At 66.5% G+C, this 56,088-nt stretch carries 50 protein-coding genes and 2 tRNA genes (1 of these 52 running past the window's edge); 32 read left to right on the forward strand and 20 right to left on the reverse strand.

Annotation, left to right across the window (positions count from 1 at the left end):
* A protein-coding gene (locus tag MYA_RS06205; RefSeq protein ID WP_011884498.1) for a UvrD-helicase domain-containing protein crosses the window boundary here: on the forward strand, positions 1 to 1,536 show its 3' portion. 828 nt of this gene lie to the left of the window's left edge; only the last 1,536 of its 2,364 coding nucleotides appear in the window; its start codon lies off the left edge, out of view; it ends in the stop codon at positions 1,534 to 1,536.
* Positions 1,533 to 2,330 (forward strand): 5'-methylthioadenosine/adenosylhomocysteine nucleosidase, encoded by a 798-nt coding sequence (locus MYA_RS06210; protein ID WP_014722881.1) that lies wholly within the window; start codon positions 1,533 to 1,535, stop codon positions 2,328 to 2,330. Before MYA_RS06205 ends, MYA_RS06210 begins: the two co-directional genes overlap by 4 nt.
* Positions 2,331 to 2,396: 66 nt before the next feature.
* On the opposite strand, the gene MYA_RS06215 is transcribed toward MYA_RS06210, so the two are convergent.
* A complete protein-coding gene (locus MYA_RS06215) occupies positions 2,397 to 3,635 on the reverse strand; it encodes an MFS transporter (protein ID WP_014722882.1) in 1,239 nt (412 codons plus the stop codon).
* 404 nt (positions 3,636 to 4,039) lie between these two features.
* Here MYA_RS06215 and MYA_RS06220 point away from each other — a divergent pair, with 404 nt between their 5' ends.
* Positions 4,040 to 5,704: a methyl-accepting chemotaxis protein gene (locus MYA_RS06220; RefSeq protein ID WP_011884503.1), complete on the forward strand. Its 1,665-nt coding sequence runs from the start codon at positions 4,040 to 4,042 to the stop codon at positions 5,702 to 5,704.
* 19 nt (positions 5,705 to 5,723) lie between these two features.
* Here the strand turns inward: MYA_RS06220 and MYA_RS06225 are convergent, their stop codons facing one another.
* The 4 genes from MYA_RS06225 to MYA_RS06240 are packed head-to-tail and all read right to left on the reverse strand — an operon-like array spanning position 5,724 to position 10,633.
* The gene (locus tag MYA_RS06225) at positions 5,724 to 6,602 is read right to left on the reverse strand and encodes an efflux RND transporter periplasmic adaptor subunit (RefSeq protein WP_011884505.1); all 879 of its coding nucleotides are present in this window, start codon (positions 6,600 to 6,602) and stop codon (positions 5,724 to 5,726) included.
* Positions 6,603 to 6,614: 12 nt separating this feature from the next.
* Positions 6,615 to 6,818, reverse strand: a complete 204-nt coding sequence (locus MYA_RS06230; RefSeq protein ID WP_011884507.1) for a DUF1656 domain-containing protein — start codon at positions 6,816 to 6,818, stop codon at positions 6,615 to 6,617.
* Entirely contained in the window at positions 6,815 to 9,016 is a 2,202-nt protein-coding gene (locus MYA_RS06235) for an FUSC family protein (protein ID WP_011884508.1), read from the reverse strand. Before MYA_RS06235 ends, MYA_RS06230 begins: the two co-directional genes overlap by 4 nt.
* 15 nt (positions 9,017 to 9,031) lie before the next feature.
* A complete protein-coding gene (locus MYA_RS06240) occupies positions 9,032 to 10,633 on the reverse strand; it encodes an efflux transporter outer membrane subunit (RefSeq protein ID WP_041493814.1) in 1,602 nt (533 codons plus the stop codon).
* Positions 10,634 to 10,790: 157 nt separating this feature from the next.
* Between MYA_RS06240 and MYA_RS06245 the strand changes: the two genes are divergently transcribed.
* On the forward strand, positions 10,791 to 11,732 hold the full coding sequence (locus tag MYA_RS06245; RefSeq protein WP_034193319.1) for a LysR family transcriptional regulator: 942 nt from the start codon (positions 10,791 to 10,793) through the stop codon (positions 11,730 to 11,732).
* A 125-nt stretch (positions 11,733 to 11,857) separates the two neighbouring features.
* Positions 11,858 to 12,016: a hypothetical protein gene (locus tag MYA_RS31910; RefSeq protein ID WP_014722886.1), complete on the forward strand. Its 159-nt coding sequence runs from the start codon at positions 11,858 to 11,860 to the stop codon at positions 12,014 to 12,016.
* A gap of 62 nt (positions 12,017 to 12,078) precedes the next feature.
* Here the strand turns inward: MYA_RS31910 and MYA_RS06250 are convergent, their stop codons facing one another.
* The 4 genes from MYA_RS06250 to wrbA are packed head-to-tail and all read right to left on the reverse strand — an operon-like array spanning position 12,079 to position 15,380.
* Positions 12,079 to 12,906, reverse strand: a complete 828-nt coding sequence (locus tag MYA_RS06250; protein ID WP_014722887.1) for a metallophosphoesterase — start codon at positions 12,904 to 12,906, stop codon at positions 12,079 to 12,081.
* 25 nt (positions 12,907 to 12,931) lie between these two features.
* Complete coding sequence (locus MYA_RS06255) at positions 12,932 to 14,353, reverse strand: FAD-binding oxidoreductase (RefSeq protein ID WP_014722888.1); 1,422 nt, start codon at positions 14,351 to 14,353, stop codon at positions 12,932 to 12,934.
* Between the two features lie 20 nt (positions 14,354 to 14,373).
* A complete protein-coding gene (locus MYA_RS06260; protein WP_014722889.1) occupies positions 14,374 to 14,772 on the reverse strand; it encodes a DUF2069 domain-containing protein in 399 nt (132 codons plus the stop codon).
* Positions 14,769 to 15,380, reverse strand: a complete 612-nt coding sequence (wrbA, locus tag MYA_RS06265) for an NAD(P)H:quinone oxidoreductase (protein ID WP_014722890.1) — start codon at positions 15,378 to 15,380, stop codon at positions 14,769 to 14,771. Before wrbA ends, MYA_RS06260 begins: the two co-directional genes overlap by 4 nt.
* Before the next feature lie 146 nt (positions 15,381 to 15,526).
* Here wrbA and MYA_RS06270 point away from each other — a divergent pair, with 146 nt between their 5' ends.
* A complete protein-coding gene (locus tag MYA_RS06270; protein ID WP_014722891.1) occupies positions 15,527 to 16,858 on the forward strand; it encodes a YihY family inner membrane protein in 1,332 nt (443 codons plus the stop codon).
* Between the two features lie 21 nt (positions 16,859 to 16,879).
* Here MYA_RS06270 and MYA_RS06275 read toward each other — a convergent pair whose 3' ends face one another.
* Complete coding sequence (locus tag MYA_RS06275; protein ID WP_011884521.1) at positions 16,880 to 17,197, reverse strand: Mpo1-like protein; 318 nt, start codon at positions 17,195 to 17,197, stop codon at positions 16,880 to 16,882.
* A 157-nt stretch (positions 17,198 to 17,354) separates the two neighbouring features.
* On the opposite strand from MYA_RS06275, the gene MYA_RS06280 reads away from it, so the two are divergent.
* From MYA_RS06280 to aroC, 3 genes are all read left to right on the forward strand, one after another.
* Positions 17,355 to 17,810, forward strand: coding sequence for a CBS domain-containing protein (locus MYA_RS06280; RefSeq protein ID WP_011884523.1), 456 nt, complete (start codon positions 17,355 to 17,357; stop codon positions 17,808 to 17,810).
* A gap of 136 nt (positions 17,811 to 17,946) precedes the next feature.
* Positions 17,947 to 19,881: an MFS transporter gene (locus MYA_RS06285; RefSeq protein WP_041493815.1), complete on the forward strand. Its 1,935-nt coding sequence runs from the start codon at positions 17,947 to 17,949 to the stop codon at positions 19,879 to 19,881.
* A gap of 247 nt (positions 19,882 to 20,128) precedes the next feature.
* Positions 20,129 to 21,229 (forward strand): chorismate synthase, encoded by a 1,101-nt coding sequence (gene aroC / locus MYA_RS06290; RefSeq protein WP_011884526.1) that lies wholly within the window; start codon positions 20,129 to 20,131, stop codon positions 21,227 to 21,229.
* 69 nt (positions 21,230 to 21,298) lie between these two features.
* On the opposite strand, the gene MYA_RS06295 is transcribed toward aroC, so the two are convergent.
* Positions 21,299 to 22,369, reverse strand: a complete 1,071-nt coding sequence (locus MYA_RS06295; protein ID WP_041493955.1) for a LacI family DNA-binding transcriptional regulator — start codon at positions 22,367 to 22,369, stop codon at positions 21,299 to 21,301.
* 241 nt (positions 22,370 to 22,610) lie between these two features.
* Here MYA_RS06295 and rbsK point away from each other — a divergent pair, with 241 nt between their 5' ends.
* From rbsK to MYA_RS06310, 3 genes are all read left to right on the forward strand, one after another.
* Positions 22,611 to 23,540, forward strand: coding sequence for a ribokinase (gene rbsK, locus MYA_RS06300; RefSeq protein WP_014722895.1), 930 nt, complete (start codon positions 22,611 to 22,613; stop codon positions 23,538 to 23,540).
* A 62-nt stretch (positions 23,541 to 23,602) separates the two neighbouring features.
* Positions 23,603 to 24,922 (forward strand): MFS transporter, encoded by a 1,320-nt coding sequence (locus MYA_RS06305; RefSeq protein WP_041493816.1) that lies wholly within the window; start codon positions 23,603 to 23,605, stop codon positions 24,920 to 24,922.
* Positions 24,923 to 24,966: 44 nt separating this feature from the next.
* Positions 24,967 to 25,914 carry a dihydrodipicolinate synthase family protein gene (locus MYA_RS06310; protein WP_014722896.1) on the forward strand — a complete coding sequence of 316 codons (948 nt, stop codon included), beginning with the start codon at positions 24,967 to 24,969 and terminating at the stop codon, positions 25,912 to 25,914.
* A 109-nt stretch (positions 25,915 to 26,023) separates the two neighbouring features.
* Here the strand turns inward: MYA_RS06310 and MYA_RS06315 are convergent, their stop codons facing one another.
* Positions 26,024 to 27,697 (reverse strand): electron transfer flavoprotein-ubiquinone oxidoreductase, encoded by a 1,674-nt coding sequence (locus tag MYA_RS06315; RefSeq protein WP_014722897.1) that lies wholly within the window; start codon positions 27,695 to 27,697, stop codon positions 26,024 to 26,026.
* A 175-nt stretch (positions 27,698 to 27,872) separates the two neighbouring features.
* Between MYA_RS06315 and MYA_RS06320 the strand changes: the two genes are divergently transcribed.
* Positions 27,873 to 28,649, forward strand: a complete 777-nt coding sequence (locus tag MYA_RS06320) for an SDR family oxidoreductase (protein ID WP_011884532.1) — start codon at positions 27,873 to 27,875, stop codon at positions 28,647 to 28,649.
* Between the two features lie 32 nt (positions 28,650 to 28,681).
* Positions 28,682 to 29,113: an acyl-CoA thioesterase gene (locus tag MYA_RS06325; RefSeq protein ID WP_014722899.1), complete on the forward strand. Its 432-nt coding sequence runs from the start codon at positions 28,682 to 28,684 to the stop codon at positions 29,111 to 29,113.
* A 101-nt stretch (positions 29,114 to 29,214) separates the two neighbouring features.
* Here the strand turns inward: MYA_RS06325 and MYA_RS06330 are convergent, their stop codons facing one another.
* The gene (locus MYA_RS06330) at positions 29,215 to 29,760 is read right to left on the reverse strand and encodes a PAS and helix-turn-helix domain-containing protein (protein WP_011884534.1); all 546 of its coding nucleotides are present in this window, start codon (positions 29,758 to 29,760) and stop codon (positions 29,215 to 29,217) included.
* 223 nt (positions 29,761 to 29,983) lie between these two features.
* Here MYA_RS06330 and MYA_RS06335 point away from each other — a divergent pair, with 223 nt between their 5' ends.
* Together MYA_RS06335 and MYA_RS06340 are read left to right on the forward strand one after the other, a co-directional pair.
* On the forward strand, positions 29,984 to 30,688 hold the full coding sequence (locus MYA_RS06335; RefSeq protein ID WP_014722901.1) for a CoA transferase subunit A: 705 nt from the start codon (positions 29,984 to 29,986) through the stop codon (positions 30,686 to 30,688).
* A gap of 1 nt (position 30,689) precedes the next feature.
* Positions 30,690 to 31,331, forward strand: coding sequence for a CoA transferase subunit B (locus MYA_RS06340; RefSeq protein WP_014722902.1), 642 nt, complete (start codon positions 30,690 to 30,692; stop codon positions 31,329 to 31,331).
* A gap of 94 nt (positions 31,332 to 31,425) precedes the next feature.
* On the opposite strand, the gene MYA_RS06345 is transcribed toward MYA_RS06340, so the two are convergent.
* From MYA_RS06345 to MYA_RS06355, 3 genes are read right to left on the reverse strand one after another with little or no spacing between them, the layout of a single operon-like run.
* Positions 31,426 to 32,139: an SDR family oxidoreductase gene (locus MYA_RS06345; RefSeq protein WP_014722903.1), complete on the reverse strand. Its 714-nt coding sequence runs from the start codon at positions 32,137 to 32,139 to the stop codon at positions 31,426 to 31,428.
* Between the two features lie 37 nt (positions 32,140 to 32,176).
* The gene (locus MYA_RS06350) at positions 32,177 to 33,199 is read right to left on the reverse strand and encodes a polysaccharide deacetylase family protein (protein WP_014722904.1); all 1,023 of its coding nucleotides are present in this window, start codon (positions 33,197 to 33,199) and stop codon (positions 32,177 to 32,179) included.
* Positions 33,200 to 33,216: 17 nt separating this feature from the next.
* The gene (locus MYA_RS06355; protein ID WP_014722905.1) at positions 33,217 to 33,774 is read right to left on the reverse strand and encodes an ester cyclase; all 558 of its coding nucleotides are present in this window, start codon (positions 33,772 to 33,774) and stop codon (positions 33,217 to 33,219) included.
* 137 nt (positions 33,775 to 33,911) lie between these two features.
* Between MYA_RS06355 and MYA_RS06360 the strand changes: the two genes are divergently transcribed.
* From MYA_RS06360 to MYA_RS06420, 13 genes are all read left to right on the forward strand, one after another.
* Positions 33,912 to 34,817, forward strand: coding sequence for a LysR family transcriptional regulator (locus MYA_RS06360; protein WP_011884541.1), 906 nt, complete (start codon positions 33,912 to 33,914; stop codon positions 34,815 to 34,817).
* A gap of 124 nt (positions 34,818 to 34,941) precedes the next feature.
* The gene (locus MYA_RS06365; RefSeq protein ID WP_014722906.1) at positions 34,942 to 35,838 is read left to right on the forward strand and encodes an alpha/beta fold hydrolase; all 897 of its coding nucleotides are present in this window, start codon (positions 34,942 to 34,944) and stop codon (positions 35,836 to 35,838) included.
* Positions 35,839 to 35,919: 81 nt separating this feature from the next.
* Positions 35,920 to 36,273: a RidA family protein gene (locus MYA_RS06370; RefSeq protein ID WP_011884545.1), complete on the forward strand. Its 354-nt coding sequence runs from the start codon at positions 35,920 to 35,922 to the stop codon at positions 36,271 to 36,273.
* Positions 36,274 to 36,312: 39 nt separating this feature from the next.
* Entirely contained in the window at positions 36,313 to 38,547 is a 2,235-nt protein-coding gene (locus MYA_RS06375; protein ID WP_011884547.1) for a RelA/SpoT family protein, read from the forward strand.
* 93 nt (positions 38,548 to 38,640) lie between these two features.
* A tRNA-Val gene (locus MYA_RS06380) sits at positions 38,641 to 38,717 on the forward strand.
* Positions 38,718 to 38,988: 271 nt separating this feature from the next.
* The gene (gene thrS / locus MYA_RS06385) at positions 38,989 to 40,896 is read left to right on the forward strand and encodes a threonine--tRNA ligase (protein ID WP_011884549.1); all 1,908 of its coding nucleotides are present in this window, start codon (positions 38,989 to 38,991) and stop codon (positions 40,894 to 40,896) included.
* Between the two features lie 49 nt (positions 40,897 to 40,945).
* The gene (infC, locus tag MYA_RS06390) at positions 40,946 to 41,470 is read left to right on the forward strand and encodes a translation initiation factor IF-3 (protein ID WP_072465527.1); all 525 of its coding nucleotides are present in this window, start codon (positions 40,946 to 40,948) and stop codon (positions 41,468 to 41,470) included.
* Positions 41,471 to 41,660: 190 nt separating this feature from the next.
* Positions 41,661 to 41,858 carry a 50S ribosomal protein L35 gene (gene rpmI, locus MYA_RS06395; RefSeq protein WP_004191477.1) on the forward strand — a complete coding sequence of 66 codons (198 nt, stop codon included), beginning with the start codon at positions 41,661 to 41,663 and terminating at the stop codon, positions 41,856 to 41,858.
* Between the two features lie 30 nt (positions 41,859 to 41,888).
* A complete protein-coding gene (gene rplT, locus MYA_RS06400; protein ID WP_004192938.1) occupies positions 41,889 to 42,248 on the forward strand; it encodes a 50S ribosomal protein L20 in 360 nt (119 codons plus the stop codon).
* A gap of 148 nt (positions 42,249 to 42,396) precedes the next feature.
* A complete protein-coding gene (pheS, locus tag MYA_RS06405; RefSeq protein WP_006753318.1) occupies positions 42,397 to 43,410 on the forward strand; it encodes a phenylalanine--tRNA ligase subunit alpha in 1,014 nt (337 codons plus the stop codon).
* Positions 43,411 to 43,505: 95 nt separating this feature from the next.
* Positions 43,506 to 45,935, forward strand: coding sequence for a phenylalanine--tRNA ligase subunit beta (pheT, locus tag MYA_RS06410; RefSeq protein ID WP_011884555.1), 2,430 nt, complete (start codon positions 43,506 to 43,508; stop codon positions 45,933 to 45,935).
* Between the two features lie 72 nt (positions 45,936 to 46,007).
* A complete protein-coding gene (locus MYA_RS06415; protein WP_011884557.1) occupies positions 46,008 to 46,394 on the forward strand; it encodes an integration host factor subunit alpha in 387 nt (128 codons plus the stop codon).
* A gap of 61 nt (positions 46,395 to 46,455) precedes the next feature.
* Positions 46,456 to 46,869, forward strand: a complete 414-nt coding sequence (locus MYA_RS06420; protein ID WP_011884559.1) for a MerR family transcriptional regulator — start codon at positions 46,456 to 46,458, stop codon at positions 46,867 to 46,869.
* A gap of 78 nt (positions 46,870 to 46,947) precedes the next feature.
* Here MYA_RS06420 and MYA_RS06425 read toward each other — a convergent pair whose 3' ends face one another.
* Positions 46,948 to 49,158, reverse strand: coding sequence for a hypothetical protein (locus MYA_RS06425; protein WP_041493817.1), 2,211 nt, complete (start codon positions 49,156 to 49,158; stop codon positions 46,948 to 46,950).
* Between the two features lie 322 nt (positions 49,159 to 49,480).
* Between MYA_RS06425 and MYA_RS06430 the strand changes: the two genes are divergently transcribed.
* Both MYA_RS06430 and MYA_RS06435 read left to right on the forward strand, forming a co-directional pair.
* Entirely contained in the window at positions 49,481 to 50,200 is a 720-nt protein-coding gene (locus MYA_RS06430) for a class I SAM-dependent methyltransferase (protein ID WP_014722912.1), read from the forward strand.
* A 94-nt stretch (positions 50,201 to 50,294) separates the two neighbouring features.
* Positions 50,295 to 50,371: transfer RNA gene (locus MYA_RS06435), tRNA-Pro, on the forward strand.
* A 514-nt stretch (positions 50,372 to 50,885) separates the two neighbouring features.
* On the opposite strand, the gene MYA_RS29395 is transcribed toward MYA_RS06435, so the two are convergent.
* Both MYA_RS29395 and MYA_RS30940 read right to left on the reverse strand, forming a co-directional pair.
* Entirely contained in the window at positions 50,886 to 52,583 is a 1,698-nt protein-coding gene (locus MYA_RS29395) for an arylsulfotransferase family protein (protein ID WP_238539582.1), read from the reverse strand.
* 118 nt (positions 52,584 to 52,701) lie between these two features.
* Entirely contained in the window at positions 52,702 to 52,911 is a 210-nt protein-coding gene (locus MYA_RS30940) for a hypothetical protein (protein WP_126220149.1), read from the reverse strand.
* Positions 52,912 to 53,959: 1,048 nt separating this feature from the next.
* On the opposite strand from MYA_RS30940, the gene bamC reads away from it, so the two are divergent.
* Entirely contained in the window at positions 53,960 to 55,171 is a 1,212-nt protein-coding gene (gene bamC, locus MYA_RS06440; protein WP_014722914.1) for an outer membrane protein assembly factor BamC, read from the forward strand.
* A 568-nt stretch (positions 55,172 to 55,739) separates the two neighbouring features.
* Here the strand turns inward: bamC and MYA_RS06445 are convergent.
* Positions 55,740 to 55,997, reverse strand: coding sequence for a hypothetical protein (locus tag MYA_RS06445; RefSeq protein ID WP_011884572.1), 258 nt, complete (start codon positions 55,995 to 55,997; stop codon positions 55,740 to 55,742).
* Between the last annotated feature and the right edge of the window lie 91 nt (positions 55,998 to 56,088).

Genomic DNA, 56,088 nt, shown 5'->3' on the forward strand with positions numbered 1-56,088 from the left:
GAGCAGAACTACCGGTCGCACGGCAACATCCTCGACGCGGCCAACCAGCTGATCTCGAACAACGCGCACCGCCTCGGCAAGAACCTGCGCACCGACGCCGGCCACGGCGAGCCCGTGCGCGTGTACGAGGCGAGCACCGATGCGCAGGAAGCCGGCTGGATCGTCGAGGAGATCCGCTCGCTGATCAATACCGGGATGTCGCGCAGCGAGATCGCGGTGCTGTACCGGAGCAACGCGCAGTCGCGCGCGATCGAGCACACGCTGATGACGTCGGGCATCCCGTATCGCGTGTACGGCGGCCTGCGCTTCTTCGAGCGTCAGGAAGTGAAGCACGCGCTCGCGTATCTGCGCCTGATCGACAACCCGAACGACGACACCGCGTTCGTGCGCGTCGTCAACTTCCCGACGCGCGGGATCGGCGCGCGCTCGATCGAGCAGCTCGCGGATGCCGCGCGCCTGTACGACTGCTCGATGGCCGCCGCAATCCCGTACGTGACGGGCAAGGCCGGCACGAGCCTCGGCGCGTTCGCGACGCTGATCGCGAAGATGCGCGCCGAGACCGAGCAGATGAGCCTGCCGGAGACGGTCGAGTACGTGGTGCGTGCGAGCGGCCTCGCCGATTTCTACCAGGGCGAGCGCGAAGGCCAGGACCGCCTCGAAAACTTGCAGGAACTCGTGAACGCGGCCACCGCGTTCGTCAGCGAGGAAGGCTACGGGCTCGATGCACCGGCGCGCGCGATTCCGCTGCGCGCCGGCGCGATCGCGGCGCCGGCGCTGCGCGCGGAAGCCGACGATCCGTCGGTCGACGTACTCGATCCGGCGCCGCTCGACGACCCCGCGCAGAACCCCGACACGATGACGCCGCTGGCGGGCTTCCTGTCGCACGCGTCGCTGGAAGCCGGCGACAACCAGGCGCAGGCCGGCCAGGACGCCGTGCAACTGATGACCGTGCATGCGTCCAAGGGGCTCGAATTCTCGGCCGTGTTCATCACCGGCCTCGAGGAAGGGTTGTTCCCGCACGAAAACAGCGTGCTCGAGTCCGACGGGCTCGAGGAGGAGCGCCGGCTGATGTACGTCGCGATCACGCGCGCGAAGGAGCGGCTCTATCTGTCGTTCGCGCAGAGCCGCATGCTGCACGGCCAGACGCGCTACAACGTGCGCTCGCGCTTCTTCGACGAGCTGCCCGAGCACGTGCTGAAGTGGCTCACGCCGAAAGTGGAAGCCGGTTCGCGCTGGGGCGGCCGGGCCGACAACGCCGGCTGGGGGCGCGACTGGTTCGCGCGGCCGGGCGGCGGCCATCGCGAGCAGATCGTCGATGCGGCCGTGTCCGCGCCGCTGCCGGCGTTCGCCGACAAGCAGCGCGCGGCCGACACCGGGTTCCGCATCGGCCAGCAGGTGTTTCATACGAAATTCGGCGAGGGTGTGGTCACCGCGCTCGAAGGCAGCGGCGCCGATGCAAAGGCGCAGGTGAAGTTCAAGCGGCACGGCGAGAAGTGGCTCGCGCTCGCGGTCGCGAAACTGCAGGCGGTGGAATGATGGGGATCGACATGGTGGATACACTCGCGGCGCGCCCGCTCGGCATCCTGGCCGCGCTGCCCGAGGAACTCGGCGATCTGATCGCCGCGATGCGCGCCGACGGCGAAATGAAGACGGTCACGCTCGGCCGCCGCGATTATCACGTCGGCACCGTGCATGGCGCAGCCTGCGTCGTCACGCTCGCGCGGGTCGGCAAGGTCGCGGCCGCGGCGACGGTCAGCGCGCTGATCCACGTGTTCGGCGTGTCCGGCGTGGTGTTCACCGGCGTCGCGGGCGGCGTGTCGCGCACGGTGCGCGTGGGCGACGTGGTCGTCGCCGATACGCTTCTGCAGCACGACCTCGACGCGTCGCCGCTGTTTCCGCGCTACGAGGTGCCGCTGCTCGGCATCACGCACTTTGCCACCGACGTGGAGCTGACGGCCCGGCTGAAGGCCGCGTGCGCGCTGTTCGTCGCCGAGGAGGGCGCGCGCTTCGGCGAACGGTTCGGACTCGCCGGCGCGACGCTGCACGGCGGGCTCATCATCAGCGGCGACCGCTTCGTATCGAGCGAGCCGGAAGTCGTCGCGCTGCGCGACGCGCTGCCGGACGCGCTCGCGGTCGAAATGGAAGGCGCGGCGATCGCGCAGGTGTGCGCGGAACACGACGTGCCGTTCGCCCTCGTGCGCACGATCTCCGACACGGCCGACGATCACGCGACGCAGTCGTTCTCGCACTTCCTGTCGGCGATCGCGAGCAGCTATTCGTCCGGCATCCTCAAGCGCTTCCTGACGCTGCACGCGACGACGGCGGTCTGAAGCCGCCGTCGTCGTTCCCCTTCGAAGCGACCGGCCGGCCGCGGCACGCATGCCGTGGCTGCGTCGTCACGCGCGCTTGCGACGCGCGCTTTCGAGGTTCGGCAGGAACACGGTCAGCACGCCGATCAACGGCAGGAACGAGCAGACGCGGTAGACGAACGTGATGCTGGTCGCATCGGCGAGCTGGCCGAGTACGGCGGCGCCCACGCCGCCCAGTCCGAACGCGAAGCCGAAGAACAGCCCGGCGACCATGCCGACCTTGCCGGGCATCAGTTCGGTCGCATAGACCAGAATCGCGGCGAACGCCGACGCCAGCACGACGCCGATGATCACGCTCAGCACGCTGGTCCAGAACAGGTTCGCGTACGGCAGCAGCAGCGTGAACGGCGCGACGCCGAGGATCGACACCCAGATCACGTACTTGCGGCCGATCCGGTCGCCCACCGGGCCGCCGATCAGCGTGCCGGCCGCGACCGCCGCGAGGAACACGAACAGGTGGATCTGCGCGGCCTGGACCGACAGGTGGAACTTGTCGATCAGATAGAACGTGAAATAGCTGTTGATGCTCGCGAGGTAGAAGTACTTCGAGAACACCAGCAGCACCAGCACGCCGATCGCCGCCAGCACGCGCCCGCGCGAGAGCGTCGGATGGCCGGCGGCCGCCGCTTTCTTCTTCATCGACGGGTGCTTCCTGTACCAGTGGCCGATCTGCGTGAGCACCAGCATCGCGACGAGCGCGGCCGCCGAGAACCACGCGATGCTGTGCTGGCCGTGCGGAATGATCACCAGCGCGGCGAGCAGCGGCCCGAGCGCGGAGCCGGCGTTGCCGCCGACCTGGAACAGCGACTGCGCGAGCCCGTGCCGGCCGCCCGACGCCATCCGCGCCACGCGCGACGATTCCGGATGGAACACCGACGAGCCGCAGCCCACCAGTGCCGCCGCGACCAGCAGCATCGGGAAGCTGTTCGCGGCCGACATCAGCAGCAGCCCGGCCAGCGTGAAGCCCATCCCCACCGGCAGCGAATATGGTTTCGGCCGTTTGTCGGTGTAGAGGCCGACGAGCGGCTGCAGCAGCGACGCGGTGATCTGGTACGTCAGCGTGATGAGGCCGATCTGCGCGAACGACAGCGCGAACTGGCTCTTGAGCATCGGATAGATCGCGAGGATCAACGACTGGATCATGTCGTTGAGCATGTGCGAGAAGCTGATCGCGCCGAGCACCGAATAGACGGTGCCCGGTGCTGGCGGAGCGGACGGCTGGGGCACGGCGGCGGCGCCGGCGCCCGTATCGAGGCTGGTTTCCATGTGATCTGAGCGAGTTGAGGTGGCGGGACGCGCTCTGATGACGACCGGCGCGTTCGAATCGTTGTTGCGTCAAAGGAGTGTAATGTGGCGCATCGACAATGTCAGGCCAAGTTTTGTCGCATTTCGGACATTGATGTGACGATTCGGCGATCGTGCCCGTTTTTGGCCGGTTATAACGCTCGGACGCGTCCGGCCGTTGCTGCGGACGCGCCGGGCCGGATGAGTGTTTGTCCGGACTCAAGGCCGCGCGTTGCGGGCCGTAGTACGACGCAGCGACATCGCACGCGCAACCAGCCCGGCGCCGGCCACGAACCGGCCCGGTGCAGCACACGCGGCATTGGGCAGCCAATGCCGGCCGTCGGAACCGACCTTTCCGGCGGCGTGACCAATACGGGGATATATCGATGAAAGCAGCATCATTGCATCCAGGGCCGGGTGCGGCCGCCACCGCCTCCCACGCATCCGCCGCGCGCCGAGCGGGCACCGCGGCACGGCCGAGCCGCCCTTGGACCGTCAAGGCGACGTTGCGCGCGGCATTCGCGATTCTGCTGGCCGGCACGCTCGCGATCGGCGTGTTTTCGCTGTGGCAGATCAGCCGGCTGAACGCGTCGATCGCGTCGGTCTACGAACAGGGGCACGTCGCGAGCCGGGCGGCCGAGGAAGTGCGCGCGGAGGTGCTGCGCGCGAGCCGTGCGCAGAAGATGCTGCTCACCGCGACCACCGCGAAGGAGCGCGACGACCTGGGCGCCGAAGTCGGCGCGGGGCTCGCGTCGATCGGCCAGGCGCTCGCGACGCTGCAGCGCTACGCCGATCCGGCCGATGCCGACGATTCCGCGCGACTGCACGCGTTTTCGGCGGCCGTCGGCACCTGGAGCGGCCATCTGCGCGACTTCGTCACGCTCGTGCAGGCGCAGCCGCTCGACCTGTCGCAGATGAACTGGCAGGTCGGCACGCAGGACGTGTCGCTGCTGGTCGAGACCGGCAAGCTCGAGAAGCTCGTCGCGATGCTCGTGAAGACGCGCGGCGCGAAGTCGAAGGCGACGCTCGATGCGTCCGCAACGATCTTCTCGTCGTCGTTCGCGATGATCGCCGCGATGACGGGCGGCCTGATCGTGCTGGCGATCGTGATCGCCGAGCGCGTGGTGCGGCGGCTCGCGGCGCAACTCGGCGGCGAGCCCGCGCACGCGAAGGCGATCGCCGCCGACATCGCGCGCGGCGACCTGACGCGGCCGATTCCGGTGGCCCGCAACGACCGCGACAGCATGGTGCGCGCGCTGTCCGACATGCAGACCGGGCTGGCGGCGACCGTCGGCGAGATCGCCGTCAGCGCCGAGGCGATCGCGGCCGCGTCCGGCGAGATCTCGACCGGCAACCTCGACCTGTCGCGCCGCACCGAGCAGCAGGCGGTCGCGCTCGAACGCACCGCGGCGAGCATGGAGGAGCTGACCTCCACCGTGCGTCAGAACGCCGAGAATGCGCGCCAGGCGAGCGCGCTCGCCGCCAACGCGTCGGCGGTGGCGGAGGCGGGCGGGGACGTGGTCGGCCGGGTGGTCGCGACGATGAGCGAGATCGACGACAGCGCGAAGAACATCCGCGAGATCATCGGCACGATCGAGGGGATTGCGTTCCAGACCAACATTCTCGCGTTGAACGCGGCGGTCGAGGCAGCGCGCGCGGGCGAACAGGGGCGCGGCTTCTCGGTGGTCGCGGGCGAGGTGCGGCTGCTCGCGCAGCGCTCGGCGACCGCGGCGAAGGAGATTCGCGAGCTGATCGGCGCGTCGGTCGAGCGGGTCGCGAACGGCGCGGCGCTCGCCCACGATGCGGGCCGCACGATGGACGACGTGGTGAAGGCGGTGAAGCGCGTGACCGACATCATCGCCGAGATCTCGGCGGCGTCGGACGAGCAGAGCGCCGGGATCGACGAGATCGGCCGCGCGGTCACGCAGATGGACGCCGGCACGCAGCAGAATGCGGCGCTGGTCGAACAGGCCGCCGCCGCGGCCAATGCGCTCGACGAGCAGGCGCAGGCGCTGAAGGCGCTGGTCGGGCGCTTCCGGCTCGCGGCCTGAGCGCCCGCCCGGGCGGCGCTCAGGATTTCTTCTTCTGCTGCTCCGGGTTGATCACGACCGTGCAGGTCGTACCGGCCGACAGCACCACGTCGGCCGGCACTTCGTCGATCTTGATGCGCACCGGCACGCGTTGCGCGAGGCGCACCCAGTTGAAGGTCGGGTTCACGTCGGCGACGAGGTCGCGGCTTTGCGGGTTGTCGCGATCGTAGATGCCGCGCGAGATGCTCTCGACATGGCCCTTCATCACGCCGCCGCTCATCAGCCGCATCTCGGCCGGCGCACCGACCTTCACGCGCGGCAGCTTGGTTTCCTCGAAGTAGCCGTACACCCAGAACGAGTGGCTGTCGACGATCGCGAGCTTCGCCTGGCCGGCCACCGCATAGTTCCCCTTGAAGGTCTGCAGGTTCGTGATGTAGCCGTCGACCGGCGCGATCACGCGCGTGCGTTCGAGGTTCAGTTTGGCCGCGTCGAGTGCGGCGATCGCCTGCTGATACTGCGCATCGGCGCTCGATGCGCTGTGCGCCGCGTTCTCGCGGTTTTCCTTCGACACGACGAGCGCGTCGAGGTCGGCACGGCGGGCCGCGTCGTCGCGGCGCATCTGCAGTTCCGCGCGGCGGGCGGCCACGGCCGCCTGCGCCTGCTCGACCGCGATCTGATAGTGCGACGGGTCGATCTGCATGATCAGGTCGCCCTTCTTGACGAGCTGGTTGTCGTGCACCGGCAGCTCGACGATCGCGCCCGACACGTCCGGCGCGACGTTGACGATCTCCGCGCGCACGCGCCCGTCGCGCGTCCACGGATCATCCATGTAGTGCACCCACAGCGAGCGCCCGATCAGGATCGCGACGAGAAGGATGACGGCGGTCGCGACGAAGCCGAAGAGTTTTCTGATAATCATGATGGTTCGGGATCAACGGTAAACGGCGAGACTCATTCCGCCGCAGATGCAGACGAGAAGGCACGCGCGGAACAGCGACGGGTGCCAGACGAGACGGTAGAGGCCCGTATAGGCGAGCAGGCGGTCGACGGCCCAGGTCGCGAGCGCGCCCAGGACGAACATCAGCACCACCGTGGGCATGTAGGCATCGAGAATGGCGATTTCACGCGGCATCATGACGAGGCTCCTTGTTGGGGACGCACGGGGCGATTGCGGTTCAGCGGCTCGAGCGGCGATTCCGGGTCGAGCAGCGCGGTACGGACGAAATGCAGGTGGCTCAGGATGCGCTGCAGGCGGTGGCGTTCGTCGCGCGACGGCGTGACCGCATCGAGCGTGTGCCGCGTCGCGTCGATCGCGGCGTCGACGGCGGCGAGCGTCGCGTCGAAGCGCCCGGCGTCCGGCTGCGCGAACAGCGCGGACAGGGCGGCGCGCATCGTCTCGATCGCGCGGCGCCACGGCGTGGTTGCCGCGTAGCGCGGGTCGGGCGGCAGCGTCGCCAGTTCGGCGCGCAGATCGAGCACCGCGTTGCCGGTTTCCAGCACCGCGAACATCCAGCGCAGCGCGTCGCGCTGCACGTCGGGCTGGTCGGCCGACAGCGTGTGCGCCTGGTGCATCAGGTCGCGCGCGCCGCTCTCGAAGCGCGTGCGCAAGCCGGCCAGCCGCGCATGGCATGCCGCGACGACCTGATGGCGCAGGTCCGCGAACAGCCGCTTCTTCAGCCACGGCGCGCTCGGCGGAAACAGCACCGCGAACGCGATTGCCGACGCGAGCATCGACAGCACCAGCGCGAGCGCGTCGTTCATGAAGCTCATCGGATCGTAGTGCGTGATGTTGTCCGGGCCGGCGAGGAAGCTGAAGAAGATCAGATAGCCCATCCCGTAGCCTGCGTAGCGCGGCTTCATCGTCATGAAGATGCCGATCGCGAGCAGCGGCGCGAGCGCCACGCACAGCAGCGGGAAGCCGTCGATGTGCGGATAGATGCCGAACGTCAGCAGGAAGCCGGTGCAGACGGCGAGCGCGGTGCCCATCCCCATCTGCGCGGACATCGCGGTCGGCCGCGGCGTCGCCGACGCGAGCGCGCACGTGGCTGCGGCGGTCAGCGTCAGCGTCACGCCGCTCGGCCAGGCGGTCGCGATCCACACCGAGCCGAGCACCAGAATCACCGTCGCGGTGCGAATCGCCGCGATCACCATCGCGGTCGCGTTGGTGCGCGGCTCGTAGCGCTCGATCCAGCGCTCGCGCTCGTGGTTCGCGGTCGCGAGCGACGCGTAGGTCGCCGCGTATTCGTGCAGGTCCGTGATGAAGCGATACAGCAGCTCGGCGGCCGTGTCGAAGTCGAGCAGCGGAAAGCCGGGCTGCGCTTCGAGCGTCGCGCGGGTCGCGCGGATGCGGCGCGGCAGCGCGTCGCGCCACGCGAGCAGCTGCGCGGCCGCGAGCGCGGCGTCGGCCGACGAGCGCACCGGCTCGCCGTTGCGCGTGAGGAGCGGCGCGATCTCGCGGAAGTACGGCTCGATCGCGTCGATCGCCGCCTGCGCGCCGGCGCCGCGCAGCCGGTTCATCAGCTGGTGCAGCGCGTGGAAGCGGCTCGATACGCTCATGAACTCGCTGTTCAGCCGCGCGAGGCGGCCGCTGCGCATGCGCGTGTCCGGGTCTTCGAACACGGCCATGCTGCGCGCCGCTTCGAAGCCGACCACGTCGGCGACGAAGCGCGTATGGATCGATTCGATATGCGCGCGCTCGAGCTTGCCCGACAGCGCGGCGGCGACGTAGTCGACGAAGCCGACGAAGCGCTTGCGCACCGTCGTGCGCATCTGCTCGCCGGTGTACTGCGGAAACACCAGCGCGCTGACCACGCCGGCCGACACGATCCCGACCATGATCTCGGCGACCCGCGTGAGCGCGCTCATGAACGCGCCGTCCGGATGTTGCGACGCCGGCAGCCCGATCAGCGCGGTCGTGTAGCCGGCGAGCAGGAAGCCATAGCTGCGGAAGTTGCGGTTGCGTGCGGCGCCGGCCGTGCACAGCGCGACCCACAGCGCGACCGCGAGCAGAAACAGCTCCGGCTGCTGCGGGAACAGGCCGACGAACGCCAGCGTCGCGATCAGCCCGAAGATCGTGCCGATCACGCGGTAGAAGCTCTTCGCGAGCACGGCGCCGCTTTGCGGCTGCATCACGATGAACACCGTGGTCAATGCCGTCTTCGGCGCCGGCAGGTCGAGCCGCATCGACACGCCCGTTGCGATGAACGCGGCGAGCAGCGCCTTGAACAGATAGAGCCACCCGGCGCCGTCGCTGCGGGCCCAGTCGCCGAACGCGGCGAACCAGGCCGGCAGCGGTCCGCCGGCGTGCGTGGAAGCAGGGGAGGAGACTGACATGTCGGTCGCTCCGCGTTACGGTGCGGTGGTCGTCGCGACGTGCGCGGGCCGCGTGGCGCGGGCGGCGGCGCTGGCAGCGGGGGCGGCCGCGGCGGTTGCCCCGGACGAAGCAGCCGACGAAGCCCCCGACGCAGCAGCCGGCGCAGCCGCGGCGGCTTCGTCGTGCGGCACGTCCTGGCCCGTTTCGACGCCGCCGCCGAGCGCGGCCATCAGCTGCGCATGCGCGGCGAGCCGCTCCGCGTCGATGCGCGCGGCCGTCTCCTGCGCACGTAACAGCTGCTGTTGCGCGATCAGGACGTTCACGTAGTCGGTCAGGCCACGGCGGAAGCCTTCGCGCGACAGCCGGTAGCTGCGGTCGTTGGCTTCCACCGAACGTGCGGCGTCCTTCTTCTGCGTGTCGAGCGAGCGGATCCGCACGACCTGGTCGGCGATGTCCTTCAGCGCGGCGAGCACCGTCTGGTTGTAGTGCTCGACCGCCTGGTCGTAGCCGGCGCTGGCCGCGCCGAGTTGCGCGCGCAGGCGTCCGCCTTCGAAGATCGGCAGCGTCAGCGCGGGGCCGGCCGTCCAGCCGCCGTTCATCGAGCGCAGGAAGTCGACGAACGGCGCGGTCACGCCGAAGCCGCCGACCGTCGCGAGCAAGTCGATGTTCGGGTAGAACGCGGCCTTCGCGACGTCGATCCCGCGTGCCTGCGCGTCGACCATCCAGCGTGCCGCGACGACGTCCGGCCGGCGGCCGAGCAGGTCGGCCGGCATCGCGGACGGCAGGCCGGCCGGCGCGTCGAGCGACAGGTTCGGCCGCTTGATCGCATCACCCGCGCCCGGGCCCTTGCCCGCGAGCGCCGCGAGCTGGTGGCGCGCGAGCTGGATCGCTTCCTCGTAGGTGTCGATCTGGCGTTCGTAGTCGGGCAGCGTGGACTCCGCCTGGCTGAGCTCGAGCTGCGTGCCGAGGCCCGCCTGCAGGCGCTTGCGCGCGAGATCGGCGAGCGCGCGCTGGCGCTCGAACGTTTCGTGCGCGAGATCGAGCAGCGCGTAGTTCATCGACATGCCGATGTACGCGCGCACGACGTTCACTTCGAGTTCGAGCCGGGCCGCGCGCGCGTCGGCCGCGGTCGCGTGCGCGGTATCGAGCGCGCGTTCGGTGGTGTTCTTGTCCTTGCCCCACAGATCGAGGTGGTACGACAGGCCGAGCGTGCCGGTGTTGTTCCACGTATCGACGTTCGCGAGCGGGCCGGGGCCGTAGTACACGTTGTCGGGCCAGTGCTCGCGCATCAGCGACAGATTGCCGTTGATCTGCGGCAGTTCGGCCGAACGGGCGACGCGCGCCATCGCCTGCGCTTCGCGCACGCGCGCCTCGGCCGCCGCGAGGGTCGGATTGCCGGCTTGCGCCGCGGCGATCCACGCGTCGAGCTGCGGGTCGCGATAGGCGCGCCACCAGTCGGATGCGGGCCAGCCGGCGTCGCGGTCCGCCGCACGGATCGCAGCGCCGGCGTCGAGCCCGTTCGCGTCGATGCGAGCCGACTGCGGCTTGTTGTCGCCCATGCTAGCGCATCCGGCCATTATTAATGAGACTGCAAGAACCGCCAGTGCCAGCGTCCCTTTTGTTGCCGGAAACTGCACGATTTTCTCCCTTCCGGATATAGATGATTCGGAGGCGATTATATTTTTCAGTAATTCCTGAATAAACGAACAAAGGTGCAAGTCATTTTTACGAATCCTGAGACAATATTGGTGGGCTGCTGTGCAACAATCCGTCCGGATTCAAACGGGTAATGGGATGGATACGTTACAAAACATGCGGGTATTCGTCCGCGTGGTGGATGCGGGGAGCTTTACCGCGGCCGCCCAGCAGATGAATTCGACGACCGCCTATGCATCGCGCGCCGTATCGGATCTCGAAGCGCACCTGCGCACGCGCCTGCTGAACCGGACCACGCGCCGGATCGCGCTGACCGAAGCCGGTGAGCGCTACCTGCAGCGCTGCGAGCAGATCCTCGCGTACGTCGACCAGGCCGAAGCCGAGGCGGGCGATGCGCACGCGCGCCCGTCGGGCAAGCTGAAGGTCCATTGCTTCACGAGCCTCGGCCAGCACTATCTGGTGCCGGCCATCGGGCGCTACCGGCAGCGCTATCCGGACGTGCACGTCGAGCTGACGCTCGCGCAGCGGATGCCCGACCTGCTCGACGAAGGCTACGACGTCGCGATCGTCGTGGGCCGCGAGCTGCCCGATTCGGGGCTCGTGTCGCAGCGGCTCGGCGACAGCTACAGCGTCATCTGCGCGTCGCCCGATTACGTCGGCGCGCACGGCAAGCCGCAGACGCCGGCCGATCTCGCGCAGCACGCCTGTCTCGGGATGGTCGCGCCGGGCTTCCACTTCGACGAATGGACGCTGTCGGGGCCGCGCGGCGACGAGCTCGTGCCGGTGACGGCGCCGCCGTTCCGCGTAAATGTGGCCGAGGCGCTCGCGGTGGCTGTGCGGGAAGGGATGGGGATCGGCGGCCTGCCGCTGTATTCGGCGATCGGCGGGCTGCGCAGCGGACAGATCGTGCGCCTGCTGCCGGAATACCGGTCGCAGCCGATGAGCATCTACGCGCTGTATCCGTCGCGCCAGTACCTCGACGCGAAAATCCGGACGTGGGTCGATTTTCTGCGCGACGAACTGCCGGCCACGCTCGAAGCCGACGAAGCCGCGCTCGCGCAGATCACGGCTGCGACATGATGGCGCGATCGCTCGGAATCTGACGAGATTTGTCGTTCGCGCAACACTTTTTTACCCGCGGACGCCGGACAGTTTGATACTGTTCAAATCATCGACATATGAATCTGCCCACCCTCGGAGTCGCAATGGATACGCACCTGATGATCGGCCTTGGAATTCTGCTCGGCGCGGCCGCCGCCGCTGCGGCGACGCGCGATCTGCTGCGCGCGATGAAGGCGCGCGCGAAACTGGTGCCGGTGCGGGTGCGCGCGTCGTCGCAAGGCCGCCGTCGCGCCGACCGCTGAGCGGCGCTCAGGCAATCTATCGACCGGGGCCGTACACGGCCCACGGCCCGCCCGCCGCGCGTTCAGCCGAGTTCGACCACACGATCCCACGCGAACGCGGGGTTCTCGAGTTCGCCGGTGCGGCGACGGATATAGCCGCGCGGGTTGCACACCACGCGCGTGCCGCTGTCGGTCACGTAATCGAACGACGTATGCGTGTGGCCGTGGACCCACAGGTCGACCGGCGGCCGCACGAGTTCCGCCAGGTCCGTCACGAATCCCGCCGAAGCAAGATCCTCCTCGTACCGCTGTGCCAGCGAGCGCAGATGCGGCGCATGATGCGTGACGACGATCGTGCGGCCCGCGAACGGCGTCGCGATCCGGGCCGCGAGCCACGCGCGGCTGTGCCGGTGCAGCGCGATCGCGTCGGCCGGCGTGAAATCGCGCTGCGGGGCGTCGCCGGGCCGCGTCGAAGCCTCGTGCGGCCACGTCACCTGAATCAATCCCTTGAAATCGAGCATCACGCGCATGCCGGCTTCGGTCGCGCGGGCAATGCTTGCGTCGTCGGCGCCGAACAGCGAGAAATCGGTCCATAACGTCGTGCCGAGCACGCGAAAGCGCTGTGCCGGGTCGACGTAGAGCCCGTTGTTCAGGTAATGCACGTTGTCGAGCGTGTGCGCGGCGTCGCGCATCGCGGTCTCCAGCGCGCCGAATTCCCCGTCGTAATACTCGTGGTTGCCGGGCACGTAGATCACCGGCACGCGCGCGTCGAACGTCTCGGCGGCCCAGCGCAGGCCTTCCGCGTGGTTGTGGATGTCGCCGGCCAGCACGACGAGATCCGCCTCGGCATGCGCGATCGCGTCGGGCTGGTTGCTCTCGAGATGCAGGTCGGACAGCACGCGAACTCTCATGGGCGTCGCTCCGGATTGAATGGGTTCAGCGCAGCACCTTGCCGGGGTTCATCAGCCCGCGCGGGTCGAGCGCGGTCTTCAGCGTTCGCATGAGCGCCGTTTCGACCGGCGACTTGTAGCGCTGCGCATCGTCGATCTTCAGTTGGCCGATCCCGTGTTCCGCGCTGATCGTGCCGCGGTGACGATGCACGTTGTCGTAGACGATACGGTTGATCGGCGTCTGGAATTGCGCGAGGAACGCCTTCGGATCGCCGCCGGCCGGCGTCTGCACGTTGTAGTGCAGATTGCCGTCGCCGAGATGGCCGAACGTGACCATCCGCGCGCCGGGCGCGGCCTGCTGGATCGCGGCGTCGGTTTCGTCGATGAAGCGGGCGATCGACGAAATCGGCACGGCGATGTCGTGCTTGATGTTGAGGCCCTCGTCGGCCTGCGCGAGCGGGATGTGTTCGCGCAGATCCCAGAACGCGCGCGATTGCGCGAGATTCTCCGCGACGACCGCATCGACCACGAGCCCGGCGTCGAACGCCTGCTCCATCAGCGTTTCGAACAGCGTGCGCGCGTGGGCTTCGCTCTCGTTGTCCGACAGTTCGAGCAGGACCGTCTGCGCATGCGTGCGCTCGAACGGGTAGCGCAGCTGCGGATAGTGCTTGCCGACGAGCTGCATGCAGAAATCCGACATCAGTTCGAAGCCGGTCAGCAGCGGGCCGGCCGCACGCTGCGCAAGCGCGAGGAAGTCGAGCGCCGCGTGCGGCGATTCGAGTGCGGCGAGTGCGGTGACCTGCGCGGCCGGCAGCGGATGCAGCTTCATCACGGCGGCCGTGATGATCCCGAGCGTGCCTTCCGCGCCGATGAACAGGTCGCGCAGATCGTAGCCGGTGTTGTCCTTGCGCAGCCCGCGCAGGCCCTCCCAGATCTCGCCCTGTGGCGTCACGACCTCGAGGCCGAGGCACAGCTCGCGCGCGTTGCCGTAGCGCAGCACGGCAGTGCCGCCCGCGTTGGTCGACAGGTTGCCGCCGATCGTGCAGCTGCCTTCGGCGGCGAGGCTCAGCGCGAACAGCCGGCCGCCTTCGCGGGCGCGCGCCTGCACGTCGGCCAGGATCACGCCGGCTTCGACGGTGATCGTGTTGTTGTGCGGATCGAACGCGCGCACGCGGTTCAGGCGCGCGACGCTCAACACGGCCTGGCTGCCGCTCGCATCGGGCGTTGCGCCGCCGGCCAGGCCGGTGTTGCCGCCTTGCGGCACGAGCGCGACGCCGTGGGTATTCGCGAGGCGCACGAGGGCCGCGACTTCGGCGGTATCCGCCGGCTTCAGCACCGCGCACGCGCTGCCCTTGTAGCGGCGGCGCCAGTCGGTCAGGAACGGCTCGGTATCGTGCGGGTCAGTCAGCACGTGCGCGGCGCCGATCGCGTCGCGGCAGGCGGATACGAAAGCTTCGGAAGGAATCATCACGTTCGGTCGCGTAAGGGTCAGGACGCGGCGCGCTGTTTTTTCGCCGCGCGCTTGAACGGCGCGACGTAGGCGAGCGCCGCCACGAAGAAGCCGACGGCGAGCGCGGTCTCGCACCAGCCGAGCGTCGCGGACAGCCCGCGGTCGGACATCCCGCGCACGACGCCTTCGGCGAAATAGACGAGGATCAGCATGCTCGCCCATTGCATCGTATAGATGTTACGCCGCCACACGCCGGGTAGCGCGAGGGCGAGCGGCACGGCCTTGAGCAGCAGCGCCGAGCCGCCTGGGCGCAGCGGCGCGAGCCACAGTTCCCATGCGAGCGAGAGCACGATCAGCGCCGCGAGGCATGCGGCCGCGGCCAGCGCGTAGCTCGGCCGGGCCGCGACCGCGGCGGGTGCGGGCGTGGGCCCGCTCATGCGGCCTCGGCGGCGGCCAGGGCCGCGGCCGCGCGGGCCAGCCTCACGCCGAGCGACGCCGCGAGCGTCTTCTCGTCGGCCGACAGCCCGCCGGCGGCGCTGCGCTCGTGCGGCGACACGTGCGACGCGCCGTACGGCGTGCCGCCGGTGCGCGTCGTGCTGAGGGCGGATTCGGTGTACGGAATGCCGACGATCATCATCCCGTGATGCAGCAGCGGCAGCATCATCGACAGCAGCGTCGACTCCTGGCCGCCGTGCAGGCTGCCGGTCGACGTGAACACGCTGGCCGGCTTGCCTGCCAGCGCGCCCGACAACCATTGCGGCGTGGTGCCGTCGAGGAAATATTTGAGCGCGGCGGCCATGTTGCCGAAGCGGGTCGGCGAGCCGAGGGCGAGGCCCGCGCATTCTTCGAGATCGCGCAGTTCAGCATACGGCGGGCCGTCGTCGGGGATGTCGGGAGCGATGGCTTCGCACACCGTCGACACGGGCGGCACGGTGCGGATGCGCGCCTGCATGCCCGGCACGCTGTCGATGCCGCTCGCGATCGCGAGCGCGAGTTCGCGCGTGGCGCCGTGACGGCTGTAATAGAGGACGAGGATGTCTTTCATGGGCGGCGGAGCCCCGTGCGGCCGCGCGCGTGCCCGGTGCAGTCGGCCCCTGCTGGATCGAGCGGCTATTATAGGGGCTGAAGTCGTCGCGCAGCGCGGCGGCGGCGCGCGCCGCCGGGCGCGCGGCATCGACAAGGAGAAAACGTTTGCCGAAGTTGGCCGTCGATCTCGACACCCTCAAGCGTCTCGCGCAGTTCGCCGCGCGGCGCAGCGCCGAGGACCGCATCCCGCAGGTCGCGGGCAGCCTCACGTTCACGACGATGCTCGCGCTCGTGCCGCTCGTGACGGTCGCGTTCGCGCTGTTCACCGCGTTCCCGATGTTCGCGTCGTTCCAGATCTCGCTGCAGGGCTTCCTCGCCGATCACCTGATGCCCGCGCAGTTCAACGTGCAGATCTTCAAGTACCTGAACCAGTTCGCGGCCAAGGCCAAGGGGCTGACGACGGCCGGCCTGATCGTGCTGGTCGTCACGTCGGTGATGACGATGATGACCATCGAGTCCGCGTTCAACCTGATCTGGCGCGTGCGCAAGCCGCGGCCGTTCGCGCAGCGCGTGCTGGCGTACTGGGCGTTGATCACGCTCGGGCCGCTGCTGTTCGGCGTGAGCCTGTCGCTGTCGTCGTATCTGTTCACGCAGTCGCTGGCGTTCACCGGCGCCGCGCCGTCGACGTCGATCATCGAATGGCTGCTCGCGCTCGCGTCGCTGCCGCTCACGGTGCTCGCGTTCACGCTGCTGTACGTGTACCTGCCGAACTGCACGGTCGCGTGGCGCGACGCGGTGATCGGCGGCCTGTTCGCGGCCGTCGCGTTCGAGCTGGCGAAGCGCGGCTTCGGCTATTACGTGCGGCGCATTCCGACCTATACGGCCGTCTACGGCGCGTTCGCGGCGCTGCCCGTGTTCCTGCTGTGGGTGTACCTGAGCTGGTTCATCGCGCTGCTCGGCGCGATGGTCGCGTCCGCGCTGCCGGCGATCCGTGTCGGCCAGTTTCATCGCATCCACTATCCGGGCAGCGATCTGCTCGACGCGCTCGAATTGCTCGCGCGGCTCGCCGAAGCGCGCGCGGCCGGCAGGCCGGGCTGCACGGCGCCGCGGCTCGCGACCATGCTGCGCTGCGACATGGAAACTGCGCAGCGGCTGCTGCTGACGATGGAGGAGCGCGAATGGATCGCGCGGCTGGAGGGCGGCGACCAGGCGCCGCGCTACATCCTGCTGGCGAACCCCGATCGTCTGACGCTCGCGCAGCTGTTCGACGTGCTGGTGATCGACCGGACCGAGCTGACCTATCAGCTGCAGCGGCGTAGCAGCCACGTCGAAGGCGCGGCGCTGCTCGACGTGCTGTCGAACGATCGCTTCGACGTGTCGCTCGCGTCGCTGATCGCCGCGCGCGCGGCCGATGGCGCGCAGCCGGCCGCGCCGGCGTCCGGCTCGCTCGCCGGCGCGGCGCCCGACCCGCACGCGCGTCCGCCGAAAACGGCGTGACGCCGCGCCGGAAGGCGTGCGTTACAGCGGGATCTTGCCGACGCAGATGTCCTTGAACATCACCCAGTCGCCCATCAGGCTGTAGACCGGATGCCGGAACGTGGCAGGGCGGTTCTTCTCGAAGAAGAAGTGCCCGATCCATGCGAAGCCGTAACCGCACACGACGGCCGCCGGCAGCCACGGCCAGCGACCGGTCGCGACCGCCATCGCGACACAGCCGATCACGCCGAGCGAGCCGATGAAGTGCAGCCGCCGCGACGTCGCGTTCTGGTGTTCGTTCAGGTAATACGGATAGAAATCAGCGAAGCTGGCGAATTGTTCCGAATGCGTATGCGCCATGGCCGTCTCCCCGGGTCGCCGTTCATGGCGCCATTGTGCGGCGGGCCGCCGGCGGCCGCAAGCCGCGCGGCCCTGCGCCTTACCCCTGCGCTTTCCTTTTGACAGGCTTTCCGATAGGATCGAAAGCGGATTTGCATTCAAGCTCGAGGGAACCACGATGCGCGTCAGCGATATTCTGAAAGTGAAGGGCAACACGTTGTTTACCGTGACGCCCGATAAGCCGCTGCGCGAAGCGGTCGATACGATGGCCGAGCACGACATCGGCTCGCTCGTCGTGATGGAGTACGGCGATCTGGTCGGGATGCTCACGTTCCGCGAGATCATCCAGCGCCTGCACGTGAACGGCGGCGCGATCGGCGACGTACAGGTGCGCAAGGTGATGGACGAGCCGCTCACCTGCACGCCGGAGACCGACGTGAACGAAGTGCGCCGGATGATGCTCGAGCGCCACGCGCGCTACATGCCGGTTCTCGACAAGAAGGTGCTGATGGGCGTCATCTCGTTCTACGACGTCGCGAAGACGGTCGTCGAGGCGCAGAGTTTCGAGAACCGGATGCTGAAGGCCTACATCCGCGACTGGCCGGAATCGGAAGCCGAAGCACAGAAGCCGTGACACGTCGCGCCCGGTGCATCGCACGCGGGCGCTGCCATTCGGCGCGCGGCGGCGCAGGTTCAGCCTGCGCCGCCGTTTTTTCAACGACAACACGAGGCCCGCGCAGCTTCGCCCAGACGATGCGCGCGTATTCCGCATGAGCGATCACACGCAAGTCTCTTCAGCGACGCGCGGCGAACGGCGCGCCCACGCATCGCAGTTCGACCTGTTGCGCGAGCGCCGTTTCGCGCCGTTCTTCACGACGCAGTTCCTCGGCGCGTTGAACGACAACGTGTTCAAGATCGGCTTCACGTCGCTCGTCACGTATCACACCGCACGCTTTTCCGGCGTCGACGCGAAGACGGCCGCGTTCCTCATTTCCGCGATCTTCATCCTGCCGTTCGTGCTGTTCTCGGCCACCTCCGGCCAGATCGCCGACAAGTACGACAAGGCGACGCTCACGCGTTTCGTGAAGACCTTCGAGATTGTGCTGATGCTCGTCGGCGCGGCCGGCTTCGTCACGCACAGTGCGGCGCTGCTGTATCTGTGCACGTTCATGATGGGGATGCACTCGACGCTGTTCGGCCCGGTCAAGTATTCGTACCTGCCGCAGCATCTCGGCGAGCACGAGCTCGTCGGCGGCAACGGCCTCGTCGAAATGGGCACGTTCGTCGCGATCCTGATCGGCACGATCATCGGCGGCGCGGCCGCCGGCATCGAAGGCAGCGGCGAGCGCGTGCTCGCGGTGAGCGTCGTCGCGATCGCGCTGGCAGGGCGCCTCGTCGCGCAGCGCGTGCCGCCGACGCCCGCGCCGCAGCCCGATCTCGTGATCAACTGGAACCCGTTCAGCGAAACCTGGCGCAACCTCGCGCTCGCGCGACAGAACCGCACCGTATTCCTGAGCCTGCTCGGCATCTCGTGGCTGTGGTTCGTCGGCGCGACCTTCCTCACGTCGTTCTTCAATTTCGCGAAGGACGTGCTGTCCGCGAGCCCCGACGTCGTCACCGTGCTGCTCGCGACGTTCTCGGTCGGGATCGGCCTCGGTTCGCTGCTGTGCGAGCGGCTGTCGCAGCGCCGCGTCGAGATCGGGCTCGTGCCGCTCGGCTCGATCGGCATCAGCGTGTTCGCGATCGAGCTGTACTTCGCGAGCCATGCCATGCCGTCGCCCGGCCATCTGCTGTCGGTCGGGGAATTCCTGGCCGGCGCGCGCCACTGGCGCATCCTGGCCGACCTGTTCCTGCTCGCGATGTTCGGCGGCTTTTACAGCGTGCCCCTCTATGCGCTGATCCAGAGCCGCAGCGCGCCGACCCATCGCGCGCGCATCATCGCCGCGAACAACATCCTCAATGCGCTGTTCATGATTTTGTCGGCGTTGATGGCGATGGGGCTGACCAAGGCGGGCGTCGACATCCCCGGGCTGTTTCTCGTGACCGCGCTGCTCAACGTGGCGGTCGCGACGTATATCTACCTGCTCGTGCCCGAGTTCCTGCTGCGCTTCGTCGCGTGGGTGCTGGTGCATACGTTCTACCGGATCCGCCTCGTGCATGCGGAGCGGATTCCCGACGACGGCGCGGCCGTGCTGGTGTGTAATCACGTCAGCTACGTCGACGCGCTCGTGCTGGCCGCGGCGAGCCCGCGGCCGATCCGCTTCGTGATGGATCACCGGATCTTCAAGACGCGGTTCGCGAGCTGGGTGTTCCGGCACGCGAAGGCGATTCCGATCGCGCCGCGCCACGAGGATCCGGACATGCTCGGGCGCGCGTACGACGCGTGCGAGGCCGCGCTGAAGGACGGCGAGCTCGTGTGCGTCTTTCCGGAAGGCAAGCTGACCAAGACGGGCGACATCAACACGTTCCACCACGGGATCACCGAGATCCTCACGCGCAGGCCGGTGCCGGTGATTCCGATGGCGCTGCGCGGGCTGTGGGGCAGCTACTTCTCGCGCCATACCGATGCGCGGATGCCGCGGCCGATCAAGCGCGGCGTGATGAGCCGGCTCACGCTCGCGGTCGGCGAGCCGATGGCGGCGTCGGTCGCCACGCCGCAGGCGCTGCAGGCCGCGGTGACCGAGCTGCGCGGCGCGCGGAAGTAGGGGCGGCGCGCCGTCGGTGAGCGCGCGGCCGTGACGGCGGGCGCGCTACCGGTCGGCCGCACGCGCCCGCGTATGCCGCGCCGTATCCGCGGCCGGCGCATGCGCGCCGAACCGCCCGGCGTCCCGCGCGCGCGGGACGGCTGGCATAATAGCGGTTTACCTCATTTTCTCGACCGGCAAACGATCGGCGCGCCAGCGGTTGCGGCAGCGCATCGGTTTGCGTCATTTCTCTTTGGGCGGTTCCATCATGTCCGGCAATACCCTCGGCACGCTTTTCACTGTCACGACCTTCGGCGAATCGCACGGTCCCGCGATCGGCTGCGTGATCGACGGCTGCCCGCCGGGAATGAGCCTCACCGAAGCCGACATCCAGGCCGAGCTCGACCGCCGCAAGCCCGGCACGTCGCGGCACGTGACGCAGCGCCAGGAGGCCGACGAAGTCGAGATCCTGTCGGGCGTGTTCGAAGGCGTGACGACCGGCACGCCGATCGCGCTGCTGATCCGCAACACCGATCAGCGCAGCAAGGACTACGGCAACATCGTCGAGACGTTCCGCCCCGGTCATGCCGACTACACCTACTGGCAGAAGTACGGCATCCGCGACTACCGCGGCGGCGGCCGCTCGTCCGCCCGTCTCACCGCGCCGATCGTCGGCGCGGGCGCGGTCGCGAAGAAGTGGCTGCGCGAGCGCTTCGGCGTCGAGGTGCGCGGCTGCATGAGCGCGCTCGGCGAAATCGACGTGCCGTTCGTCGACTGGTCGCACGTGCGCGAGAACCCGTTCTTCGCGCCGAATGCGGCGATCGTGCCGGAGCTCGAGGCGTACATGGACGCACTGCGCAAGGACGGCGACTCGATCGGCGCGCGCATCGACGTGGTCGCGTCGGGCGTGCCGGTCGGCTGGGGCGAGCCGGTGTTCGACCGGCTCGACGCCGACATCGCGAAGGCGATGATGAGCATCAACGCGGTGAAGGGCGTCGAGATCGGCGCGGGCTTCGCCAGCGTCGCCGAGCGCGGGTCGGTGCACGGCGACGAGCTGACGCCGGCCGGCTTCGTCGGCAACCATGCGGGCGGCGTGCTCGGCGGGATTTCGACCGGGCAGGACGTCACCGTGTCGATCGCGATCAAGCCGACGTCGAGCATCCGCACGCCGCGCCGCTCGATCACGAAGGCCGGCGAAGAAGCGATCGTCGAGACCTTCGGCCGCCACGATCCGTGCGTCGGCATTCGCGCGACGCCGATCGCCGAGTCGATGCTCGCGCTGGTGCTGATCGACCATGCGCTGCGTCATCGCGCGCAGTGCGGCGACGTCGAGACGTCGACGCCGAAGATCGCCGGCAGCGCGACCTGATACGGGGGCGCCGGCAGCCGCCGGCGCGCTCGATGCGAGGTGAAGCGGGGCGCCTGGGGCGCCCCGTTTTCATGGGGCCTCGGAATGCGGCGGCGCGGCCGATTCACGCACCCGCAGCTCCGGCAGCACCGCGCAACCGGGCCCGACTTCGCCATGCTCGAGTGCGTCGAGCAATGCACGCGCGGCCTTGCGGCCGATCGCATCGGTGTCGACCCACATCGTCGTCAGGGCCGGCCGGATTTCGCGGGCGAGCGCAACGTCGTCGAAACCGGTGATCGACAGTTCCGACGGCACCGCGATTCCCATCGCCTGCGCCTCCAGCAGCGCGCCCAGCGCCAGCGCATCGTTGCCGCAGATCACGGCAGTCGGGCGCGTCGGCCCGCTGTCCGCAATGGCGCGCAGACTCGCGCGCCCGAACGCGATGGTCGCCGGCCCCTCGTGCTGGTGGACCGGCCGCACCGCGAGGCCGCGAGCGGCCAGCGTCTCGTGAATGCCACGCAGGCGCGCCTGCACGCGGTCGTTGTCCGCGGACGGCTGCATGATGATCGCGAAATCGCGATGGCCGAGGTCGAGCAGATGCGTGGTGAGCCGAGCGAAGGCCTCGCGGTTGTCGAAGCCGATGCAGCAATGCGGGCTGTCGTCGCGGTAGGCGTAGGTGACGACATAGGGCACCCGATGCAGGTCGAGCAGTTCGAAGACTTCCGCCGGATAGGCTTCACCGACCAGCGACACCGCTTCGACGCCGCGCGACAGCATCGCACGCACCTGCGCGAGCGCCTGCGCCGGATCGTAATTCGAGCAGCCCAGGAACAGCGTGATGCCGTGCTCGGCCATGACCGCCTGCATGCCGGCGACCTGGGACGCGAACACCTGGTCGTCGAGCGTCGGGATGATCGCGCCCGTAATGTGGGTGCGCGTGGACGCGAGTGCGCGACCGGCCGCGTTGGGGATCCAGTTCAGCGTGCGCGCCGCGTCGCGCACGCGCTGCTGCACGTCGGCCGACACCTTGCCGGGATCGTTGTACACGCGCGAGACGGTCGCGGTCGACACGCCGGCGAGTTTCGCGACGTCCCCGAGCACCGAGCGGCCGCTGCCGCGGCGTGCGCGCGCCGCGCCGCCGCCGGAAGAGGGCGTGCTCATCGGCGGCTCGCGGCCGCCGGCGCGGCGCGCCATGTGCAGGTGGTCCAAAGTGCCATCGTTTACCCTCGGTTCGTCGTGGTCGTGCTTGCATCTCGCGTGCTGCCTGTGAGAATGTAAGCGCTATCTTGATGCCAGCCCGCATTATGTCAGACACATCTTCGAATCGCATCACCGCAAATTTTTCGTCGACGCCGGCCTGTTCGGCGATTTTATCCGCCGCAAATGTAAGCGGTTACATTGAATGAAAGACCACGCTGAATTCCCCAGAATCGCGGTCGTCGGCAGCCTCAACGTCGACCTCGTCACGCACGCGCCGCGGCTGCCCGTGCCGGGCGAAACGCTGCTCGGCACCGCGTTTCGGACCGTCTCCGGCGGCAAGGGCGCGAATCAGGCGGTGGCGGCCGCGCGCCTGGGCGCCTCGGTCGCGATGATCGGCTGCGTCGGCAACGATGCGTTCGGCGCGCGCCTGCACGACGCGCTTGCGGCAGAACGCATCGACGTGACGCACGTACACCGGATCGACGGCGCAGCAACCGGCGTCGCGACGATCACGGTCGATGCGAGCGGGGCGAACAGTATCGTCGTCGTGCCCGGTGCGAACGCGCGCCTCGATGCCGCAACGATCGACGCGGCGCGCGACGCGATCGCCGGCGCGGCGCTGATGGTGTGCCAGCTCGAGGTGCCGATGGAAACCGTGGTGCGCGCGATCGACCGTGCGCGCGCCTGCGGCACGCCGGTGCTGCTCAATCCTGCGCCCGCGCGGCCGCTGTCCGACGCGTTGCTGGCGCGGCTCGAGTACCTCGTCGTCAACGAAACGGAAGCGGAGTCGCTGACCGGCATCGCGGTCGGCGACGACGCCTCGGCAGTGCGCGCCGCAGACGCATTGCACGCGAAGGGCGCCGGCAATGTGCTGGTCACGCTCGGCGCGCGCGGCGTCTGCTGGCGCGGCAGCGCGGGCAACGGCCGCCACCCGGCGCTGGCAGTGACGGCCGTCGATACGACGGCGGCCGGCGACACGTTCGTCGGCGGGTTCGCGGCCGCCCGGGCGGGCGGTGCGTCAATGGACGATGCCATCGCGTTCGGCCAGCGGGCTGCCGCGATCAGCGTCACGCGCCACGGCGCGCAGACGTCGATTCCGACCCGCGAGGAAGTGCAGCACACGACCGCATAGATTCCGCGACGACGGAACAGCCGGCTGAGCCGGCACCCATCAGAAACATGGAGACAACTGCAATGAACGAAAACCACGCTGTTCCGGCCGCGCCGCCCGGTATCCGACGCGGACAACGTATCGCGCTCGCGCTGCTGATGGTGAGCGGGATCGTCAATTATCTCGACCGCGGCACGCTGGCCGTCGCGAGCTCGGCAATCCGTGCGGATCTCGGACTGTCGCTTTCGCAGATGGGCCTGCTGCTGTCGGCATTCTCGTGGAGCTATGCGCTGTGCCAGTTTCCGGTGGGCGGCCTGGTCGATCGCATCGGTCCGCGCCGGCTGCTCGGCATCGGGCTGATCGTCTGGTCGATCGCGCAGGCAGCGGGCGGCATGGTGTCGACCTTCGGCTGGTTCATCGTCGCGCGCATCGTGCTCGGCATCGGCGAGGCGCCGCAGTTCCCGTCGGCCGCGCGGGTCGTGAGCAACTGGTTTCCGCTGCGCGCGCGCGGTACGCCGACCGGCATCTTCAATGCGGCGTCGCCGCTTGGCACCGCGCTCGCACCGTTGCTGCTGTCGGTGCTCGTCGCGTCGTTCGACTGGCGCCTGGCGTTCGTCGCGACCGGTGCGCTCGGTCTCGTCGTTGCCGTCGTCTGGTTCGCGCTGTACCGCGATCCGGCTCGCGCGCAGTTGAGCGTGGCGGAACGCGGGTATCTCGATGCCGATGCGCAGACCGCCGCCGCCGCGCCGAAGCTGACTTTCGCCGACTGGCGCAGCCTGTTCTCGCACGGCACGACGTGGGGCATGCTGATCGGATTCTTCGGTTCCGTGTATCTGAACTGGGTATACCTGACGTGGCTGCCGGGATACCTGACGATGGAGCGTCACATGAGCCTCATTCGCACCGGGTTTGCGGCGTCGGTGCCGTTCCTGTGCGGCTTCGTCGGTTCGCTCGTCGCCGGCTGGCTGTCCGATTTTGTCACGCGCCGCAGCCGCTCGCCGGTCGTGAGCCGGCGCAATGCGGTGGTCGTCGCGATGCTCGGGATGGTCGCGTTCACGATTCCGGCCGCGCTCGTGCAGAGCAATACCGTTGCGCTCGCATGCATTTCGGTCGTGATCTTTCTCGCGAATGCGGCATCCGCGTGTTCGTGGGCGCTCGCGACGGCCGCCGCGCCGCCGAGCCGCGTCGCATCGCTCGGCGCGATCCAGAATTTTGGCGGTTTCATCGGCGGTGCACTCGCGCCGATCCTGACGGGCGTCATCGCGCAGAAGTGGTCGTTCGTGCCGGCGCTGCTGACGGCCGCGGCGATCGCGTTCGCCGGTGCGATGGCCTACCTGCTGCTGGTGCGCAAGCCGATTCCCGAGCAGGCGGCCAGCGCCGCGCCCGGACCGCTGCCGGCCTGAGCGTCGCGGCCACACCGCGTATTTACTGAAGCAAGGAGAAAGAGATGCAACACCATCAGCAGTCGACTGCGGCCATCGAGGGGATCGTGCCGGTGATGCTGACACCGTTCGACGATGCCGGCGCGATCGACTATGCCGGGCTCGAGCGACTCATCGAGTGGTATCTGGCGCACGGCTCGGATGCGCTGTTCGCGGTCGCGCAGTCTAGCGAGATGCAATTCCTGAGTCTGGCCGAACGGGCGGAACTCGCGCGTTTCGTCGTCGATCGCGTGGCCGGGCGCGTGCCCGTCGTCGCGTCCGGCCATATCAGCGACGATCTCGATTCGCAGGTCGCCGAGCTGTGCGCGGCGGCCGAATCGGGTGCGCAGGGCGTCGTGCTCGTGACGAACCATCTCGATCCGCAGCGCAAGGGCAGCGCCGCGTTTCTGGACCATCTTCACGCGCTGCTCGCCCGGCTGCCATCGGATCTGCCGCTCGGCCTGTACGAATGTCCGGCGCCTTATCGACGGTTGCTCTCCGATGACGAACTGCGTGCGTGCATCGATACCGGCCGCTTCGTGATGCTCAAGGACGTGAGCTGCGACCTGGAAACGGTGAAGCGGCGCGTGGCGCTTGCCGCCGGGTCGCCGCTGAAGGTCCTGAACGCGAACGCCGCAATCGCCTGGGATGCGATGAAGGCGGGGTCCGCCGGCTTCAACGGCGTGTTCACCAACTTCCATCCCGATCTGTATCAGTGGCTGCGCACGCAGGGCGATTCGGATCCGGCGCTCGCCGACGAGTTGGCGACGTTCCTGGTGGTGTCGGCGGTGTCCGAAGCGCTGGGTTATCCGGCGCTCGCGAAAATCTATCACCAGCGGATCGGCACCTTCGAGTCGATTCGTTGCCGCGTAATCGATTACGACGTACGCGAGCGGTTCTGGGCGCTCGACGCGGTGCTCGACAAGATCGTGGCGGGTACCGAGCATTTCCGTCGGAGAATCGCAGCGCTCTGACGGGCGGGCAGCAGTGCGCGCGCGAGGCATTGCTCCCGCGCGCGCTCGCGACCCGCGGACGTCGTACCGACGAAAAAAAACGCCGCGCGATGCGGCGTCTTCCGGCAGCTTACATGTTCGGATAATTCGGTCCGCCACCGCCTTCCGGCGTGACCCACACGATGTTCTGCGTCGGGTCCTTGATGTCGCAGGTCTTGCAGTGCACGCAGTTCTGCGCGTTGATCACGAGGCGGTCGCTGCCGTCGTCGTTCTTCACGAACTCGTACACGGCCGCCGGGCAGAACCGTCCCTCCGGTCCTGCGTAGGTGCGCAGGTTCACGTTCACCGGCACGCTCGCATCCTTCAGCGTCAGGTGCGCCGGTTGGTTCTCCTCGTGGTTCGTGTTCGAGATGAACACCGACGACAGCCGGTCGAACGTCAGTTTGCCGTCCGGCTTCGGATACTCGATCGGCGTGCATTGCGACGCGGGCTTCAGCATCTCGTGGTCCGCATGCTTGTGGTGCAGCGTCCACGGCACGTTGCCGCCCATCACCTTCTGCTCGAGCCCGACCATCAGCGTGCCGAGGTACAGCCCTTTGGCCATCCACTGCTTGAAGTTGCGCGCGCGGTACAGCTCGGTGTACAGCCACGACTGCCGGAACGCGTCCGGGTAGGCGTGCAGCTCGTCCGACTGGCGGCCGGCCTGCACCGCGTCGAACGCCGCGTCGGCGGCCAGCATGCCGGTCTTGATCGCCGCGTGGCTGCCCTTGATCCGCGACGCGTTCAAAAAGCCTGCATCGTCGCCGATCAGCGCGCCGCCCGGGAACACCGTCTTCGGCAGCGACAGCAGCCCGCCCGCGGTGATCGCGCGCGCGCCGTACGACACGCGCTTGCCGCCTTCGAGGAACGTACGGATCGACGGGTGCGTCTTGTAGCGCTGGAACTCCTCGAACGGCGACAGGTACGGGTTCGTGTAGCCAAGCCCAACCACGAAGCCGACCACGACCTGGTTGTTGTCCATGTGGTACAGGAACGAACCGCCGTAGGTATCCGACTTCAGCGGCCAGCCGGCCGTGTGGATCACGAGGCCCGGCTTGTGTTTCGCCGGATCGATCTCCCACAGCTCCTTGATGCCGATCCCGTACGCTTGCGGATCCGCGTTCGCGTCGAGCTTGAACTTCGAGATCAGCTGGCGGCCCAAGTGACCGCGGCAGCCTTCGGCGAACAGCGTGTACTTCGCGTGCAGTTCCATGCCGAGCTGGAAGTTCTCGGTCGGCTCGCCGTCCTTGCCTACGCCCATGTTGCCGGTGGCGACGCCCTTCACCGAGCCGTCGTCGTTGTAGAGGATCTCCGCGGCCGGAAAGCCGGGGAAGATCTCGACGCCGAGCGCTTCGGCCTGCGCGCCGAGCCAGCGCGTGACGTTGCCCAGCGAGATCACGTAGTTGCCGTGATTCTTGAAGTTGTCGGGCAACGCCCAGTTCGGCGTCGTGACCGCGCTCTGCTCGGACAGGAACAGGAAGCGGTCCTCGGTCACCTCGACGGTGAGCGGTGCGCCGCGTTCCTTCCAGTCGGGGAACAGCTCGGTGATCGCGCGCGGGTCCATCACCGCGCCCGACAGGATGTGCGCGCCGATCTCGGAACCCTTCTCGAGCACGCACACGCCGATCTCGGTGCCTTTCTCGGCGGCCAGCTGCTTGAGCCGGATCGCCGCCGACAGCCCGGCGGGGCCGCCGCCGACGATCACGACGTCGTATTCCATCGATTCGCGCGGGCCGTATTGCTCGATGAGGCTTGCGGGGGTCATTGGCGTTCCTCTAACCGTTAGAATGCTTTTATTCGGGAGCGTATTGTCTGCGAAACGAAACGCTTGCCGCAACAGCGCGGCGCTAGATTAGCACGATCGTTCTATTTTCTGTGCTAGGGTTATGCTGCTCGAGCGGGCATCCGCCGCGGCAAACGACATCGAAAGGGGATGTGCAATGGGTCGATCGATCAATCTGGAAGGCAAGGTCGCGCTGGTTACCGGCGCATCGAGCGGCCTCGGGCAACGCTTCGCGCAGGTGCTGTCGCAGGCCGGCGCGAAGGTCGTGCTGGCGAGCCGCCGGGTCGAGCGCCTGAAGGAACTGCGCGCCGAGATCGAGGCGGAGGGCGGCGCCGCGCATGTCGTGTCGCTCGACGTGACCGACGTGCAGAGTATCAAGGCAGCCGTTGCGCACGCCGAGACGGAAGCCGGCACGATCGACATCCTCGTGAACAATTCGGGTGTATCGACGATGCAGAAGCTCGTCGACGTGACGCCGGCCGATTTCGAGTTCGTGTTCGACACCAACACGCGCGGTGCATTCTTCGTCGCGCAGGAAGTCGCGAAGCGCATGATGATGCGCGCGAACGGCAACGGCAAGCCGCCGTACCGGATCATCAACATCGCATCGGTGGCCGGGCTGCGCGTGTTTCCGCAGATCGGGCTGTACGCGATGAGCAAGGCGGCCGTCGTGCAGATGACGCGGGCGATGGCGCTCGAATGGGGGCGTCACGGGATCAACGTGAACGCGATCTGCCCGGGCTATATCGACACCGAAATCAATCACTACCTGTGGGAAACCGAACAAGGCCAGAAGCTGCAGTCGATGCTGCCGCGCCGGCGCGTCGGCAAGCCGCAGGATCTCGACGGGCTGTTGCTGCTGCTGGCGGCCGACGAGTCGCAGTTCATCAACGGTTCGATCATCTCCGCCGACGACGGCTTCGGCCTCGCGTGAGCGGATGCCATCCAGTAACGAAGAAGAGTGCAATGAGCGAATATTCCCGCGTATTTGAAATGTCGATGCCGATCCGCTGGGGCGACATGGACGCGTTCGGCCACGTGAACAACACGGTCTACTTCCGTTACATGGAACAGGCGCGGATCTCGTGGTTCGAGCAACTCGGCATCGCGGGCGGCAATGGCGAGGGACAGGGGCCCGTGGTCGTCACGGCGTCGATGGAATTCCTGAAGCAACTGCACTATCCGGGCGACGTGATCGCGCGGATGTCGGCCGCCAAACCGGGCCGCAGCAGCTTCGACACCGGCTTCGAGCTCTCGCGTGCGGACGATCCGCAGCATGTGTATGCGCGCGGCAACGCGCGCTGCGTGTGGGTCGACTATGCGCTCGGCAAGTCGGTGCCGCTGCCGCAGCTGCTGCGCGACACGATCGAGCGCGCGCTCGCCGCCAAGGTCGACTGAACGTCGAAGCCGGCGCCGCGGCGCCGATGCGGGTGTGCAGCTATACCCGTGCCTGCCGGAATCGGCCGCCTCGCGCGGCCGATTGCGTTTGCGTGCAGCGGCTACTGGCCGAGCAGGCGTTGCAGCAGCTCCGGCGTATTGCTGGTGCCGTACTTGCGCATCAGCCGCGCACGGTAGATGTCGACGGTGCGCGAACTGATGTCGAGCACGCGTCCGATCTGCTTGCTGGTCTTGCCGGTCGCGAGCTGGGCTGCGATCTCCCGCTCGCGCGGCGTCAGCTCGACCGCCACGCGGCGCGTCGCGCTCAGGTCTTCGAAGGTCCATACGCCCACGGCGAGCGGCGCGGTGCGATCGAGCGCGCGGCCGGTCACGTGGCACCAGAACAGCTCGCCGTCCGCGCGCTTCATGATTCTGTCGTCGCCGTACGTGCCGTTCGCGACCATCACGCGCGAAATGCGCTCGCCGATGCGCTGAAATTCGTCCGGCGACGGATACAGTACTTCGTAGGACTTGCCGATCAGATCGGTCCGCGCGCAGCGGAAGATCGCCGCGAGTGCGTCGTTGCAGTCCTCGATCACGCGGTCGCGCGACATCACGAGGCCGAGCGGCGCGAGGTGAAAGGCAGTCTGGTAATCGAGTGCGGGCATGGCGCGGGGCAGCGGAGGCAAATGCTTATGTAGTTTTGCGTATTGTGCCGCATCCGCGCCGCATCGTACCCTTGCCGGCATCTCGTGGCGCTTCGTCGCGACATAAAAACAGCGCGCCTCGCGCAGGCCACGCCGTGCATGCATAGAATGAGTGCGGCGGGCTTGCGGGCCAGTCGGCGCGTGAACCGGTTTTGCTGGTTTCCATAGAGGAAGGGACATACAGATGAACAAAGTCTATCCCAGCGCGGCTGCCGCGCTGGAAGGGATCGTCCGCGACGGACAGACGTTCGCGGTCGGCGGCTTCGGCCTGTGCGGGATCCCCGAGGCGCTGATCGCGGCGCTGCGCGACTCCGGCGTCAAGGACATCACCTGCATCAGCAACAACGCGGGCGTCGACGGTTTCGGCCTCGGCCTGCTGCTCGAAACGCGCCAGATCAAGAAGATGATCTCGTCGTACGTCGGCGAGAACAAGGAGTTCGAGCGCCAGTACCTGGCCGGCGAGCTCGAGCTCGAATTCACGCCGCAGGGCACGCTCGCCGAGAAGCTGCGCGCCGGCGGCGCCGGCATCCCGGCATTTTTCACGAACACCGGCTACGGCACCGTGATCGCCGAGGGCAAGGAAACGCGCCAGTTCGGCGATCGCCATTATGTGCTCGAGCCGTCGCTGACCGCCGACGTCGCACTCGTGAAGGCATGGAAGGCCGACAAGTCGGGCAACCTGATCTATCGCCGCACCGCGCGCAACTTCAACCCGATGTGCGCGATGGCCGGCAAGATCACCGTGGCCGAGGTCGAGGAGATCGTCGAGAACGGCGCGCTCGATCCCGACCAGGTCCATACGCCCGGCATCTTCGTGCAGCGGATCGTGCTGAACGCGACGCCCGAAAAACGCATCGAACAACGCGTCGTACGCGCGAAAGGAGACTGACATGGCCTGGAATCGTGACCAGATGGCCGCGCGCGCGGCGAAGGAACTGCAGGACGGCTTCTACGTGAACCTCGGCATCGGTCTGCCGACGCTCGTCGCGAACCACGTGCCGGCCGGCGTCGAAGTGTGGCTGCAGTCGGAGAACGGCCTGCTCGGCATCGGCCCGTCGCCGACCGACGAAGAGGTCGATGCCGATCTGATCAACGCCGGCAAGCAGACCGTCACGACGCTGCCCGGCTCGTCGATCTTCTCGTCGGCCGATTCGTTCGCGATGATTCGCGGCGGCCACATCAACCTCGCGATCCTCGGCGCGATGCAGGTCAGCAAGAACGGCGATCTCGCGAACTGGATGATCCCCGGCAAGATGATCAAGGGGATGGGCGGCGCGATGGATCTCGTCGCGGGCGTGAAGCGCGTCGTCGTGCTGATGGAGCACGTCGCGAAGGGCGACCAGCACAAGATCCTCGAGGAATGCAACCTGCCGCTGACGGGTGTCGGCGTGGTCGACCTGATCATCACCGATCTCGGCGTGATCGAAGTGACGCCGGACGGCCTGAAGGTGCTCGAGCTCGCCGACGGTGTCGGCGTCGACGAAATCCAGGCCAAGACGGGCGCGCCGCTCGACGTGAGCGCGGTCGCATAAGCAAGGTCTGACTCCGTCGGCCATCGACGCCCCGCGTTCCGCCACGGAACGCGGGGCGTCTTGCCATCGCGGCATCGATCGGGCGATCAGCCGATCACGCGATCGCACCGCCGCCGTCGACCAGCACCGTCGAGCCGGTCGCAAACGGCGTCGTCGCGAGGTAGACGATCGCGTTCGCGACGTCCTCGGCCTGGCCCACGCGGCGTGCGGGCAGGCGTTGCGCGGCGCCGGCGTACATGGCGTCGCGTGCGTCGGGCGCGAGCTTGTTCCACAGCGGCGTCGCGATCAGGCCCGGCGACACCGTGTTCACGCGCACCGGCGCCAGCTCGAGCGCCAGCCCGCGGGCCAGCGCCTCGAGCGCCGCGTTGATCGCGCCTTGCAGCACCGACGACGCGCTCGGCCGCACGCTCAGGAACCCCGACACGAACGACAGCGAGCCGCCGGGCGCGATGTCGATCGAACGCGCGACGCGATAGGCGCCCCAGAACTTGCTGTCCATCGCGGCCTGCGCATCGGCGAGCGCCAACGTGCGCACCGCGCCCGTCGCCGTTTGCGCGGCCGAAATCACGACATGGTCGAAGCGCCCCGCGCGCGCGCAGAACGCGTCGACGGCTGCCGTATCGGTGATGTCGAGCGCTTCGCCGCGCACCGCAGCGCCTGGCGCGGCCGCCGCGCCGGCCCGCTCGGGGTGGCGCGAGGCGATCGTCACGACCGCGCCGCGTTGCGCGAATGCATGCGCGGCCGCGGCGCCGATGCCGGAACTGCCGCCGACGACAAGGACTTTCTTGCCGCTGAGTGAATCGTTCATGCTGGTCCTTCCGAAGTGAGGGGAGAGGGCGATCCGGTCAGATCGTTTCGGTTTCGCGCAACGTTGCCGGGCTGCGCAGCGCGAAGCGCGCGATGTCGTCCTTGCGCATGAACGCGACGCCCGGATGCGAGCGCGCGTAATCGAGGAACGTGTCCCATGCGCGGACCATCTGCGGCGTGCCGCTGATCCGGTCGTGCGCGCTGATCGACATCAGGCGCCGTCGCTGTCCGGCTTCCGCGTACAGCTGGTCGAAATCGAGCTTGATCTGCTCGACGAACTTCGTCGGCGAATAATTGCGGCCTTCGATCAGCAGGATGTCGTTGTTGCGCAGCGTGTACGGCACGACCGCGAAGTCGCGGCCGCCGACCGTCTCGATGAAAGGCTCGTCGCGGCTGACGTCGTCGATGTGATACAGGTAGCCGAGCTCCTGCAGCAGCGGCAGCGTATGCGGGCCGCGCCGCAGCCAGTTGCAGTTGTAGCCGACCGGGCGCTGGCCCGTGACCGCTTCGACCATGTCGCGAGCCTCGACGAGGAAGCGGCGCTCTTCGTCGCGGCTCATCGCGAACTGCGAGCGCCAGGTCGGACCGTGCGCGGCCGCCTCGTGGCCGCGCGACACGATCTCGCGCGCCAGCTCGGGATGGCGGCGTGCGGCTTCACCGATCATGTGCGACGTGACTTTCACGCCGTGCCGGTCCCACAGGTCGAGCAGGCGGGGAATGCCTTCGCGGTAGCCGTACGCGAACCACGTCGCCGACGCGAGGTCGGCCGGCACCGACGGCGGGAACTCGACCGGCGGGAACGGGCTGTCCGCGCCCTTGGGCGGTTGCCCGCCGGCCTCGAACTGCATCGAGATCGAGATCACGAGCCGGATGCCGTCCGGCCAGAAGGTGCCGGCCTGCGCATCGGCCGCGGCCGGTCGCGGGCCCTGTGGCGTTGCGGCCGCGGCCGCGCTGGACGCGCCCGTGGCGGCCGCGACGCCGGCCACGAGCCCGGCGCCGGCCTGGGCGAGAAAGGTGCGGCGCGGCGAAGGTTGCGCCTGATTCGATGGTTCGTGCGTCATCGTGTGCTCCTGCTCCGTTAGTCGACCAGCCCGAGCTGACGCATCAGCGTCAGGTTGTCCTCGATATGCCAGTTCTCCGCGATCCGGCCGTGATCGACCCGGTAGATGTCGGTCGCGATGAAGTCGATGGCCTGTCCGCTCCCGGCCGTTCCGTTGAAGGTGCCGGAGAAATGGCCGCGAAAGTGCAGGTGCACGACGACCCGGTCGCCGGCGACGATCATCTGTTCGATGTCGCAATGCAGGTCCGGGATCGCAGTGCGCATCGTTCTGGACGCGGCGAGCGGCCCGGCGATGCCCTGTTCGCGGCCGGCCGGCAACGTGCGGTCGCTGAAATCGGCGGCGAGCGCGGCCTGCGCGAGGGCCGCGTCGCCGGCATCCCAGAACGTGACGTAGCGGCGCGCGGCGAGGATCTGCGCGCGTGCCTGCGCGGCCGGCACATCGGCGGCGACGATCAGGCCGTGCGGCTCGACGAGGCTCGCCGCATGGGCGGCGGCAGGCGCCAGCGCCGCGACGCACGCGGCCGCGGCGATCGCGCGTGCGAGCGGCCGCGCGACGGAAGAAAGACGGATTGGCATGGTGATTGGGTCCTGTGTGCAGCGTCGTGCGACGACGCGGAACAGGTATGGTAGGTTTCCGTTCTTCATGCAAATACGGGCGTGGCACGAATGGATTATTCGAAAAAAGGAAAGGTTACGGCGAAACGAGGGCGCCGATGCTGATCGACGATCTCCCCGCGCTCGAGACCTTCGCGCGCATCGTGTCGGCCGGCAGCCTGTCGGCGGCGGCGCGCGAGCTGGACCTGTCGCTGTCGGTGGTCAGCAAGCGGCTCGCGCATCTGGAGTCGCGGCTCGGTGTGCGGCTGTTGCACCGGACCACGCGCCAGCAGACGCTGACCGACGACGGCGCGCAGTTTCACGCCCAGGTGCTGCGCATCCTGGCCGAAATCGAGCGGGCGGAAACGCTGATGAGCGACCGGCGCGGCACGGTCAACGGCATGCTGCGCGTGACGGCGCCCGGCGAGCTCGGCCGCGTGCGGATCGTGCCGCTGGTCGCGGCGTTCCAGCGGCAGCATCCGGCGTTGACCGTGCAGCTGATGCTCACCGACACGATCGTCGACCTGCTCGCGCAGGACATCGACGTGGCCGTCCGGATCGGCAGCCTGGCCGATTCGACGATGATCGCGCGCGAGCTGGCGCCGAATCACCGCGTGCTGTGCGCGGCGCCGAGCTACGTCGCGACGCATGGGCTGCCGGCCCATCCGGCCGACCTGCGGGCACACCGATGCATCGTGCTCGGCGATCAGCCGCGCACCGAATGGCGGTTCGACGGCGCCCACGGCAGCGTGGCCGTCGACGTCACGGCCGCGCTGCTCACCAACGACGGCGGGGCGGCCCGGTCGTTCGCGCTCGAAGGCGCGGGCATCGCGCTGAAGTCGATCTGGGACGTCGACGCCGATCTCGACGCCGGCACGCTCGTGCGTGTGCTGCCGGCGTTCGCGGCGCCGGCCGCGCCGCTGCATGCGGTCTATCCGGGCGGCCGGCACGTGCCGTTGCGCGTGCGCGCCTTCGTCGAGTTCCTGCGCGAGCAGTTGCGCGACGCGTGGCAGCGCGGCGCGTGAGCGGAGCCGAGGCGAGCGATGCGCGCGAGGGTCGCGGCTTGCGCGACGCGCCGCCGCGGCGAAGCGGTTTACAATCGTTCGCACCGGCCGGCACGCGCCGCCCACGCTCGACAGGATGCTCACGATGCCCATCATTTCAGCGAATCCACCGGTTCCCCGCCAGCGTCGCGTGCAGTGTGCGAGCGCGGTCGGCCTGCACCACGTCGCGTATACGGAATGGGGAGATCCCGCCAATGCGCGCGTGCTGGTCTGCGTGCACGGCCTGACCCGTTCCGGGCGCGACTTCGATCGCCTCGCGGCCGCGCTGTCCGATACCTATCGCGTCGTGTGCCCCGACGTGGTCGGGCGCGGCCGCTCGGACCGGCTGGCCGACCCGCGGTTCTACACGATCCCGCAGTACGTGGCGGATATGGTGACGCTGATCGCGCGGCTCGACGTCGAGTCGGTCGACTGGTTCGGCACGTCGATGGGCGGGCTGATCGGCATCGCGCTCGCGGGGCTGCCCGGTGCGCCGCTGCGCAGGATGATCGTCAACGACGTCGGTCCGCGCATCGAGCCCGACTCGCTCGTGCGCATCGGCGAATACCTCGGCGTGCAGCCGCGCTTCGCGACGTGCCAGGAAGGCGTCGACTACCTGACGTCGCTGTCGCTGCCGTTCGGCGCGCTGACTGCCGAAGAATGGCGCGAGATCAACGAGCCGCTGCTGTGCGAGCTGCCGGACGGCGGCTGGACGATGCGCTACGATCCGCGCATCGCCGAGCCGTTCAAGGCGACCACGCCCGAGCTGGCCGCGGCCGGCGAAGCGGCGTTGTGGCACGCGATCGAAGCGACCGATGCGTCGCTGCTCGTCGTGCGGGGCGAAACGTCGGACCTGCTGTCGCGCGACACGGTAGCCGAGATGGTGCGGCGCGGCCGGCACGTGACGCAGGTCGAGATTCCGGGCGCGGGCCATGCGCCGGCGTTCGTCAGCGCGGAGCAGATCGCGCTTGCCCGCCGGTTTTTCGTCGAAGGCGCCGCGTAAACGCGTCATAATATGCGGTTCGGCGGCGCGCGGGCCGCGTCGTCGCCACTTGTTCACCCATTCACACGACCGGAACATTTCATGGCAGTCATTCGTCACCACGTCGGCGCTCGTCTCTCCGAAACCGCGATCCACAACGGTACCGTGTACCTGGCCGGCCAGATCGCCGAAGACACCACGCAGGACATCCGCGGCCAGACGCGCGAAGTGCTCGGCCACATCGACCGCCTGCTCGCCGAAGCGAACAGCGACAAGGCGCATCTGCTGTCGGTGCAGATCTACATCTCCGATCTCGCGAACTTCGACGGCATGAACGCCGAGTGGGACGCGTGGGTCGCGGCGGGCAATACGCCGCCGCGCGCGACCGTCGAAGCGAAGCTCGCCGATCCGGCGGTGCTCGTCGAGATCGTCGTCGTTGCCGCCCAGCGGAGCTGAGCGAAGCATCACGATGACCGCAATATCCCGGGCCGTGCGATGACCGAATCCGCTTCCGCTTCTTCCGTCGCGGCGCCGTCGTTCGACGACGTGCTCGCGTTCGTGCGCGAGCGGGCCGGCGCCGCGCGCCTGTCGACGGGCGAGCTGCTTGCCGATCACTCGGCCGGCACCGCGTCGATCATGCGCACGCTGAACGTCGATCCGCACGCGATGCAGGCGGCCGCGCTGTTCGTGCTGACGCCGCATCTGAGCGACCCCGAACGCGAGCTGACCGAGCGCTTCGGCGAAGAGGTCGCGCGGCTCGTCGCCGATGTGCGCAAGCTGCTGCGGCTCGGCACCGTCAGCCTGCGCGCGGCGCAGAACGCGATGCCCGACGCCGGGCGCGACGCCGCGCAACAGCGGCGCACGCAGATCGAGGCGCTGCGCAAGATGTTGCTCGCGTTCGCGCAGGACATCCGCGTGGTGCTGATTCGCCTGGCGTCGCGGCTGCAGTCGCTGCGCTACTACGCGGCCGCGAAGGCCGATCCGCCGCCCGACGTGGCGCGCGAGACGCTCGAGATCTACGCGCCGCTCGCGAACCGTCTCGGCATCTGGCAACTGAAGTGGGAGCTCGAGGATCTCGCGTTCCGCTTCGAGGATCCGGTCACCTACAAGCGCATCGCGAAGCTGCTCGACGAGAAGCGCATCGAGCGCGAGGCGTACGTCGCACAGGCGATCGAGCGGCTGCAGCACGAGCTCGCGCAGGCGCATATCCCGGCCGACGTGAGCGGCCGGCCGAAGCACATCTACAGCATCTGGCGCAAGATGCGCGGCAAGGAGCTCGATTTCTCCGAGCTGTACGACGTGCGCGCGTTCCGCGTGATCGTGCCCGACATCAAGGATTGCTACACGGTGCTCGGCATCGTCCATCACCTGTGGCAGCCGGTGCCGAAGGAGTTCGACGACTACATCTCGCGGCCGAAGCCGAACGGCTACAAGTCGCTGCATACGGTCGTGATCGGCGACGACGGCCGCGCGTTCGAAGTGCAGATCCGCACGCAGGAAATGCATCGCTTCGCCGAGTACGGCGTCGCCGCGCACTGGCGCTACAAGGAAGCCGGCGTGCGCGGCTACGGCGGCCAGTTCTCGGCGAGCGACAAGTACGACGAGAAGATCGCGTGGCTGCGCCAGTTGCTCGCGTGGAAGGACGACGTCGAGGACGGCGGCGAAGTGTCCGGCGATCAGGCGTGGGCGCAGTTGCGCGAGACCTCGCTCGACGACGACCACATCTACGTGCTGACGCCGCAGGCGCGCGTGATCGCGCTGCCGCAGGGCGCGACGCCGGTCGACTTCGCCTATCACCTGCACAGCGAGCTGGGCCATCGCTGCCGCGGCGCGCGTGTCGACGGCGCGATGGTGCCGCTCAACACGTCGCTCGCGAACGGCCAGACGGTCGAGATCGTCGCGGTGAAGGAGGGCGGGCCGTCGCGCGACTGGCTGAACCCGCAGCTCGGCTACCTGAAGAGCTCGCGCGCACGGCAGAAGGTGCGCGCGTGGTTCAACTCGATCGAGCAGGAAGAAAACATCGCGCACGGGCGCGCGCTCGTCGAAAAGACGCTGCAGCGCGAGGGCAAGACGTCGGTCAACCTCGACAATCTCGCCGCGAAGCTCGGCTTCAAGTCGCCCGACGATCTGTTTTCGGTCGTCGGCAAGGAAGAATTCAGCCTGCGCAACATCGAGCAGGCGCTGTCCGATGCGCCGCCGCCCGAGCACGCGCCCGAGGCGCCCGCCGACTTCGAGAAGCGCAGCAGCGGCGCGAGCGTCGCGCACGGTGCATCGACCGGCGTGCTGGTGGTCGGCGTCGATGCGCTGCTGACCCAGCTGGCGCGCTGCTGCCGCCCGGCGCCGCCCGACCCGATCAGCGGCTTCGTGACGCGCGGCAAGGGGATGTCGATTCACCGCAGCGACTGCCCGACCTTCGTGCGGATGGCCGAGCGCGCGCCCGAGCGCGTGCTGCAGACGACGTGGTCTGCGGACGTGCTGGGCGGGCGCGGCGCGTCCGTCTATCCGGTCGATCTGATGATCGAGGCGAGCGACCGGCAAGGGCTGCTGCGTGACATTTCGGAAGTCTTTGCGCGCGAGAAGATGAACGTGGTCGGCGTGAAGACGCAGAGCCGCCGCAACACGGCGTTCATGCAGTTCACGGTCGAGGTGTCGAATGCCGCGCAGGTGCAGCGCGCATGCACGCTGCTCGGCGAAGTGCAGGGCGTCGTGCGGGCCGGACGCAAGGCATGACGCGGCCACACATGATCGCGCCCCGTCATTTTGCTGCAACCGCATAAATAGCTTGCCAAGGAAACGCTCGCCCCATATAATCTTAGCTTCACTAGGCTCGTAGCTCAGCTGGTTAGAGCACCACCTTGACATGGTGGGGGTCGTTGGTTCGAGTCCAATCGAGCCTACCAACGAATTGAGAATGTCCGGTTTTCCGGGTGTTCGATGCAGTAAATAACTCAACGCGAACAAGGCGAATACGGTTATGACACCGCGAACGTTGACCGAAACCTTTTCGGAGCGACGCTAGTCGAGGAACGTTTTCGCCCTTTCAGTCTGAGTGAAGTATCGAATGCGGCCCCTCGAAAGCGGGGCCGCATTTTTTTTGTCGCGAAATTCCGCGCGTGACTTTGAGGTTGCGTGCCTGGTTTGCCGCCCACTGTCGGCATCACGGAGATTGCCATGGTTTCGATACGCTTGCCTGACGGCTCAGTTCGACAATACGAGCATCCGGTGACAGTTGCCGAGGTTGCGGCCTCGATCGGTCCCGGCCTTGCGAAGGCTGCGCTTGGTGGCAAGCTCGACGGCGAGCTCGTCGACACGTCCACGGTCATCGATCGCGATGCATCGCTCGCGATCGTCACCGACAAGGATGCCGACGGTCTCGACATCATCCGTCACTCGACCGCCCACTTGCTCGCGTACGCGGTGAAGGAGCTGTATCCGGAAGCGCAGGTGACGATCGGGCCGGTCATCGACAACGGCTTCTATTACGACTTCGCGTATAACCGTCCGTTTACGCCCGAAGATCTCGAAAAGATCGAAAAGCGCATGCAGGAGCTCGCGAAGAAGGATGAGCCGGTGACGCGCCGCGTGGTGTCGCGCGACGAGGCGGCCGGCTATTTCCGCAGCATCGGCGAGAAGTACAAGGCCGAGATCATCGAATCGATCCCGCAAAGCGACGAAATCAAGCTCTACTCGCATGGCGGCTTCACCGATCTCTGTCGTGGCCCGCACGTGCCGTCGACCGGGAAGCTGAAGGTCTTCAAGCTGATGAAGGTCGCCGGCGCGTACTGGCGCGGCGATTCCAAGAACGAGCAGCTGCAGCGCATCTACGGCACGGCCTGGACGAAGAAGGAAGACCAGGATCAGTACCTGCACATGCTCGAGGAAGCGGAAAAGCGCGACCACCGCAAGCTCGGCAAGCAGCTGGATCTGTTCCACATGCAGGAAGAGTCGCCGGGCATGGTGTTCTGGCATCCGAAGGGCTGGGCGCTGTGGCAGCAGGTCGAGCAGTACATGCGTCGCCGAGTGAACGATGCCGGCTATCTCGAGATCAAGACGCCGATGATCATGGACCGCTCGCTGTGGGAAGCGTCGGGCCACTGGCAGAACTACCGCGAGAACATGTTCACGACGGAGTCGGAGAAGCGCGACTACGCGATCAAGCCGATGAACTGTCCGGGTCACGTGCAGGTGTTCAAGCATGGGCTGCGCTCGTACCGCGACCTGCCGCTGCGTTATGCCGAATTCGGTTCGTGCCATCGCAACGAGGCGTCGGGCGCGCTGCACGGGCTGATGCGCGTGCGCGGCTTCGTGCAGGACGATGCGCACATCTTCTGTACCGAAGATCAGTTCATCGCGGAGTCGATCGCGTTCAACACGCTGGCGATGAGCGTGTACAAGGACTTTGGCTTCGAGCACATCGACATCAAGCTGTCGCTGCGCCCCGAGCAGCGCGCGGGCACCGATGAAACCTGGGATCGCGCCGAGCAGGGGCTGCGCGATGCGCTGACCGCGTGCGGCCTGACGTGGCAAGAGTTGCCGGGCGAGGGCGCGTTCTACGGCCCGAAGATCGAGTACCACATCAAGGATGCGCTCGGCCGTTCTTGGCAATGCGGCACGCTGCAGCTCGATATGGTGCTGCCGGAGCGCCTCGGCGCCGAGTACGTCGCGGAAGACAACAGCCGCCGCCGGCCGGTGATGCTGCACCGTGCGATCGTCGGTTCGATGGAGCGTTTCCTGGGCATTCTGATCGAGCACCACGCCGGCGCGATGCCGGTCTGGCTCGCGCCGTTCCAGGCAATTGTGCTCAATATCGCCGAAAGTCAGGCCGAATATGCGCAATCTCTGGCCCAAACGTTGCAAAAACAAGGGGTTAGGGTGGCGGCAGATTTGCGCAACGAGAAGATTAGCTATAAAATACGCGAGCACACGCTGGAAAAGGTGCCTTATCTCCTCGTCGTGGGCGATAAGGAGCGTGATGCGCAAACGGTAGCCGTGCGTGCCCGTGGCGGCGTCGATCTTGGCGTTATGCCGGTCGAAGCCTTCGTTGAGCGTCTGCAGGAAGACCTGCGCTCGTTCAAGTAACCGCCCTGGCAGCGCGGCTCGTTTTTTTAATTTTTAGAGGAAACGTAACATCGCTACTGATAAGTCGTCGCATCGCATCAACGGTGAAATCACTGCGCCGGAAGTGCGTCTGGTCGGGATCGAGAACGAACCGCTCGGTATCGTGAAACTCGCTGATGCTTTCCGTAAATCGGAAGAGTTGGACGTTGACCTCGTGGAAATCGCGCCGCAAGCGGTTCCGCCGGTCTGCCGCCTGATGGATTACGGCAAGTTCAAGTATCAGGAGTCCAAGAAGCAGCACGAAGCGAAGCTGAAGCAGAAGGTCATCCAGGTGAAGGAAGTCAAATTCCGCCCGGGTACCGATGACGGTGACTACAACGTCAAGCTTCGCAACCTTCTGCGCTTCCTCGAAGAGGGCGACAAGACGAAGATCACGTTGCGTTTCCGCGGCCGTGAAATGGCTCACCAGGAGATCGGTATGCGGATGCTGGAGCGTCTGCGCACGGATCTCGAGGAAGTCGGTCAGGTCGAGCAGATGCCGAAGATGGAAGGGCGCCAGATGATCATGGTGCTCTCCCCGAAGAAAAAGAAGTAACGAGCCCGCGCGCTGGTCGCGCAGGTTCGGCAAGTGGTTCGGCGCGTGGCCCGGTCAGGGCGGCGCGCCAACGATGACGGCGGCTGCGCGAGCGGTCGCCGTACACAAGTGGACTGGGTTTCGAAGGGCGGGTCGAGGGCGCAAGCCAACCGCACACCCATCGCCATCAAATAAACTGGAGTTATTCGTCATGCCTAAGATGAAGACCAAGAAGAGTGCTGCAAAGCGCTTCGTGGTGCGTCCGGGCGGTACCGTCAAGCGCGGTCAAGCCTTCAAGCGCCACATCCTGACCAAGAAAACCACGAAGAACAAGCGTCACCTGCGCGGCGCAACGGCAGTTCATGATTCCGATCTGAACTCCGTCCGCGCGATGCTGCCGTTCGCGTAACCCCTCAACTGATACTCTAAGGAGCGAAACATGCCTCGAGTCAAACGTGGGGTAACCGCACGGGCCCGTCACAAGAAGATCATCAACCTGGCCAAGGGTTATCGCGGCCGTCGCAATAACGTCTACCGCATCGCCAAGCAGGCGGTGATGCGCGCTGGCCAGTACGCGTACCGCGATCGCCGCAACAAGAAGCGTGTGTTCCGCGCACTGTGGATCACGCGTATCAACGCGGCAGTTCGCCAGCACGACATGACCTACAGCGTGTTCATCAACGGCCTGAAGAAGGCGTCGATCGAACTCGACCGTAAGGTGCTGGCCGACATGGCGGTGTTCGACAAGGCTGCTTTTGCTGCGATCGTCAAGCAGGTGAAAGCCGCCGTTGCAGCCTAATTGCGAAATTAGCACTGCGTGGTTAGTTGCAGCGATGTTCCGGTAGTTTCGGCCGCTGCAGCGAAAACGGGGCTCTTCCGAGCCCCTTTTTTGTTTGGCGGGCAGATTTGCTCGCCGAGACCGAATGACGTTGGAAATGATGGGATCTATGGATCTGGACCAGATTGTCGCCGACGCGCAGCAGTCCTTCGAACAGGCTGCCGACATCACCACGCTCGAAAACGAGAAAGCCCGATTTCTCGGCAAGTCGGGTGCGCTGACCGAGTTGCTCAAGGGCCTCGGCAAGCTCGATCCCGAAGCACGCAAGACCGAAGGCGCCCGCATCAACGTCGCGAAGCAGCAGGTTGAAGCCGCGCTGACCGCGCGTCGCCAGGCGCTCGCCGATGCGCTGTTGAACCAGCGACTCGCCGCCGAGGCGATCGACGTCACGCTGCCGGGCCGCGGCGCCGGTGCAGGCAGCCTGCATCCGGTGATGCGCACGTGGGAGCGCGTCGAACAGATTTTCCGCTCGATCGGCTTCGACGTGGCCGACGGTCCCGAGATCGAGACCGACTGGTACAACTTCACGTCGCTGAACAGCCCGGAGAACCATCCGGCGCGTTCGATGCAGGACACCTTCTACGTCGAAGGCAAGGACGCCGACGGCCGCCAGTTGCTGCTGCGCACGCACACGAGCCCGATGCAGGTGCGATATGCGCGCATGAACCGCCCGCCGATCAAGGTGATCGCACCGGGCCGCACGTATCGCGTCGACAGCGATGCAACCCACTCGCCGATGTTCAATCAGGTCGAGGGGCTGTGGATCGACGAGAACATCAGCTTCGCCGACCTCAAGGGCGTCTATACCGATTTCCTGAAGAAATTCTTCGAGCGCGACGACATCCTCGTGCGCTTCCGCCCGTCGTATTTCCCGTTCACGGAACCGTCGGCCGAGATCGACATGATGTTCGAGCACGGCAAGAACGCCGGCAAATGGCTCGAGATCTCCGGCTCGGGGCAGGTGCATCCGACCGTGATCCGCAACATGGGGCTCGATCCCGAGCGCTATATCGGCTTTGCGTTCGGCAGCGGCCTCGAGCGCCTGACGATGCTGCGCTACGGCGTGCAGGATCTCCGGCTGTTCTTCGAGAACGATCTGCGTTTCCTGCGCCAGTTCGCCTGACGCACGCGCCGTGCCGACATGTGCCCGCGCTCGCCCCGCCGGACGTTCCACCGGGGCCCGGGCGTCGATCTAACCTGTTTCGAACGTAGACATCCATGCAATTCCCTGAATCCTGGTTGAGAACCTTTGTCGACCCGCAGCTGACGACCGACGAACTGTCGCACGCGCTGACGATGGCGGGGCTCGAAGTCGAGTCGCTGAGCAAGGCTGCGCCGCCGACGTCGAAGATCGTCGTCGGCCGCGTGCTCGAAGTCGTCAAGCATCCGGATGCGGACAAGCTCAATGTCTGCCAGGTCGACGCCGGCACCGGCGCGACGCTGAACATCGTCTGCGGCGCGCCCAACGTCGCGCCCGGCATCAAGGTGCCGGTCGCGCTGGTCGGCGCCGAGCTGCCGCCGGCCGAAGAGGGCGGCAAGCCGTTCGCGATCAAGCTGTCGAAGCTGCGCGGCGTCGAGAGCCAGGGGATGCTGTGCTCGGCGCGCGAGCTGAAGCTGTCCGAGGACCACAGCGGCCTGCTGATCCTGCCGGAAGACACGCCGGTCGGCCAGGACATCCGCGACACGCTGAACCTCGACGACACGATCTTCGAAATCAAGCTGACGCCGAACAAGGCCGATTGCCTGTCGGTGTTCGGTATCGCGCGCGAGACGGCCGCGATCACCGGCGCGCCGCTGACGCCGATCGACATCAAGCCGGCGCACGTCGAACTCGACGAAACGCTGCCGGTGCGCATCGCCGCGCCCGATCTGTGCGGCCGTTTCTCCGGCCGCGTGATCCGCGGCGTGAACGCGCGCGCGAAGACGCCGCAATGGATGGTCGAGCGCCTCGAGCGCGCGGGCCAGCGCAGCGTGTCGGCACTCGTCGACATCTCGAACTACGTGATGTTCGAACTCGGCCGCCCGTCGCACGTGTTCGATCTGGACAAGATTCACGGCGGCATCGAAGTGCGCTGGGGCAAGCGCGGCGAATCGCTGAAGCTGCTGAACGGCAACACGGTCGAGCTCGACGAAACGGTCGGCGTGATCGCCGACGACCGTCAGGTCGAAAGCCTCGCGGGCATCATGGGCGGCGACAGCACGGCCGTCACGCTCGATACGACCAACATCTATCTGGAAGCCGCGTTCTGGTGGCCCGACAGCATCCGCGGCCGCGCGCGCAAGTACAACTTCTCGACCGATGCCGCGCATCGCTTCGAACGCGGCGTCGACTACGCGACGACCGTCGAGCACGTCGAGCGCATCACGCAGCTGATTCTCGAGATCTGCGGCGGCAAGGCCGGCCCGGTCGACGATCAGGCCGTGAACCTGCCGCAGCGCGCGCCGGTGAAGATGCGCGTGTCGCGCGCGAACCGGATCATCGGCGTGAAGATCGACGCCGACGAGATCGCCAACATCTTCACGCGCCTCGGCCTGCCGTTCGAACGTGACGACGATGCGTTCCTCGTCACGCCGCCGTCGCACCGCTTCGACATCGAGATCGAGGAGGACCTGATCGAGGAAGTGGCGCGCATCTACGGCTTCGAGAAAATCCCGGCGCGTCCGCCGGTCGCGACGAGCGAGATGCGCGCGACCAACGAGACGCAGCGTTCGATCCACGACATCCGTCATGCGCTCGCCGCGCGCGACTACGCGGAAACGGTGAACTTCAGCTTCGTCGATGCCGAGTGGGAGCACGATTTCGCCGGCAACGACAATCCGATCCGCTTGCTGAATCCGATCGCGAGCCAGCTGTCGGTGATGCGCACGACGCTGTTCGGCAGCCTGATCTCGGTGCTGCGCCACAACCTGAATCGTCGCGCCGATCGCGTGCGGGTGTTCGAGGCGGGCCGCGTGTTCCTGACCGACCCGTCGGCGAAGGCCGGCGAGCTGACCGTCGAAGGCTATTCGCAGCCGAAGCGCGTCGGTGCGCTCGCTTACGGCCCGGCGCTCGACGAACAGTGGGGCGTCGCGACGCGCGCGGTCGACTTCTTCGACGTGAAGGGCGATCTCGAGGCGTTGCTCGCGCCCGCCGTCGCGCGCTTCGTGAAGGCCGAGCATCCGGCCCTGCATCCGGGACGCAGCGCACGCATCGAAATCGACGGTTGCGCGGTGGGCTGGATCGGCGAGCTGCATCCGCGCCTGATGCAGAAATACGAGCTGCCGCACGCGCCGGTGATGTTCGAGATCGATACGGAGGCGCTGATGGCGCGTGCGTTGCCGGCGCCGACCGACGTGTCGAAGTTCCCGCCGGTGCGGCGCGACATCGCCGTCGTCGTCGATCAGGCGGTCGAGGTTCAGGCGCTTTTCGACGAAATGAAGAAGGCGCTGGCCGAGGACGCGTGCCGATTCGTTCAGAAGGTTGTACTCTTCGACGAATTTCGTGCAAAATCAAACACTTCCGGTGGTCTTGCGGCGCATGAGAAAAGCCTGGCCTTCCGCGTGACGCTGCAGGACGCGGCCGGCACGCTGCAGGACGAGGTCGTCGATCAGGCGATCCACACGCTGGTCGAGCGGATGGCTCGCGTGGGCGCCCGCCTGCGCGGCTAAGGAGAGGGGCCACCCGTTCGCGGGTGGTTTTTCCCCATCGCAAGTTTTGATTTAACGCGCTGTATCGCAGATATGAACGACATGACCTCGAGTGAATTCGAAGCCCTCCTGACGGCGCAACGCAGCGCCATGAACCGCGACGCGTCCGCGCCGGTGTCCGCCGAGACGCCCACGCTGACGAAAGCGGAGCTGGCGGAGCTGCTGTTCGACAGCGTCGGGCTGAACAAGCGTGAAGCGAAGGACATGGTCGAGGCGTTTTTCGAAGTGATTCGCGACGCGCTGGAGAACGGCGAAAGCGTCAAGCTGTCGGGCTTCGGAAATTTCCAGCTGCGCGACAAGCCGCAGCGTCCGGGGCGCAACCCGAAAACGGGCGAGGCGATTCCGATCGCGGCCCGTCGCGTGGTCACGTTCCACGCGAGCCAGAAGCTGAAGGCGCTGGTCGAAAACGGCGCGGAGTAACGCCCGCGCGCCGATGTCCCCGCGCGGCCGCCGCGCGTCCTTTACCGACGGTTAACCGACGATGACCAACACGGTTGAGAAAGTCGTCCTGCCTCCGATTCCCGCGAAGCGCTACTTCACGATCGGCGAAGTCAGCGAGCTGTGCGGGGTCAAGCCGCATGTGCTGCGCTACTGGGAACAGGAGTTCACGCAGTTGCGGCCGGTGAAGCGGCGCGGTAACCGCCGGTATTACCAGCATCACGAAGTGCTGCTGATCCGGCGGATTCGCGAGCTGCTGTACGAACAGGGGTTCACGATCAACGGCGCGCGCAATCGCCTCGATTCGCCGGGCGGCGAGCGCGCCGCCGGGGCAGCGCCCGCGGGCGACGAGCGCGTCGCCGACGTACAGGCTGCGGGTGAGGCCGGTGGGGCGGTCGACGTGGCCGCATTGCGGCAAGCGCTCCTCGACGTGATCGACGGACTGAAACACGACTGACCGCAGATTGGTCGGCAAATGAAATGCCCGGTTGGCGCTGCGTCACCGGGCATTTTTCATAGCCGCCGCCCGTGCGTGTCAGCGCGCGGCGAGCGGATTCGGCTTGCCCATGTCGACCACCAGCGTGCCGTCCGGCAGCATCCGCACCGATCCTTGCGCGACCTGGCTGCGGTAATCGTACAGGTCGAAACGCATCGGGCCGGATGCGGCGGAATTGCGGATCAACGCGCGCACGTTCAGTTCGAGCACGTTGAACATCTTCATGTCGCCGCCTTCCATCCACATGTAGCTGCGTGCGTCGATCTGCGGCCGCTTCGGCAGCGGCGCGTCGGCGACGCGCCGGAACCTCAGGCGCAGACCGTCGGATTCGACCGTCGCCTTGGCGAGCTTGCCGTCGAGCAGCGGCGGCGGGAACACGGTGTACTGGTCCAGCACGAGCGTATCGCCGCGCAGCTCCGCGCCGCGGCGGCGCAGCGGCGTCAGCGACGCCAGCTCGATGCCGAGCGCGCGCAGCAGCTTCGCCTGCGGGATGCCGACCACCGACACCTGCGTCGGCTTGAATGTGAGGTGCCGGTCGTCCAGCACCGCCAGCGAGCCGGTCATGTCGGTGGGCAGCCATACGCCGGGCACGTGATTCCACAGCTTGATGCCGCCGCGCACGCGCAGGTCCTGGCCTTGCGCGCTCAGTTGCAGGTCGTTCAGCGAGCGCGGCGAGTAGTCGAGCAGATAGTTGTTGAAGAGCGCGGACATCGCCTTCCACGACTCGACGACCGTTCCGCCGAGAATGCGGATGTCGTACTGATTCGGATCGTCGAGATCGACCGGATCGCCGGCCCGTTTCGCAACGAGCTGGACGTCGAGATCCTCGACGTGGAAACCGATGTCCCCGGACAGGTTGAAGTCGACGTTGTGCAGATGGATCGTCGGGTTGCGGTTCGATACGTGGCGTTCGTTGAACGGGGTGGTCGAGGTGCGCCGCATCGCGACCTTGCGCATGCCGGCCGGCGGTGCGTTCGCGGCCAGCGCGGACGCTTCCCAGTGTTCGCGCGCGTCGCGCAGCGCGCTTTGCTGCGCGGCCAGGAAGCGGTCGTTCAGCCGCGCGGCCGCACTACCGAGCGCCGCGCTGCCGGCCGGCCCGGCATAGGACGGCATCCGGATCGTCATTGCACCGCTTTCGTCGAAGTTGAAGTAACCGGCCGACACCTGATCGCGATAGTGATACAGGTCGAACACGAAATTGCGATCACGCGTCGTCGAATCGACGGGGCCGATCAGGATGTCCGCGTTCATCGGCATCGAGCGCATGAACTTCACGTCGCCGCCGCGGATGTACATCGCCTGTTGCGACGCATTCGGCGGCAGCGCGAAGCCGGCATGCGAGCCGTCGTCGAGCGTCAGATCGAGGCCGGCCGGCGTCACGCGCAGCGCGGTGATCGTGATTTTCAGCCGCGGCGGCGGCATCAGCTTGTCGACCGACATCACGAGATCGTCGCCGGCCAGATGTGCGATCGGCGTCTCGATCTTCAGCAGGTCGGCCATCTTCACGTTCGCCGCGCGCATCACCGGCTGCGCGTTGATGCCCGACACGCGCACGCCGGTCGGGTGGAACACGAGTTGGCTGCCGTCGCGGATCGAGAGCGTGCCGGTCAGCGAGAACGGCACCCAGCCGTCGCGCCGCATCTCGCCTTGCAGATGGATCACGCCGTCGCCGGCCGATACCGCGAGCTTGCGCAGCGGCGCGTTGCGGTAACCGAAGATGTAGGTGTCGAAGAGGGCGGTCAGCTTCGCGTTGTCGAGCGTGACCGTGCCTTCGTGCACGTCGATCTCGAAGCTGGTCGGATCGTCGAACACGATCGGCGCGCCCGCTTGCGTCGGGACGAGCGTGGCGGACAGCTGGTGCACGAAGAAGCCGAGGTCGTTGACGATCCGGAAATCGACGTCGCGCAGGAACGTCATCGCGCCGCTCTGGCCGGAGTCGCGCAGCGTGAACGGGCGCGGTTGCGTGAGGCTGAGCGATGCGAGCGAAGGCACGGTTCGCGCGATCTGCTGCTCGCGGGCGAGGCGCTCGGCCTTGCTGCGCTCGATTCGCGTCGAGGCGGCCGACGCATTGCCGTCGCGCTGCGCGGCCGGTTCCGCGCATCCGGCACAGACAAGTGCGACGGCCAGCATCGCGCCGCCGAGCGCACGGGACGCACCGTGCAACGCGCGACCGGCCGCGTGCCGCGAGCCGGACCTCCAGTCGAAAATTGCCAAAGGCGAGCGATGGCCGCGCCGGACCGCATTCCGCATCGTCTGTCTCCATGTCTTGTCGTGATCGACGAGGGCGCGCCGTCAGTGCAACGCGCGTCCGTCGATGCTGAGCAGTGTGTCATAGCGCGCTAGAGCGGCGTAACCAAACAGCGACGGCGTATGCCGCAGTGCACGATGCGCGACGGCGCAATGGATTCGGGCCGGTGGGGCGGTGCGGTCAAACGGCCGTTTGGTTTTCGGCCCGACCTGTGGGCGACCGGTGGTCCGCGTCACATTGGCGCGCGTTCGGCCGGCGCGGCGCGGTAAGATCGCGATCAGGAGCCGTAGAAATCAAAGCATGGTGGCCGACACGGGGGGCGTCATGGATTTGAAGGAACTCGACGTATTGGGAGCCGATGTTGGCGATCACTGGTACTACGCGTCGAAGGCAGCGGCGATCCGCCGCTTCCTCGGCACGCGCGACGCGAAGCGGATCCTCGACGTCGGCGCGGGCTCCGGATTCTTTTCCAGGCACTTGCTCGAACGCACGCGGGCCACGGAGGCGTGGTGCGTCGACACCAGCTACGCCGACGATTCAGACGGCGAGGCCGCGGGCAAGCCCGTTCACTTCCGGCGAGCCGTCGATCGGTGCGACGCCGATCTCGTGTTGCTGATGGATGTCCTCGAGCACGTCGACGACGATGTCGGGCTGCTGGCGCACTACGTGGCCGGCGCGCCGGGCGGCAGCCGCTTCCTGATCACCGTTCCCGCGTTCCAGTTCCTCTGGAGCGCGCATGACGATTTTCTCGAGCACAAGCGCCGGTATACGCTCGAGGGTCTCGAGGACGTCGCTCGTCGCGCCGGGCTCGACGTCGAGCGCAGCGCGTACTATTTCGGCCTGACATTTCCGCTTGCGGCCGCGTTACGGTTGAGCGAGCGCATGCAGCGGCGCGCACGCGAACCCGCGTCGCAATTACGCCGCCATCATCCGGTCGTCAACGGTCTGCTCAAGCTGATCTGCCGGGCGGAGTTGCCGATGTTTCCATTCAACCGGCTCGCAGGACTCACGGTGGTGTGTATCGCGCGCAAGCGCGACGCGTGAGGCGGATCGTGTGGCAGGAAATTTCGTGCGGACTTCACAAAATGCATGCGACCCGTTCAAAACCGAAGAACTGTCTGTTATAATTTCATTCTTTCGGGGCGTAGCGCAGCCTGGTAGCGTACCTGCATGGGGTGCAGGTGGTCGGAGGTTCAAATCCTCTCGCCCCGACCAGGAATCAAGGCCTTACAAGCAATGCTTGTAAGGCCTTTTCCATTTGGGGCGGATTTTTTGCCCCAAGGTTTGCTTCGCAAGACGGATGGCTTTCGGGGGAGCCGCGGGGAATTGTCCGCGGGCGCGAAGCATCCGTGCCTTTTCGTTCTCTGGGTCTGCGGCCATCGCTCGGTGTCGACGCAAGCGGTTCGGTGAGCGTCATGTCGTGCTACAGAGCAGCTCACACGTACTCGACTCGTCGATCCGGCAGATTCTCTGGCGGAGGTGTGGACCGACGTCCCGAATCTGCTGTCGTTCAGTTCGCTCTGCAGCAGCAGGCCGCGGCACAGCATAGAACGGCTGCCTCACTGACCGCGCGCCGGCCACCAGTGCGGTGCTCACTGCGATCACACCGATACTGACATCGCGTCCATGCCGACCGCGGCAGGAGTCGCCGCTTACTGCGTCTTGCGGCGTCGTTGCCAGATTCTGCCGGGGATCCACTTATTGAGGACCGGGATTTCCAATAACCGCTTTATTTGAATATATTTTTAATATCAGAGACCCCGATAATTGCGCCAGCGTTGTCGATCGCCTTGACTTGAACATAAGCATAGCTATTCCCGGTCAAGGGGATTTTCGTCTCAAAACCGGTTTTCGCGCTGCTGGCTATGAGTCTCAAATTATTCGCGGCAGCACCGGCGTATACTTGCCAAGATCTCGTTTCCGTTGAACCGTTCCACGAAGCATATACGGCCGGGCCGCTGTTACCAGCTGCGACCGTTACGCTTGGCGGATAATATGGCGTAGCCACCCACGCCTGCCGATACGTCCGGTACGAGATATTGTCGCCAGCCATTTTTACGTCATACAGTGTGCTGGTCGCAGGCATTAATTCAGTGTTACCGGGCTGCGCAAATTCAGTGTAATACCCGTTCCCCCAGCCGATAAATTTATTGCCGTTTCCCAGCCATTGCATGTTTCCTTGCGCGGAGGAGAAGAGGTTTGGATTGTGGTAGTACGACGTCTGTGCCGTTGCGACCATGTTGTTGAAATCGAGATTCAGCACCAGGCCATGTGAAGGTGCGGTTCCTGGCGGAATTGATGCATAACAATCATCGCAAGCATCATCAAACATGCTGATTACATTATCGGAGATATAGCGGGCATCATGTTGCCATGAAAATTGCGCATTACCCGCGGGAATCTTGAAATCTCCGCTTCCGTCTCCAGCCAGCTTCCAGACAAATTCACCCGTGGGCTTGTGCAGGCGATAAACCGTCCAGGTGCTGCGGGCCGAGAACACGATATCGTTGTTATTATTCGCTACAAGATCCAATGAATTCAGGTGATAAGGGTCCCAGACATTACTGGTGGCGGTGGCAGTCGAGGCCGGGAGATGCGAGCTTTCCAACGCGATGTGGTCCTTCGCGTCCCAAAAAAAGACCAACTCATTTGTGGTCAGATCTACTTCCTGAATGGAAAAATCGTGGATTGCCCCATTTTTCGGTCCGCCATATGGCGTCAAATCCATGGGAACCACCTTGGTTGCCAGGAATAGTCCAGTATTGTTCGGCGTAATCAGAAATTCGTGATTGTCGGCAACAAAGCCATTGCGTGCGGAGACGGTTTTTATTGTCTGGTAACGGTTATTGACGATGTAATAACATGCTCCTGGCTCTGCTGCGCCGGACGGCAAGTTGGTGTAGGCGGGCGGTGTAGCAACGGTGCCTTGCCAGAAAGTCAAAACCGGCATGCCAAAGTATTGCTGGACGCGAAAATCAAAATTCATCAGGCTTACGCTATTCAATGCGTTAAACCACACCGGGTTTCCGGCATTGTCGGCAATTAACGCGCCATTCTGCCCATACATTGCGGTATTCGAGCCCGTATAAGGTGAATTGAAAATCAATCCCTCGGCCAGCTGCGCGGGATTGGAGTAATTGACATTCACTTTCATCGGGTGCAGATTTGGCGCGCTAACAAAGCTCCAGACTTGAGGGGATGCCAGAATGGGTGCTGGCGTGGTAGCCCCGGTATTCGATGGATAGACGTCGGTGGCACACGAGAAAACCTGCGACGTGACATTGTCGTCACCACCACATCCGGTTATCGCGCTCGACAATAAAACCGGTAATGCAGCCCGTCCAATACCTTTAATCTTGCAATTCAGGCGCGTCAGTTTCTGGTGAAAATATTTCCGTCTCATTGAATCCCCCTTCAGTGTTTTCATGAAAATCGGAGCGTCCAATGCATGACGGCGACGCGTACGCAAGCCGCCTGACCGCCCCGTTTTGCCATCGGCCCATCGCTGTCGCCACATGCGGGCTCTCGGTCGAGCGCCTGATAGATCAGGCGCTTATCATTGCCACGCGCACCGTATCGAATGAAACGAATTCCAACTCGCGATACGAAAAGGCCCGACGGCCTGCTTCAGCTTTTCGGCCGGTAAAGCGAGCCGGACGGGTACTCCTTGTCCGCGACCGCGAGGTACCCACGTCGAGGTTGTAGATGCTCGCGCCGGCGCGAGCCTTGCTGCCCCGGAACAGGCTCTTCATCATCGTGACGCTGGTCGCTCGCATCTGCGATGCAGGGCTGATCATGTAGACGGGGGCCGCTTGTCGCGCGCCCCGTTGGACTGGAACCGCGTCGCGTCGAACGACACGAGCGAATCGTAGTCCGCGGTAAGCTGCAGCGCCGTCGCGCGCGGCCTCGTTGCGGACGGGGGAAGAACGCTCACGCGTTGCCATCAAGCCCCCGAGGGCGAGCGCCGCGTCGTCATAGATCGCGCAGTTACCGGTGAACGCGGTGTCGACAAGCGTCAGCGTGCCCTTGCCGAAAGGGTAGATGGCCCTCGCGCATCGTTGTGCTCGAACCGCCAGTGGCGGATGGTCATGGCAAAGCCGGCCGGGTCGCTGTACGACTCGAGTGCGCGTCCGGCGCGGCGCGGAGCGCCAGTTTCTGCTCCAAGGCAACGGCATTGGCCTCAATGTGGGCTTCCTTTTTAGGTCTACCGATTCGTCTTCGCTTCAGCGGGTCTTCGCCTGAACCGATGTGGGCTCGCGCCTTATCGCGCGCTTCCCGGATCTCTCGAATTGCCCCGGTCGATCGGTCGCGCAGTGAAAACCGCACGGAGATCCCGTTCAAACCTGCGCGGACGATGCCGAAGATTCCCTGTCCGTCGGCAAGACGTCGTCGGTCGGCGGCCGGTGTCGGTGTTGCCGTTCTCTCCTCGTGAGTCCCGTCGTCGCTTTCTTCGCAAGGAACAAATTTTTGCCCCCACATTTGCTCGCACGATTTCGGAGGCCCGTCGTGCATTCTAGCGGCCCCAATTGAGCTCGGAGTGGTCAATTAGTCGTTTAAAATCAAAGAAGTGTGCAATAGTGGATCGGCGGGGATGCGGTGGGAATGACTTGGGGCCTGCATGGGGGCCGGGTGGCCGAAAGTTCAAATCCTCTCGCCCCGACCAGATAAGAACCCGCGTCAGTTCAAGCCGACGCGGGTTCTTTCTTGTCGGTCGCTTTTTTGCACAGCCCGGCGCAGCCCCGGTAAAATGCAAGGTTGATCCACGGAAAGCGCCGTGATTTAGCGGAAGAGGATTCCCCGAACATGACTGATCTTCGTCTTACCATGCGGTTCGCTGCAGTGCTCGCCGCCGGCGCGCTCGTCGCCGGTTGCGGTACGTCGTCGCCCACGAAAGTGGACTACAAGAGCGATTCGAAATCGAAGGAAGCGTCGCTCGCAGTGCCGCCCAACATGCTCGACGAGACGGCCGATCAGCGTTCGCTGCCGCCCCAGGGCGGCGCGACTTCCCTGTCCGCGCTCAACCAGGTGCAGCAGGCAGCACCGCCGACGGACACCGTCGCACCGGCCGTCAGCGGCATGCACATCCAGCGCGACGGCACCGAGAGCTGGCTCGTGATCGACGGCAGAAAGCCTGCCGAGATCTGGCCGCAGGTGCGCCGCTTCTGGCAGGAGCAAGGTTTCCTGCTGGTCGTCGATCAGCGCGACAAGGGCGTGATGGAAACCGACTGGAACGAAACCCACCCGCAGATCAACGACGGCCTGATTCGCAGCGTGATCTCGAAGGCGATGGGCAATTCCTACGTGACGGCCGAGCGCAACAAGTACCGCACCCGCCTCGATACCGCGCCGAACGGTGGCACCTACGTGTTCATCAGCCAGAAGGGCATGCGCGAGGCGATCACCGGCGCGAACAACGATTCGAGCAAGTGGGAAGCGAAGCCGAACGATCCCGCGCTCGAGGCCGAATACCTGAAGCGCCTGATGGCGGTGCTCGCTCAGAACGAGCAGCGGGCGAAGAACGGCGAGCCGCCGATCGCCAACATCAAGGACAACACGGTCGTCGTGAAGGACAAGAAGGCCGATACCGACGCAGCGAAGGCCGCGGCTGCGGCGATCGCTGCGCAGAACGTCGCTCGCACGTCATCGCAGGCGAACGACGTCGAGACGAGCGCAGTGCCGTCCGAAGTCACGCTCGGCGAGCCGTACGATCGGTCGTGGCTGCATGTCGGCCTGGCGCTGGATCGTGCGAACTTCACGGTCGACGATCGCGACCGCACGAAGGGCCTCTATTTCGTCCGGTACGTCGATCCGAAGGATCTGAGCGCGGCCGAGCAGGGCTTCTGGAGCCAACTGTTCCACGGCAAGAAGGAAAAGCAGGCGAAGCAGTATCGCGTGAACGTGAAGGCGCTGACGCCCGACCAGACGCGCGTGGCCGTGGTCGACGATTCCGGTGCGATCGATACGTCGTCGCCGGCGCGGCAGATCATGGCGCTGCTCGTGAACCAGCTGCGCTGATCGTCGCGAGATCCCGTCTCGTAAAGCCCGCCGCTCGGCGGGCTTTTTTTATGTTCGCGCGCCGCAAGCCTGCATGCGTGCCATGACCGATGCCTGTTGGGATGTTACGTAACATCCTCGCGTTACGGCGACACGATGGCCCACATCGTTTCCGTACGCTCCGGAATTCCGTTAAAAATCAATGGTGTGCGCGACAAATCGCGCTTGGCATGCAACCTGCTTTATAAGTTGGAATCGTTAGGGCAGGGAGGATGGCGTCAGATGCCGGGCGTGCGTCGCGAGCGCCCGACCAACGGTGTCGATGTCCGCATATGCCGGTGCAACGAGCGCCGGCGCATTCGATGATGATCCGCGCAGCGCGCGGATTTCGATGGCCCCGTCGCCTATCCTCGTAGGGCGACGGTTTTGCCCGCGCTTCGTCTGAAGCGCGGGCAATTTTTTTGGCAGCAGAAGTGACGGTGGAGGCCGCTGCGCTGCGGCTCGAGCGGCAGCGGACCGTGCTCGCCGTTTTCGAGCAACTACGCGGCGTCGGCGTGGCGGCGCGAGTGCCGGCCGCGACAGCAAGCGATCAATGTGACGCGCTGGGAACGTCGAGAATCAGGATGATCGTCCAGTCGGCATCGCCGTCGTGGTGATACTGGCGTTCTGCGACGATGAACGGTTGCTGCTTGCCTTGCGGACCGAGGAAAAGCACGTCGCCTTCCATCGGCAGACATTCGATCGGCGGCAGCGCGAGGAAGGCATCGGCCGAACCGCGCGGCATCAGTTGCTTGATCTGGCGAGTGGCTGCTTCGGTCCACTCGATGTCGAGTTGAATGTTGCTCATGCTGTCCTCCGCACCGGCGGTGCGTACGAGTGGAAAATTTCGGTGCGCGACTTTAGCACAGCGCGCGGGCAGCACAACCAAAAAAGCCGAA

It is taken from the genome of Burkholderia sp. KJ006 (genome assembly GCF_000262695.1).
GTDB classification, from domain to species: domain Bacteria; phylum Pseudomonadota; class Gammaproteobacteria; order Burkholderiales; family Burkholderiaceae; genus Burkholderia; species Burkholderia vietnamiensis.

What these genes read in the sequence shown, in the direction of transcription:
- MYA_RS06210 (WP_014722881.1), top strand. Translation starts at nt 1,533, where the DNA reads ATGATGGGGATCGACATGGTGGATACACTCGCGGCGCGCCCGCTCGGC.
- MYA_RS06215 (WP_014722882.1), bottom strand. Translation starts at nt 3,635, where the DNA reads ATGGAAACCAGCCTCGATACGGGCGCCGGCGCCGCCGCCGTGCCCCAG.
- MYA_RS06220 (WP_011884503.1), top strand. Translation starts at nt 4,040, where the DNA reads ATGAAAGCAGCATCATTGCATCCAGGGCCGGGTGCGGCCGCCACCGCC.
- MYA_RS06225 (WP_011884505.1), bottom strand. Translation starts at nt 6,602, where the DNA reads ATGATTATCAGAAAACTCTTCGGCTTCGTCGCGACCGCCGTCATCCTT.
- MYA_RS06230 (WP_011884507.1), bottom strand. Translation starts at nt 6,818, where the DNA reads ATGATGCCGCGTGAAATCGCCATTCTCGATGCCTACATGCCCACGGTG.
- MYA_RS06235 (WP_011884508.1), bottom strand. Translation starts at nt 9,016, where the DNA reads ATGTCAGTCTCCTCCCCTGCTTCCACGCACGCCGGCGGACCGCTGCCG.
- MYA_RS06245 (WP_034193319.1), top strand. Translation starts at nt 10,791, where the DNA reads ATGGATACGTTACAAAACATGCGGGTATTCGTCCGCGTGGTGGATGCG.
- MYA_RS31910 (WP_014722886.1), top strand. Translation starts at nt 11,858, where the DNA reads ATGGATACGCACCTGATGATCGGCCTTGGAATTCTGCTCGGCGCGGCC.
- MYA_RS06250 (WP_014722887.1), bottom strand. Translation starts at nt 12,906, where the DNA reads ATGAGAGTTCGCGTGCTGTCCGACCTGCATCTCGAGAGCAACCAGCCC.
- MYA_RS06255 (WP_014722888.1), bottom strand. Translation starts at nt 14,353, where the DNA reads ATGATTCCTTCCGAAGCTTTCGTATCCGCCTGCCGCGACGCGATCGGC.
- MYA_RS06260 (WP_014722889.1), bottom strand. Translation starts at nt 14,772, where the DNA reads ATGAGCGGGCCCACGCCCGCACCCGCCGCGGTCGCGGCCCGGCCGAGC.
- wrbA (WP_014722890.1), bottom strand. Translation starts at nt 15,380, where the DNA reads ATGAAAGACATCCTCGTCCTCTATTACAGCCGTCACGGCGCCACGCGC.
- MYA_RS06275 (WP_011884521.1), bottom strand. Translation starts at nt 17,197, where the DNA reads ATGGCGCATACGCATTCGGAACAATTCGCCAGCTTCGCTGATTTCTAT.
- MYA_RS06280 (WP_011884523.1), top strand. Translation starts at nt 17,355, where the DNA reads ATGCGCGTCAGCGATATTCTGAAAGTGAAGGGCAACACGTTGTTTACC.
- MYA_RS06285 (WP_041493815.1), top strand. Translation starts at nt 17,947, where the DNA reads ATGAGCGATCACACGCAAGTCTCTTCAGCGACGCGCGGCGAACGGCGC.
- aroC (WP_011884526.1), top strand. Translation starts at nt 20,129, where the DNA reads ATGTCCGGCAATACCCTCGGCACGCTTTTCACTGTCACGACCTTCGGC.
- MYA_RS06295 (WP_041493955.1), bottom strand. Translation starts at nt 22,369, where the DNA reads ATGAGCACGCCCTCTTCCGGCGGCGGCGCGGCGCGCGCACGCCGCGGC.
- rbsK (WP_014722895.1), top strand. Translation starts at nt 22,611, where the DNA reads ATGAAAGACCACGCTGAATTCCCCAGAATCGCGGTCGTCGGCAGCCTC.
- MYA_RS06305 (WP_041493816.1), top strand. Translation starts at nt 23,603, where the DNA reads ATGAACGAAAACCACGCTGTTCCGGCCGCGCCGCCCGGTATCCGACGC.
- MYA_RS06310 (WP_014722896.1), top strand. Translation starts at nt 24,967, where the DNA reads ATGCAACACCATCAGCAGTCGACTGCGGCCATCGAGGGGATCGTGCCG.
- MYA_RS06315 (WP_014722897.1), bottom strand. Translation starts at nt 27,697, where the DNA reads ATGACCCCCGCAAGCCTCATCGAGCAATACGGCCCGCGCGAATCGATG.
- MYA_RS06320 (WP_011884532.1), top strand. Translation starts at nt 27,873, where the DNA reads ATGGGTCGATCGATCAATCTGGAAGGCAAGGTCGCGCTGGTTACCGGC.
- MYA_RS06325 (WP_014722899.1), top strand. Translation starts at nt 28,682, where the DNA reads ATGAGCGAATATTCCCGCGTATTTGAAATGTCGATGCCGATCCGCTGG.
- MYA_RS06330 (WP_011884534.1), bottom strand. Translation starts at nt 29,760, where the DNA reads ATGCCCGCACTCGATTACCAGACTGCCTTTCACCTCGCGCCGCTCGGC.
- MYA_RS06335 (WP_014722901.1), top strand. Translation starts at nt 29,984, where the DNA reads ATGAACAAAGTCTATCCCAGCGCGGCTGCCGCGCTGGAAGGGATCGTC.
- MYA_RS06340 (WP_014722902.1), top strand. Translation starts at nt 30,690, where the DNA reads ATGGCCTGGAATCGTGACCAGATGGCCGCGCGCGCGGCGAAGGAACTG.
- MYA_RS06345 (WP_014722903.1), bottom strand. Translation starts at nt 32,139, where the DNA reads ATGAACGATTCACTCAGCGGCAAGAAAGTCCTTGTCGTCGGCGGCAGT.
- MYA_RS06350 (WP_014722904.1), bottom strand. Translation starts at nt 33,199, where the DNA reads ATGACGCACGAACCATCGAATCAGGCGCAACCTTCGCCGCGCCGCACC.
- MYA_RS06355 (WP_014722905.1), bottom strand. Translation starts at nt 33,774, where the DNA reads ATGCCAATCCGTCTTTCTTCCGTCGCGCGGCCGCTCGCACGCGCGATC.
- MYA_RS06360 (WP_011884541.1), top strand. Translation starts at nt 33,912, where the DNA reads ATGCTGATCGACGATCTCCCCGCGCTCGAGACCTTCGCGCGCATCGTG.
- MYA_RS06365 (WP_014722906.1), top strand. Translation starts at nt 34,942, where the DNA reads ATGCCCATCATTTCAGCGAATCCACCGGTTCCCCGCCAGCGTCGCGTG.
- MYA_RS06370 (WP_011884545.1), top strand. Translation starts at nt 35,920, where the DNA reads ATGGCAGTCATTCGTCACCACGTCGGCGCTCGTCTCTCCGAAACCGCG.
- MYA_RS06375 (WP_011884547.1), top strand. Translation starts at nt 36,313, where the DNA reads ATGACCGAATCCGCTTCCGCTTCTTCCGTCGCGGCGCCGTCGTTCGAC.
- thrS (WP_011884549.1), top strand. Translation starts at nt 38,989, where the DNA reads ATGGTTTCGATACGCTTGCCTGACGGCTCAGTTCGACAATACGAGCAT.
- rpmI (WP_004191477.1), top strand. Translation starts at nt 41,661, where the DNA reads ATGCCTAAGATGAAGACCAAGAAGAGTGCTGCAAAGCGCTTCGTGGTG.
- rplT (WP_004192938.1), top strand. Translation starts at nt 41,889, where the DNA reads ATGCCTCGAGTCAAACGTGGGGTAACCGCACGGGCCCGTCACAAGAAG.
- pheS (WP_006753318.1), top strand. Translation starts at nt 42,397, where the DNA reads ATGGATCTGGACCAGATTGTCGCCGACGCGCAGCAGTCCTTCGAACAG.
- pheT (WP_011884555.1), top strand. Translation starts at nt 43,506, where the DNA reads ATGCAATTCCCTGAATCCTGGTTGAGAACCTTTGTCGACCCGCAGCTG.
- MYA_RS06415 (WP_011884557.1), top strand. Translation starts at nt 46,008, where the DNA reads ATGAACGACATGACCTCGAGTGAATTCGAAGCCCTCCTGACGGCGCAA.
- MYA_RS06420 (WP_011884559.1), top strand. Translation starts at nt 46,456, where the DNA reads ATGACCAACACGGTTGAGAAAGTCGTCCTGCCTCCGATTCCCGCGAAG.
- MYA_RS06425 (WP_041493817.1), bottom strand. Translation starts at nt 49,158, where the DNA reads ATGCGGAATGCGGTCCGGCGCGGCCATCGCTCGCCTTTGGCAATTTTC.
- MYA_RS06430 (WP_014722912.1), top strand. Translation starts at nt 49,481, where the DNA reads ATGGATTTGAAGGAACTCGACGTATTGGGAGCCGATGTTGGCGATCAC.
- MYA_RS29395 (WP_238539582.1), bottom strand. Translation starts at nt 52,583, where the DNA reads ATGAAAACACTGAAGGGGGATTCAATGAGACGGAAATATTTTCACCAG.
- MYA_RS30940 (WP_126220149.1), bottom strand. Translation starts at nt 52,911, where the DNA reads ATGATGAAGAGCCTGTTCCGGGGCAGCAAGGCTCGCGCCGGCGCGAGC.
- bamC (WP_014722914.1), top strand. Translation starts at nt 53,960, where the DNA reads ATGACTGATCTTCGTCTTACCATGCGGTTCGCTGCAGTGCTCGCCGCC.
- MYA_RS06445 (WP_011884572.1), bottom strand. Translation starts at nt 55,997, where the DNA reads ATGAGCAACATTCAACTCGACATCGAGTGGACCGAAGCAGCCACTCGC.